The organism is Natronolimnohabitans innermongolicus JCM 12255 (genome assembly GCF_000337215.1).
GTDB classification, from domain to species: Archaea; Halobacteriota; Halobacteria; order Halobacteriales; family Natrialbaceae; genus Natronolimnohabitans; species Natronolimnohabitans innermongolicus.
This window is the reverse complement of sequence record NZ_AOHZ01000011.1, coordinates 56,671-102,167: the sequence shown is the minus strand read 5'-3', so window position 1 is coordinate 102,167 and position 45,497 is coordinate 56,671. Positions and strand designations below refer to the sequence as shown.

Annotated in this window: 40 protein-coding genes; 22 read left to right on the top strand and 18 right to left on the bottom strand. The window is 65.7% G+C overall.

Annotated features, from left to right (window positions below; translation table 11 throughout):
* The coding region (locus tag C493_RS23200; RefSeq protein WP_007257769.1) for a hypothetical protein at positions 1-280 on the top strand (280 nt) is incomplete at its 5' end.
* Positions 281-282: 2 nt separating this feature from the next.
* Here the strand turns inward: C493_RS23200 and C493_RS02235 are convergent.
* Both C493_RS02235 and C493_RS02230 read right to left on the bottom strand, forming a co-directional pair.
* Positions 283-1,608 (bottom strand): outer membrane protein assembly factor BamB family protein, encoded by a 1,326-nt coding sequence (locus tag C493_RS02235; RefSeq protein ID WP_007257768.1) that lies wholly within the window; start codon positions 1,606-1,608, stop codon positions 283-285.
* Between the two features lie 139 nt (positions 1,609-1,747).
* Entirely contained in the window at positions 1,748-2,134 is a 387-nt protein-coding gene (locus tag C493_RS02230; protein ID WP_007257767.1) for a hypothetical protein, read from the bottom strand.
* A gap of 596 nt (positions 2,135-2,730) precedes the next feature.
* Between C493_RS02230 and C493_RS02225 the strand changes: the two genes are divergently transcribed.
* Positions 2,731-3,042, top strand: coding sequence for a HalOD1 output domain-containing protein (locus tag C493_RS02225; RefSeq protein ID WP_049889081.1), 312 nt, complete (start codon positions 2,731-2,733; stop codon positions 3,040-3,042).
* Between the two features lie 167 nt (positions 3,043-3,209).
* Here C493_RS02225 and C493_RS21980 read toward each other — a convergent pair whose 3' ends face one another.
* The 5 genes from C493_RS21980 to C493_RS02205 form a co-directional block, all read right to left on the bottom strand.
* On the bottom strand, positions 3,210-3,356 hold the full coding sequence (locus C493_RS21980) for a DUF1328 family protein (RefSeq protein WP_007257765.1): 147 nt from the start codon (positions 3,354-3,356) through the stop codon (positions 3,210-3,212).
* 248 nt (positions 3,357-3,604) lie between these two features.
* Entirely contained in the window at positions 3,605-3,991 is a 387-nt protein-coding gene (locus C493_RS02220; RefSeq protein WP_007257764.1) for a helix-turn-helix transcriptional regulator, read from the bottom strand.
* A 511-nt stretch (positions 3,992-4,502) separates the two neighbouring features.
* Positions 4,503-5,309, bottom strand: coding sequence for a 5'/3'-nucleotidase SurE (gene surE, locus C493_RS02215; protein ID WP_007257763.1), 807 nt, complete (start codon positions 5,307-5,309; stop codon positions 4,503-4,505).
* Between the two features lie 119 nt (positions 5,310-5,428).
* Positions 5,429-7,066, bottom strand: a complete 1,638-nt coding sequence (locus C493_RS02210) for a small ribosomal subunit Rsm22 family protein (RefSeq protein ID WP_007257762.1) — start codon at positions 7,064-7,066, stop codon at positions 5,429-5,431.
* The gene (locus C493_RS02205; protein ID WP_007257761.1) at positions 7,063-7,941 is read right to left on the bottom strand and encodes a prephenate dehydrogenase/arogenate dehydrogenase family protein; all 879 of its coding nucleotides are present in this window, start codon (positions 7,939-7,941) and stop codon (positions 7,063-7,065) included. Before C493_RS02205 ends, C493_RS02210 begins: the two co-directional genes overlap by 4 nt.
* 149 nt (positions 7,942-8,090) lie before the next feature.
* On the opposite strand from C493_RS02205, the gene C493_RS02200 reads away from it, so the two are divergent.
* Entirely contained in the window at positions 8,091-8,822 is a 732-nt protein-coding gene (locus tag C493_RS02200; RefSeq protein WP_007257760.1) for a GNAT family N-acetyltransferase, read from the top strand.
* 3 nt (positions 8,823-8,825) lie between these two features.
* Here C493_RS02200 and C493_RS02195 read toward each other — a convergent pair whose 3' ends face one another.
* Positions 8,826-10,004, bottom strand: coding sequence for a hypothetical protein (locus C493_RS02195; RefSeq protein WP_152421078.1), 1,179 nt, complete (start codon positions 10,002-10,004; stop codon positions 8,826-8,828).
* A gap of 169 nt (positions 10,005-10,173) precedes the next feature.
* Between C493_RS02195 and C493_RS02190 the strand changes: the two genes are divergently transcribed.
* Together C493_RS02190 and C493_RS02185 are read left to right on the top strand one after the other, a co-directional pair.
* On the top strand, positions 10,174-11,226 hold the full coding sequence (locus C493_RS02190) for an NAD(P)/FAD-dependent oxidoreductase (RefSeq protein WP_007257758.1): 1,053 nt from the start codon (positions 10,174-10,176) through the stop codon (positions 11,224-11,226).
* Positions 11,227-11,346: 120 nt separating this feature from the next.
* Complete coding sequence (locus C493_RS02185; protein WP_007257757.1) at positions 11,347-12,354, top strand: sodium:calcium antiporter; 1,008 nt, start codon at positions 11,347-11,349, stop codon at positions 12,352-12,354.
* 46 nt (positions 12,355-12,400) lie between these two features.
* Here the strand turns inward: C493_RS02185 and C493_RS02180 are convergent, their stop codons facing one another.
* A complete protein-coding gene (locus tag C493_RS02180) occupies positions 12,401-13,591 on the bottom strand; it encodes a M24 family metallopeptidase (RefSeq protein WP_007257756.1) in 1,191 nt (396 codons plus the stop codon).
* Positions 13,592-13,711: 120 nt separating this feature from the next.
* On the opposite strand from C493_RS02180, the gene aroA reads away from it, so the two are divergent.
* The 4 genes from aroA to C493_RS02160 all read left to right on the top strand — a co-directional run bounded on the left by aroA (position 13,712) and on the right by C493_RS02160 (position 19,072).
* On the top strand, positions 13,712-15,013 hold the full coding sequence (gene aroA / locus C493_RS02175; protein WP_007257755.1) for a 3-phosphoshikimate 1-carboxyvinyltransferase: 1,302 nt from the start codon (positions 13,712-13,714) through the stop codon (positions 15,011-15,013).
* Between the two features lie 110 nt (positions 15,014-15,123).
* Entirely contained in the window at positions 15,124-16,266 is a 1,143-nt protein-coding gene (locus C493_RS02170) for a thiolase family protein (RefSeq protein WP_007257754.1), read from the top strand.
* Between the two features lie 436 nt (positions 16,267-16,702).
* Entirely contained in the window at positions 16,703-17,575 is an 873-nt protein-coding gene (locus tag C493_RS02165; RefSeq protein ID WP_083912355.1) for an alpha/beta fold hydrolase, read from the top strand.
* 165 nt (positions 17,576-17,740) lie between these two features.
* The gene (locus C493_RS02160; protein WP_007257752.1) at positions 17,741-19,072 is read left to right on the top strand and encodes an alkaline phosphatase family protein; all 1,332 of its coding nucleotides are present in this window, start codon (positions 17,741-17,743) and stop codon (positions 19,070-19,072) included.
* A 15-nt stretch (positions 19,073-19,087) separates the two neighbouring features.
* Here C493_RS02160 and C493_RS02155 read toward each other — a convergent pair whose 3' ends face one another.
* Positions 19,088-19,621: a hypothetical protein gene (locus C493_RS02155; protein ID WP_007257751.1), complete on the bottom strand. Its 534-nt coding sequence runs from the start codon at positions 19,619-19,621 to the stop codon at positions 19,088-19,090.
* A 120-nt stretch (positions 19,622-19,741) separates the two neighbouring features.
* Between C493_RS02155 and aroC the strand changes: the two genes are divergently transcribed.
* The 3 genes from aroC to C493_RS02140 all read left to right on the top strand — a co-directional run bounded on the left by aroC (position 19,742) and on the right by C493_RS02140 (position 24,094).
* Entirely contained in the window at positions 19,742-20,941 is a 1,200-nt protein-coding gene (gene aroC / locus C493_RS02150) for a chorismate synthase (RefSeq protein ID WP_007257750.1), read from the top strand.
* A gap of 309 nt (positions 20,942-21,250) precedes the next feature.
* Entirely contained in the window at positions 21,251-23,155 is a 1,905-nt protein-coding gene (locus C493_RS02145; RefSeq protein WP_007257749.1) for a 2-oxoacid:acceptor oxidoreductase subunit alpha, read from the top strand.
* Between the two features lie 3 nt (positions 23,156-23,158).
* A complete protein-coding gene (locus C493_RS02140; RefSeq protein WP_007257748.1) occupies positions 23,159-24,094 on the top strand; it encodes a thiamine pyrophosphate-dependent enzyme in 936 nt (311 codons plus the stop codon).
* Positions 24,095-24,181: 87 nt separating this feature from the next.
* On the opposite strand, the gene C493_RS02135 is transcribed toward C493_RS02140, so the two are convergent.
* Positions 24,182-24,508 carry a hypothetical protein gene (locus C493_RS02135; RefSeq protein ID WP_049889086.1) on the bottom strand — a complete coding sequence of 109 codons (327 nt, stop codon included), beginning with the start codon at positions 24,506-24,508 and terminating at the stop codon, positions 24,182-24,184.
* A gap of 169 nt (positions 24,509-24,677) precedes the next feature.
* On the opposite strand from C493_RS02135, the gene lrpA1 reads away from it, so the two are divergent.
* The 4 genes from lrpA1 (at position 24,678) to C493_RS02115 (ending at position 27,515) form a co-directional block, all read left to right on the top strand.
* Positions 24,678-25,106, top strand: coding sequence for an HTH-type transcriptional regulator LrpA1 (lrpA1, locus tag C493_RS02130; RefSeq protein WP_007257746.1), 429 nt, complete (start codon positions 24,678-24,680; stop codon positions 25,104-25,106).
* 87 nt (positions 25,107-25,193) lie between these two features.
* Positions 25,194-25,697, top strand: a complete 504-nt coding sequence (locus C493_RS02125) for an SRPBCC family protein (RefSeq protein ID WP_007257745.1) — start codon at positions 25,194-25,196, stop codon at positions 25,695-25,697.
* Between the two features lie 110 nt (positions 25,698-25,807).
* Positions 25,808-26,392 carry a nitrous oxide reductase accessory protein NosL gene (locus tag C493_RS02120; RefSeq protein WP_007257744.1) on the top strand — a complete coding sequence of 195 codons (585 nt, stop codon included), beginning with the start codon at positions 25,808-25,810 and terminating at the stop codon, positions 26,390-26,392.
* A gap of 208 nt (positions 26,393-26,600) precedes the next feature.
* On the top strand, positions 26,601-27,515 hold the full coding sequence (locus C493_RS02115; RefSeq protein WP_049889085.1) for a DMT family transporter: 915 nt from the start codon (positions 26,601-26,603) through the stop codon (positions 27,513-27,515).
* A 20-nt stretch (positions 27,516-27,535) separates the two neighbouring features.
* Here the strand turns inward: C493_RS02115 and C493_RS02110 are convergent, their stop codons facing one another.
* The gene (locus C493_RS02110) at positions 27,536-27,751 is read right to left on the bottom strand and encodes a helix-turn-helix domain-containing protein (RefSeq protein WP_007257742.1); all 216 of its coding nucleotides are present in this window, start codon (positions 27,749-27,751) and stop codon (positions 27,536-27,538) included.
* 376 nt (positions 27,752-28,127) lie between these two features.
* Between C493_RS02110 and C493_RS22945 the strand changes: the two genes are divergently transcribed.
* Complete coding sequence (locus tag C493_RS22945) at positions 28,128-28,859, top strand: TlpA family protein disulfide reductase (protein WP_007257740.1); 732 nt, start codon at positions 28,128-28,130, stop codon at positions 28,857-28,859.
* Between the two features lie 18 nt (positions 28,860-28,877).
* Here C493_RS22945 and C493_RS02095 read toward each other — a convergent pair whose 3' ends face one another.
* Both C493_RS02095 and C493_RS02090 read right to left on the bottom strand, forming a co-directional pair.
* Positions 28,878-33,200 (bottom strand): sister chromatid cohesion protein PDS5, encoded by a 4,323-nt coding sequence (locus tag C493_RS02095; RefSeq protein WP_007257739.1) that lies wholly within the window; start codon positions 33,198-33,200, stop codon positions 28,878-28,880.
* 209 nt (positions 33,201-33,409) lie between these two features.
* Entirely contained in the window at positions 33,410-35,893 is a 2,484-nt protein-coding gene (locus C493_RS02090; RefSeq protein WP_007257738.1) for a DNA topoisomerase I, read from the bottom strand.
* Positions 35,894-36,926: 1,033 nt separating this feature from the next.
* On the opposite strand from C493_RS02090, the gene C493_RS02085 reads away from it, so the two are divergent.
* Both C493_RS02085 and C493_RS02080 read left to right on the top strand, forming a co-directional pair.
* Positions 36,927-37,811: an IS1595 family transposase gene (locus C493_RS02085; RefSeq protein ID WP_007257737.1), complete on the top strand. Its 885-nt coding sequence runs from the start codon at positions 36,927-36,929 to the stop codon at positions 37,809-37,811.
* 171 nt (positions 37,812-37,982) lie between these two features.
* Positions 37,983-38,384 (top strand): hypothetical protein, encoded by a 402-nt coding sequence (locus C493_RS02080; protein WP_007257736.1) that lies wholly within the window; start codon positions 37,983-37,985, stop codon positions 38,382-38,384.
* A 400-nt stretch (positions 38,385-38,784) separates the two neighbouring features.
* Here C493_RS02080 and C493_RS02070 read toward each other — a convergent pair whose 3' ends face one another.
* Together C493_RS02070 and C493_RS02065 are read right to left on the bottom strand one after the other, a co-directional pair.
* Positions 38,785-40,371: a flippase gene (locus tag C493_RS02070; protein ID WP_083912356.1), complete on the bottom strand. Its 1,587-nt coding sequence runs from the start codon at positions 40,369-40,371 to the stop codon at positions 38,785-38,787.
* Positions 40,372-40,513: 142 nt separating this feature from the next.
* Positions 40,514-40,903 carry an FxLYD domain-containing protein gene (locus C493_RS02065; RefSeq protein WP_007257734.1) on the bottom strand — a complete coding sequence of 130 codons (390 nt, stop codon included), beginning with the start codon at positions 40,901-40,903 and terminating at the stop codon, positions 40,514-40,516.
* 176 nt (positions 40,904-41,079) lie between these two features.
* Here C493_RS02065 and C493_RS02060 point away from each other — a divergent pair, with 176 nt between their 5' ends.
* The 3 genes from C493_RS02060 (at position 41,080) to C493_RS02050 (ending at position 43,485) form a co-directional block, all read left to right on the top strand.
* Positions 41,080-42,009, top strand: coding sequence for a sulfide-dependent adenosine diphosphate thiazole synthase (locus tag C493_RS02060; protein ID WP_007257733.1), 930 nt, complete (start codon positions 41,080-41,082; stop codon positions 42,007-42,009).
* A 189-nt stretch (positions 42,010-42,198) separates the two neighbouring features.
* Positions 42,199-42,966, top strand: coding sequence for a DUF7001 family protein (locus C493_RS02055; RefSeq protein WP_007257732.1), 768 nt, complete (start codon positions 42,199-42,201; stop codon positions 42,964-42,966).
* A gap of 96 nt (positions 42,967-43,062) precedes the next feature.
* Positions 43,063-43,485, top strand: a complete 423-nt coding sequence (locus tag C493_RS02050; protein ID WP_007257731.1) for an acyl-CoA thioesterase — start codon at positions 43,063-43,065, stop codon at positions 43,483-43,485.
* 42 nt (positions 43,486-43,527) lie between these two features.
* Here C493_RS02050 and C493_RS02045 read toward each other — a convergent pair whose 3' ends face one another.
* Both C493_RS02045 and C493_RS02040 read right to left on the bottom strand, forming a co-directional pair.
* Positions 43,528-44,229, bottom strand: a complete 702-nt coding sequence (locus C493_RS02045; protein WP_007257730.1) for a class I SAM-dependent methyltransferase — start codon at positions 44,227-44,229, stop codon at positions 43,528-43,530.
* Positions 44,230-44,236: 7 nt separating this feature from the next.
* Entirely contained in the window at positions 44,237-45,136 is a 900-nt protein-coding gene (locus C493_RS02040; protein ID WP_007257729.1) for a thiamine-phosphate synthase family protein, read from the bottom strand.
* Between the last annotated feature and the right edge of the window lie 361 nt (positions 45,137-45,497).

The window sequence follows — 45,497 nt, the reverse complement described above, 5'->3', positions numbered from 1 at the left end:
CTACGTCCGAGATCGCATGACCGTCGAGGTCGCCCTCGGCGACGGCGACACGCACGAAATCGGCGACGTCGAACCGATCGCGTTCGACAGTTCTCTCGAGGTGTTCATCGCTATGCCCGGACTCATGCCGATGAAGGCTGGGGCGCCGCCGAACGTTGGAGACCCGCCGTTTGACGGCGATCCAGATTTTGGTGATATACTGGATGATCTCGGAGAACAGGATCTAACACAAGGATACAGTGGTGAGACGGAATGGTACGATGATGTTGGACCCCAGTAGCGTTACATGACCATTCCAACTACTCCATAGTTCCCATCTATAGAGTATATGATTTTGTCCTCGAGAATAGTGTACCCTTGTACTGTTCCTCGAACCATGTCTTGATGATCACGAACATCAAAAGACCACCTGGATTCGCCCGACTTTGGATCGAGCGCGTTTATATCCACATATCCGATACCGCGCCACACGTAGAGCGTATCCGCCGACACGAACGGCCGAAGTCCGGTCGGCCCGGTCTCGAGTGCACTCGAGTCCCACGTCTCGGGTTCGTTTCCGGTGTCTAACTCGACGGCGTGGACGGCGGGGTATCGACTCGGGGCCGCGGAGTAGGCGATTCCGTCGGCGATCGTCGGAGCGCGCCCTCGCGTCGGAACGAGCGTGTTCGTCTGTTCGAACTCGGTACGCACCTCGGCGTCGCCGGTGTGGCCGTCGATCGCCAGCAGTTTCTCCATCTCGTGGAGGTAGACGGTTCCGTCGCGGACCATCAGCCCGAACCCGGAACTGACGTTCCCCGGCGGGGAGTACGTCCAGTCCGTGCCGGCGGACGAGATATCGATCCCCAGCACTTCGTAATCGTGGTCGTTGTTCGTTCGCCGGACCACGTAGAACATTCCGTCGGCTCCGATGGCGATGTCCTCCGTCGAGTCGGCGTTTCCCTCCCAGACGATCTCTCGCGTCTCGGTATCGATCGCATAGAGATCCCCATCGGTGTGAACGTAGACGACGCCGTCGTACACCCGCATATCGCTGGCTTCCCGCGACCTCGAGCCGAGATCGACCGACCAGCGTCGATCGCCGTCGTCGGGGTCGATCGCCTCGAGTTCGTCAGTCAGGAAGTAGATTGTATCGTCGCTTATCGCGGGCGTCGTTGGCGGGTAGTCGGCACCCGGTGGTGCGTCCGGGTACGTTCTATCGATCTCCCATTCGACGTCACCAGTTACGGCGTCGAGTGCGTACAGCACCGAGTCTTCGGCGGCGACGTACACCAACCCGTTATCGACGACGGGTCCGGAGACGGCCACGCCGTCGTCGGTTTCGAACGTCCACCCCTCCTCGAGCGGGCCGTCGGGACCGCTCCAGTCGTCGGTCACCATCCGATTACCGGCGGTAAACCGCGACATCGGCCACCTGGCGTTGCTTACGGTGGTGTGACTATCGTTTTCGGTGGATGGATCACCGTCGTTGGCACCGTTCGGCGCCGAACCGTCGGAGTCGTCAGCCGTTTCGTCGTCGCTTCCCGTACAACCCGCGAGTGTCGTGGCGCCGACCGCCGTTCCGCAGGCGGCGAGCCACTGGCGGCGCGTCCGGATCGATCGCCCGTCCATTGTATACGGCCACGTCCACATATCAACTAAATAAATTTCTAGGATATACTATCGAATTTCGGATCGAACTCCGGCGAAACCGACCGAGCGAACTGTCGAACGGAGTGGGAGAATCGTGCGTCTCCAGTCCGTTTCGCACTCACTCTCGAGCGCGCTCCGCTTTCGCCCTCGCAGTCTCGATTTTCTCGTCGAGTTGCTTCGCCACGACGTACTTGAACTCGTCTGGCATCTGGCCGTACTGGACGTCGACGGTAAGCATCGCGTCGCAGTCGTCGACGATTTCGGGCGCCCACTTGCCCTGGGCCAGTTTCGACTCCTCCGTGACCACGGCGTCGCCGTCTTCGATATCGATGAAGGCCGTGACGGTGTTCCAGATGTTCGGATTGCTCGTCGTCGCCTCGTCGAACAGCCCCTCGAGTCGGGAGTCGGGGATCGGTTCAGTTGCGACTTCGTCGCGGAGGTCCTCGAGCGCGTCCGCGAGAGTTTCGTACGTCTCGGCGGGGCGGTCAGTATCGTCGAGGATCATCGGCGCCACCTCCCGTCGCTGTCGAGATCGAATCGCATCGGTACGGTACCTTGTAACTGGATCCCTAAGACAGCCACGTTACGGGAACCCGTATCCGTTTTCGCTGCCGGTTGCCGAAGGCGATTCATGATTGGGCACTCGCCCGCCCCATATAGCGAACACATAACACCAAACGGCCGCATCGACCACCTAATCACTGCCACTCTACCCGCCGTGGGCTAACGCGAACAGTTTCACTGTATCCGACGGTTTCCAATCGGTCACTAACGCCGGCGAACCGTCTCCAGGTTGGCAATACGGCCCATGTCCGTCGACGGTCACGCTAGAGTGATTGTGTACAGACACTACCATTCTCGACGAAAGCACGGTGACGGTGATGACTATCTCAGATTCGTTGACCCGGTCAGGAGGGCCGTACAACACGACAGAAAGCGTTCCTGTTCGATTTAGCGGCACTCTATTTATTAGTGGGCCGCTGGTTCACACGACCGTGACGATGATCGACCAGCACTGGGGTTTCAGGCGGGTGGCAGACCGAGCACCGGCCGCCAGCGCGTTTTGCGTGGCGAGGAGACGCCTATCGGGGGGCTCGAGCGATGGCTAACGAACGTGTGCGGTCGACGTCGACGCGGGGGGAACGAGACGAGATCATCGTCGACGTCGTGCAAGCGCTCGCCGAGGCCGACCGCCTCGAGCTCGAGGAGGTCGAGTACACCCTCTACGAGTACATCAATCCTGCCGTGTTGACGGAACTGGCCGACCACGACGGAGGGAACTGGCAGTTCACCTTCGAGATCGCCGACCACGACGTGACGATCACGAGCGACGGGCGGCTGTTCGTCGACGGCGTCCTCTGTCGAACGGACCTGGCGCTGTGTCGATCCACGACCCAGCCTGCACACGGCTGAAGGGGTCGCGGATCGGCGTCTCGGACGGCCGTGTCTCGAGTCGACGGTGATAGCGTGCACTCAAGAAGGACGGCAGCACGGCTCACCGTCGGTGGTCGTGACACAACGAAACGCCGGTGAGCGCGTCGGTCGGAGTGCTCACCTGCCGTCGACCGTGACGTCGCTCGCTACAGCAGCAGCGAGACGATCGCCAGGACGACGAAGATTAGCACGAGCCACTTCGCAACGGCCATCGACATGCCAGCGACGCCGCCTGCGCCCAGTGCGCCCGCGATGATCGCGATCACGAAGAACAGCAGTGCCAGTTCTAACATATCCGTACCAATGGGAGCACGGCGCATGTGAATTCGGCCTTCATACGCCGTCTGGACGCAACCCCCAGTCGTTCGAAGCTTGAAGTGTCGTGGACAGTGAGCGTTTGACCGGACGAGCGGTTTCGAACGAGTTGCGGTCGGTCGTACCAGTTGGTGTTGCAACTGCGACAGCTACGGCGAGAACACGGACGGAATCAGTTCGGGACTGTCGTATCGAATTCGTCAGCAGCCGTCGAATACGTCGGGTGTCACTCGTTGAGGTGTGATCGATACCCTTTCGGCTCGAAGCCGCGCCGACAGATGACGCGTTTTCGGCCGACGGTAATCGCGCTGATCTGGCCTTCCTCTTCCATCCGCGAAATGACCGTCTCGAGATGGTCCTCGGGCCAGTCGGTCTCTTGCTGGATGGTCGACCAATCGACGCGTCCGCCGCGCTTGACGAGCAGTCGAAGAATCTTGTCGTCGTCGGGAAGCTCCTGTTCGTCGACGCCGTATTCGATCTCCTCGGCGTAGCTCAGTGTTTCGTCCTCGTCGTCGGTCGGTTCCTCTGTCGTTGGCTCTTCACCCGTCGATTCGTCCGTCGAACTACTCGACCACAGCGACGTGAGGCGGGTCCAGAGCGTGTTGAATACCATTTCGTTTCACCCTCCGTGGAGTGTTTCGGCTGTTGTCCGTATCGAACCGTCTATCGGTTGTTCGTCTCTCATTTGGAATCTATTCGTGTAACTGTAGCGGCTGGTATGGCTGTCGTAACACTTCCGCCGGCGAATAGCCCCATCCTTGCGATCCGCAAGCCGGTTATCACATCATCGAGCAGACATTCCGGTCCAGCAGGGGCGGCGATCACGGTCGATCACGTCGAGAACGCACGTCGGCGTCGTAGTTTCTCTTGTCGGTTGGAGTGTCGTCGATACGTATCGTGGCGAGAGTCGCACGCGTAGCGCCGTTCAGAAGCGATGTCGGCGCGCGTACCGACTCGGTCTCAGATGGGAGCGACCGACGACCGATGGCGGTTCGCTCGAGTCTGGGAAGCGACATGCAAGGGGTGCAGTCGACGCTCGCCATACCCAACCGTTCATCATCCCGATACAAATCAGTTCGGTCGGAACGGGGCGCTCGATGGATCGCGTTCAACCGGGGCATTCGTCAGTTCGACGTGATTGTTTCCGTATACGTCTCCGCGAGCGCGGAGAGAGCGTCGTGGTGATTCGTCGAGTGTGGTGCCGTCAACGGGGAGACGCTGATTCGGCCCTCGACGACCGCACGTCGGTCCGTCCCGTTGGGGTCGGGCAGCGTTTCGGGGTCCATCGACTCCCAGACGCGGTCTCTGAGGTGGACGCTGTCGCCGTTGCGTTCGGCGTCCATCTCGTAGCGTTTCGAGGGGCGGGTGACCTCGACCGGCGCGGGTTCGCCGTCGGCGACGGGGACGTTGACGTTGAGGTACGCCGCGTGGTCGAAGACGCCGGCTTCGAGGGCGCGCTCGACGAGAAAACTCGTTACGCGGGTCGCTTCGGCGTAGTCCTCGCTGCTGAGATCGAGTTGCGAAAGCGGCGTGTCGCCGGCGGGGACGTACATCGAGGTCGCGATTGCGGGCACGTCGAAGAACGCGGCCTCGACGGCGGCGCTGATGGTTCCCGAGCGACCGAGGACGTACTCGCCGAGGTTGGCGCCCTTGTTACAGCCTGCGACGACGATGTCGGGGAACGGACCGAGTTCGGCCAGCCCGGCGACGACGCAGTCGGCGGGCGTGCCGTAGACGGCATAGCCCAGGTCGCGCTCTTCGACGTCGACCTCGTGGGAGATCGAACGGCCACAGGCGCTCTGGTCGGTCGCGGGGGCGACGACGGTGACGTTACCGTACGCCGAGAGGGCGTCGTACAACGCACGAAGGCCCGTGCTGTGGATCCCGTCGTCGTTGGTCAACAGTATCTCGAGATCGTCCGGATCGCTCATCGCTATCACTGGGGTTGGAGGCCGGCGCGAAAAGCCCTCCGCTTCGGAGAGCGAGAGAAACGACAACGCGCGTGATAGAGCCGAGAGGAAGGGAGCGTCACACCGACTCCATCCGGCGATCAGCCGATTCGGTCGACGATCGTCTCCTCGTCGACGACGAGATTGTAGGCTTCTTCGTCGTCGTTCCACAGCGCCAGTAGCTGCTCGAACGAACAGACCTCGCCGTAGTCGGCCTCGAGCAGCGGTCGGTTGAGCGAGGTTTCTTTCGTGAGAACCGCGTAGTGGTCGATCCGCTCGCTGCCGTCGCTGATTTTGAAGAGGGGGTTCGAGCGGCCACCTCCGCCGCCATCTCCGCCCTCGCCGTCACTGAGCGATCTGCTGAGCTTCGCCGCGACGAGGTCGATCCGGTTGGGGACGTGGCGCTCCATGTCGGCCATCCGCGCCCAGTCGCCGGTGTCGAGCGCGAGATCGATCCGGCGTCGGCCGTCGAGGCGCAGCTGCGAGTAGGAAAACTGGACGTCGACGTTGACGAACTCGCCGGGGGCGTGGTCCGCGTCGTGTTCGGGTGTCGCCTCGTCGAGTTTCCGCTGGAAGGTAGGGACCTCGAGATCGGGTCTGGCGTCGAACGTCCAGCCGCGGTCGTCGGGGCGCTGGCCGGGCCAGAGACGGACCGCGGGGCCGTAGACGGTGACGCGTCCGTGGCGGTCGGTGCGGTCGTCGCCACCGTTAGCGTCCTCACTGCCGTCGTCGTCTCCGCCGGCGTCAGTTTCGTTCGTCGCGTCCCGATTCGCATCGGCGTTCACGTTCGCGTCCGTCGTCTCGAGTCCCATCTCCGCGGCCGGCCACACGCGTTCGTCCTCGAGTTCGCGCTCGATCTCGCGGAGGCCGACGCTGGTGTTCTTGTCGGCCGGCGCCATCGCGAGCAGCGTGCCGTCGGGCGCGAGCCACTCGAGGGCCGAGCGCAGGACGGTCACGGGATCGTCGAGTTCGCTGGCGACGTTGGCGGCGACGATCAGGTCGAAGCCGTCGTCTGGTGCGGCGGGATCGAAGCCGTCGGCCGTCGACGTCGCCTCGGGATCGAACGACTCCACGGTCGTCCGGTGGACCGTCGGGTGGACGTTCCGACCGGTTTCCTCGAGCAGCGCCTCGAGCACGTCGGCGGCGGCACTGGGTTCGATCGCGTGATAATCGAGTAGGGCGTCCTCGGGGAGGTACTCACAGAGACCGAGCGCGGGGCCGCCGACGCCGGCACCGATATCGAGGACGCGAAGCGACCGCCCGAGCAGGCCGCGCGCGGCGAGGTCGTCGAGCGCGTACTGGATCGCCGCGTAGTAGCCCGGCAGGTGATAGATCGCGTAGCCGGCGGCGACGTCATCGTCGTACTCGACTGGGCGACGCTCAAGATAGCGCGTCTTGAACCGGCGGACGGTCGAGCGCAGGAGGTCGCCGGTGGCGTCCTCGTGCCAGTTGACGCCGTATCGATCGACCAGCAGATCTTCGAGTCGCTGCTCGTAGGCGGTCGGTACCCGCTCGACGGGGCCGCGGTTCGGGGCGACCGGATCGTCCTCGACGGGGACGAACGTGCCGTCGTCGGTCTCGAGCAACTCGAGGTCGGGCGCCATCTCGCGGAGGTGCTGGCGGACGACGGCCGGATGAGGGTTGCCCTCGACGTACTCACAGATTTCGTCGGGGTCGATTGGTCTAACCTGTCGCAGGTACTTCGCGTTCGAGCGGACGGCCTCGCGCTGGTCGCTCATTCCGTGGGTCCTCCGTTCGGGTCCATGTTTGTCTTTGTCTCCGACTCCGACTCCGTTTTCGTCTTCGTCTTCCTCGCCGCCGCTGCGTTCGTCGGTTCTCGATCGGCGTCCCCGTCGACGCCTGCGGCGTCGTCCGGCTGCCACTGCGCGGCGGCGTCTCGATACAACGCCTCGAGTTCGTCGGCATCGGCGTCGGCGATCGCCGCGGCGGCGTCGGCGACCCGGTCGGCGCCGTCGAAGACGCCCTGGATGTCCGCGTAAACGCGCGGGGTCCCCTCGGTCATCTGCTCGACCAGCGTCTCGAGTCCCTCGTAGATCGGCGTCTCGAAGCCGTCGGGGACGGGTTCGGTCGCGAGGGCAAAGGAAAGGACGGCCGCGTGGGTCGCCGCCTGCACCGTCTCCATCGCCTCGTCGTGTTCGGTCGTCGTGGTCTCGATCGGGTCGTTGCCCCGTTCGGTGAGGTCCGCGAGCAGCGATTCGATCGTCGGTCCGGCGTCGTCGCGGACGACGGCGATCGAACCGGGCGCCCGTTCGGGAGCGAAAAGCGGGTGGAGACTCGCGCGCTCGAGGTCGGGTGCGTGGGTCGCCATCGCCTCGAGGGGCGCGTCCATCACGCCGGAGACGTCGACGATCGCCCGTCGGGCGCGGTGGGCGTGGTCGCCGACCGCGTCGACGACGTGGGTCATCGGCACCGCGAGACAGACGACATCGTACTCGCCGTCGTCCTCGAGTCCCGTCGTCTCGGCGCCGTCGCCGACGGCTTCGGCGGCCGCGGTCGCAGCGGCCGGGTCGACGTCGGCGAACGTCACGGTCGCGTCGATCGCTCGGCCGAACCACGTTCCCATCGACCCCGCGCCGACGATCAGTACGTCCATCGGTGCCTGCTACCGGCCCGCGTCGCAAAAGCCGTTCGATCGATCGGCTCGGGTGACGGTCCTGTGAGCGGGCAATTCGAGTCAGCCGACACGAGTGGTGTATGGTATCTGTACACAAGATCTAAACCGAGAGTTTCCGTACTGGTCGTATGGGCGTCACCGAGCGACCGACCTTTTCGTCGGAGGCGAGCAAGCAAATCTACGAGTACGTCGAGCGACACGGCACGGTCAAGCGACATCGGTTGCTCGACGTGCTGTCGTTGCCGGCCGAGGAGTTCCAGACCCACCTCGAGGCGCTGAAAGCTAACGGCTACCTGCAGGAAGACGGCGGGACCCTGCAGATCGACTTCGAGTTCGGCGCCGTCACCGAGTACGAGTCCGGCGACCTCGAGTTCGTCATCCGGCCGGGCCGGCAGAACGACTTCGACGGCCTCATCGAGACGATCCGGGACGTGACCGCCGAGGAAACGTACGTCGTCGCCGAGACCATCGCCGAGGAACTGCTCTACGAGGACGCGGTAACCAGACACAACAGCGTCAAATCTCGGATGTTCTTCGTCGCGACGGTCGACGGGGAAGTCGTCGGCTGGACCCACCTCGACCTCCCGCAGATCGACCAGTTGCAGGGCACGGCCCAGCAGACCGTCGGCGTCCGCGAGGAGTACCGGAGCCACGGCATCGGGAGCAAACTCCTCCAGCGCGGCATCGAGTGGGGCGAAGCTAACGGCTTCCGGAAGGTGTACAACAGCATCCCGATCACCAACGACCGCGCCCTCGAGTTCCTGACCGAACACGGCTGGGACACCGAGGCGATCCGCCGGGACCACTACGAGATCGACGGCGAGGGCGTCGACGAGGTGATGATGGCCCGGGAGCTCTAAGCTCTAGTCGCTGAAGATTCCGTCGGAAAGCGACCGGGCCGCGAAATCGCCGCTCAGCGCTCCCTCGCTTTCGGCCTCGTCGGGATCCTCGAAGCGCGCCGTCCAGTCGTCGTGGTACTCCTCGGCCGAGCGGTGCCCACCGGTCACCGCTTCGGTTTCCGCGACGAAGGCCTCCGCTCGAGCGGCGAAGTAGGCGCCGATGAGCGCTTCTGCGTCGGGGTCGTCGTCCGCGTCGTCGACGTCGATGGTCGGTGCGCCCTCACCGGCGGTTTCGTCCGGTACCGAACCGTCGGCGACCGCCTCGGGCGTGTGTCGAGCCTGTTCGACGCCGTCGTTCCACCCGCCCTCGGCGGCCTCGTCGACGCTGTCGAGGGTGCCCGTCCAGTCGTCGTGGAACTCGTCGGTCACCCGATGTTCGTCGGCCATCACCTCGCTCTCGCCGAGGAACGACTCGGCCCGCGCCTCGTAGTAGGCGTCGATGAGCGCGTCGGCCTCCGCGTCCGCAGCTTCGTCCTCGTCGTCGGATTCCTCGAGACCCACCTCGACCGTCTCCTCGTCTGACGCCGTCTCGACCGTCACCGCAACGGACGTCGCGTCGACGTCCTCCGCGACGTCGAACGCGATCCGCTCGGTGATCGACTCCTCGCCGTCGACCGTCTCGTAGTCGCGTTCGGCGACGGGCTCGTCGGCGTAATCGACGGTTACCAGAAACTTGCCGTCCTCGGCCGCCGATCCGTCGACCCGAATCTCCACCTCGAGGTCGACCGTCTCGCCCGGTGCGACGGTGTCGGGATGCTCGAGGATCGAAACGGTGTGCTCGCCGGCGTCGTTCGCTTCGTCTTCGTCGTCCGTTTCCTCGTCGCCTTCGTCGTCTGTTTCGTCCGCGTCGCCTTCGTCATCTTCGCTTTCGCCGTCCGTCTCCTCTACATCTTCGTCGTCCTCGTCCGCGTCGCCGTCGTCATCCATTTCGTCGGTCCCGTCGTCGGTTCCGTCCGTGCCATCGTCGCCGTTCGACTGTTCCTCGCCGGTCGATTCGCCGTCGCCTTCGCCGTTGTCGTCCGTCTCGCCGGCGTCGTCCGTACCGTCTTCTTCCCCGTTCGGTCCGCCGACGTCGCTGCACCCAGCGATGACCGCAGACAGTGCGCCGACCGTCGCCCCCGCCAAATAGTTTCGTCTTCGCATGGGTCTGGCTTTAGACAGGGAGTTCAAGAAACAACCTAAAAATATGCTACTAATACGTTCATAGTAATACGATCGTTCAGTTTTCGAATTAGTTCGGAGAGACGAGGCCGCCGGCGGATCGCGGACGGTCGAGGCTCGCCTACTTATCCACGCGGGTCGCAGTACCACCGTGATCCGAATCGGAATCGTCGGCGCCGGCGCCGGCGCCGCCGCAGCGGCGTATCGACTCGAGCGAGCCGACCGCGAGACCGCGTGTACCGTCCTCGAGAAGTCGAGCGGGCTCTGCGGGCGCGCCGCGACCCGTCGCCGAAACGGGGCGACCTACGACTACGGCGCGAACTACGTCAAATCGGCCGACGACCGTGTCGCCGAGTTGCTCACCGAACGCCTCGAGACCGACGGGCTGGTCGACGTCGCGGAGCCGATCTGGACCTTCGACGAGGCGGGCGACGTTTCGGAGGGTCGCGACGCCGACGAACACAAGTGGACCTACGAGTCGGGGCTGACCCAGCTCGCAAAACGACTCTTCGCGCGGACCGACGCGACGGTCCATCGCGAGACGCGCGTCGAGACGCTCCGCCGCGACGAGGCTTCGGAGACCAACGCGTGGCACCTCGAGGACGCGGACGGCACTGAGTGGGGCCCGTTCGACGTATTGGTTCTGAACCCGCCGGCGCCACAGACGGCCGAGTTAGTCCGAACGGTGGAGTGGGACCACGCCGCTCGGACGCCGCTCCTCGAGGCCGTCGACGACGTCCCCTACCGAACGATCTGGACCGGCGTCCTCCACTACCCCTTCGAACTCGAGGTCCCCTACTACGCGCTGGTTAACACCGACAAGGACCACGAGATCGGCTGGATCTCACGCGAGGAGTGTAAGTCGGACCACGTCCCCGACGGCGAGTCGCTGCTGATCGTCCAGGCGAACCACGACTGGTCGGTCGAGCGCTACGACGACGACCCCGAAACCAATCTCGAGACGCTGGCTGATCTCGCGGCCGACGTGATCGGCGACGACCGACTGCGCGATCCCGACTGGACCGACCATCAGGGCTGGCGTTACGCCCAGCCCGAAGCCGAGGTGGCGACCGAACCCCTCGAGCGAGCCGAGCGCGAGGGGCTGTACTGTCTGGGCGACTGGGTCGCCGGCGAGGGGCGAGTCCACGCCGCGTTGCGCTGCGGGCTCGAGGTCGGCGACCGGATCGCGCTCGAGTCGGTCTGAAGCGCTGTTCGTCGCGCCCCGGAATACAACCGATGCCATCCGCAGCCTCGAGTCGTCGCCGTCCCTCGATTATTTGTAAGCAGGTGGTGACCGTGTGCTGTACGCCGACCGGAACCACGCATGTTCGTCCTCCTGTGGCTGGTGGCGCTCGCAGCCGTCGCGACGGCCCTCGTCTGGGCGGGAAGCCTCTCCCTCGAGCGGTCCGCGGAGCGGTTGGCACGCTACTACGGACTCCCGCCGATCGTTCAGGGCGCGGTGATCGCGGCCGTCGGCTCGAGTTTCCCGGAACTCTCGAGCGTCGTGATCGCGACGGTTCGGTACGGCGAGTTCGAACTCGGCGTCGCGGCGATCGTCGGCTCGGCGGTCTTTAACGTGCTGGTGATTCCGGCGCTGGCGACGCTCTTCCACCGCGATACCATGGAGTCGAATCGCGCGATCGTTTACCGCGAGGCGCAGTTCTACATCATCGCCGTCGCGACGCTGCTGTTGACGTTCTCGCTCGCGGTCATCTACTTCCCGACGGGGACGGGCCTGTTCGGCGAGGTCACACGGCCGCTCGCGCTCTTCCCGCTCGGACTGTACGGGCTCTACCTGTTCATCCAGTACCAGGAGTCCGCCGAGTTCCAGGCCGCCGAGAACGCGGGGGACGTACACGGCCCCAAACAGTGGGCGCTTCTCGCGGTCGGACTCGCCGTGATCCTCGTCGGCGTCGAGGTGCTGGTCCACGCCGCCGTCGAACTCGGAGCCTACTTCGACACGCCGTCGTTCCTCTGGGGCCTGACCGTGATCGCGGCCGGGACCAGCCTCCCGGATACGATCATCAGCGTTCGGGCCGCCCAGCGCGGTCAGTCGTCGGTCAGCCTGGCCAACGTCTTCGGGAGCAACGTCTTCGATCTGCTGGTCGCCGTCCCCGTCGGCGTGTTGATCGCCGGTTCGACGCCGATCGATTTCGGCGTCGCCGCGCCGCTGATGGGATTTCTCGTCGTCGCGACGATCGTCGTCTTCGCCACTGCGCGCACCGACTTCGCGCTGACCGATCGCGAGGCGTGGCTGTTGCTCGCGGTCTACGCGGCGTTCGTCGGCTGGATGCTGCTCGAGAGCACGGGGGTCACCGGCGTCGTCCTGTAGCGTCGCCCGTCGTCCGACCTCGCTTGCACGCCCGCGGCGAGCGCGATCACTCCGCCGTCGGCTCGAGGCCCACGCGATAGTCGGTCAGATTCTCGTAGCCGTCCTCGGTGACGACGATCAGATCTTCGATGCGGACGCCGCCGATCTCGGGATCGTAGAGGCCGGGTTCGATCGAGATCACGTGGCCGGCCAGGAGTTCGCCGCCGGCCGGGGAGACGCTCGGCTGTTCGTGGATGTCGAGGCCGACGCCGTGGCCCGTGCTGTGGATGAAGCCGGTCTCCGTGCTGGGGTCGCTGCGCAGGGTGGCGTAGCCGGCGTCCTCGAGTACGTCGCACGCGGCACCGTGGACGTCGGCGCCGGTCACGCCCGCTTCGACGGCCTCGAGGGCGGCCTCGTAGGCGTCCTCGGTGACCGCGTACCGCCGGCGGGCCTCCTCGCCGGGGTCGCCGCGGGCGAAGGTGCGGGTCATGTCCGCGAAGTAGCCCGTCTCCTTGTCCCGGGGGAAGATGTCGACGACGATCAGTTCGTCCGCCTTCAGGGGGCCGCTGCCGCGGTCGTGGGGGTCCGCGCCGTCGGCGCCGCAAGCGACGATGGTGTCGTCGAGCCCGCAGCCGTGGCGCAGGAGGGTAATTTCGATCTCCTCCGTGACGCGCTCGCTCGTCAGCGCCTCGCCGCCGTGGACGAGGGTGCCGTCGTCGCGAACCTCGGCTGTCGCGAGCAGCTCCTCGGCGGCCGCCATCGCGGCCTCGTTTGCCCGCTGGGTCGCGCGAATCTGCTCGAGTTCCCACGCCGTCTTCGTCGCGCGGATATCCTCGACGATGCCCTCCGATTCGACGGCGACGTCGACGCCGCGCTCGCGGAGACCGTCCGCAGTTCCCGTCGGGAAGGTGCGCGGGACGGCGATCGACTCGACGCCGTGATCCTCGAGGAAGGCGGCGAGCATCCGACTCTTGGCCTCGTGGCCGCCGTGTTCGGCGACCAGTTTCTGGTAGTCGTAAGTCGACCGACGGGTCACCGTGTCGGCGCTCGACTCCGTGACCGCGCGGCCGTACTCGAGCCCGGAGACGAGCAGGTGGACGCCGTCCGCCGTCACGAGCGTCTGGTAGGGGTCCGGCGCCGTGAAGCCGGAGACGTACCGCTGGTCGGCGTCCGACGCGTCGTCGTCGATCAGGTAGCCGTCCCGGTCGTCCGCCTCGAGGGCGCTCCGGAGCGCCGAGAGGTCGACGTCGAGTTCCATACCGGTAGTCGAACGGGTGGACACATAACGACGGCTGTTTCGACGGTAACTCGAGGCGCGTCTCTTCACCGCCGAGGGGACATCGGTATCGGTAAGGCCCGGCCAACCCACGAGGCGAGCATGAACGTCACGATCACGCCCTCGAGCGTCGCCGGCACGGCGCGGGCACCGCCCTCGAAGAGCTACACGCACCGGGCGATCCTCGCCGCGGGTTACGCCGACGAGGCCACGGTTCGAGACGCGCTCTGGAGCGCCGATACGAAGGCCACGGCCGGCGCCGTCGACCTGTTCGGCGGCGACGTCGACCGAGCGGACGACGGGACCCTCGAGATCGGCGGCTTCGACGGCCGCCCCAACGTTCCGGCGGACGTCATCGACTGCGAGAACAGCGGCACGACGATGCGACTCGTCACGGCCGCTGCCGCGCTGGCCGACGGCACCACGGTTCTCACCGGCGACGAGTCGCTTCGCTCGCGGCCCCAGGGCCCGCTGCTCGAGGCCATCGCGGACCTCGGCGGCGAGGCGAACAGCACGCGCGGAAACGGCCAGGCGCCGCTGGTCGTCACCGGTCCTCTCTCGGGTGGCGAGGTCTCCATCCCGGGCGACGTCTCCTCGCAGTACATCACCGCCCTGCTGATGGCCGGCGCGGTCACCGACGAGGGAATCGAGATCGATCTCGAGACCGAACTCAAGTCCGCGCCGTACGTCGACATCACGCTCGAGGTCCTCGAGGCGTTCGGCGTCGAGGCACGCCAGACGGACGACGGCTTCGCGGTCGAGGGCGGTCAGTCCTACCGGCCCGCGGGCGGCGACTACGCCGTCCCGGGCGACTTTTCGTCGATCTCCTACCCGCTCGCGGCGGGCGCGATCGCCGCCGGAGACGACGGCGAGGGCGTCCGGATCGAGGGTGCCAACCCGAGCGCGCAGGGCGACACCGCCATCGTCGAGATCGTCGAGCGCATGGGCGCCGACGTCGAGTGGGACCGCGAAGCCGGCGTCATCGACGTCTCGAGCGCCCCGCTGTCGGGAGTCGAGGTCGACGTCGAGGACACGCCCGATTTGCTGCCGACGATCGCGACCCTTGGCGCCGTCGCCGACGGCGACACGCGGATTACGAACGCCGAGCACGTCCGCTACAAGGAGACCGATCGCGTGAGCGCGATGGCCGACGAACTCGGAAAGATGGGCGTCGAGACGACCGAAACGCAGGACTCGCTGACGATCCACGGCGACGAGTCGACCCTCGAGGGCGCGACCGTCGACGGCTGCGACGACCACCGGATCATCATGTCGCTCGCGCTGGCCGGCCTCGCGGCCGACGGCGAGACGACCGTCGAGGGCGCCGACCACGTCGACGTCTCCTTCCCCGGTTTCTTCGGACTGCTCGAGGATCTCGGCGTCGCGCTCGAGCGAAGCGACTGAGCCCGGGCCCTGTGGCCGTTTCGCCGCTGTTTTTCCACTCGAGTAGCCTCGAGCCAGCTCGCTTACCGGTTCGACTAGCTATTTATGGTGCCGAACGATCATTACATACAATGTCAGTCAACACGCCGGTGATCGTTAGCGCTGTAAGAACTGCACAGGGGAAAGAAGACGGCGCCCTCGCCGACATTCGGAGCGAGGACCTCTCGATTCCACTGGTCGACGAGATGCTCGCGGAGACGGGGCTCTCCGGAGAGGACGTCGACGACCTGATGTGGGGATGCGCTCAGCAACGCGAGGAGCAACGGACCAACATCGCCCGCCAGATCGCGCTCTTCTCGGATCTCGGCGAGGGAGTCCCGGCGACGACGGTCGATCGGCAGTGTGCCTCCTCCGCGCAGGCGATCATCAGCGCCGCGGACTCGATCGCGGCGGGTCGTCACGACGCCGTGATCGCCGGCGGCGTCGAGAGCATGAGTCGCGTGCAGATGGGCGCCGCCGAGAGCGGGTCGATGCACCCCAAACTCGACGAGGTCTACGGCATGGAGAACCTCCAGATGGGGATGACCGCCGAGAAGGTCGCCGAGGAGTACGGCGTCAGCCGTGAGGAGCAGGACGAGTACGGCGCCCGCAGCCAGCAACGCGCCGTCGAGGCCACCGAGGAAGGCAAGTTCGACGACGAGATCGTCCCGATCGAAACGGCCGAGGGCACGCACGAGGAAGACGAGGGACTCCGCCCCGGCACGACCGCGGAGAAACTCGCCGAGTTGCCGACCGTCTTCAAGGAGGACGGTTCGGTCACGCCCGGCAACGCCTCCCAGATCGCCGACGGCGCCGCCGGCGTCATGCTGACCAGCCGCGAACTCGCCGAGGAACGGGACCTCGAGATTCTCGCCGAGGTCGGTACCAGCTACGTCGCGGGCGTCGATCCGACGATCATGGGCGTCGGCCCCGTGCCGGCGACGGAGGGCCTGCTCGAGCGCGCCGGTCGCGACATCGACGACTACGGCCTCGTCGAGATCAACGAGGCCTTCGCCAGCCAGACGATCTACTCCGCTCGCGAGTTGGGGATCCCGATGGAGCAACTCAACGTCAACGGCGGCGCCATCGCCATCGGCCACCCGCTGGGGGCCTCCGGCGCGCGCCTCCCCGTAACCCTCGTCCACGAGATGAATCGCCAGGGCGTCGAGCGCGGCATCGCGACGGAGTGTGTCGGCTTCGGCCAGGGAGCGGCGATCGAGTTCGAACTCCCCTGAGGCAGTTGTTCTGGGCTTTTTGGTCCAGGTTTTGCGAGGGAGGAACGGAGTGACGACCGAGACAAAAGGTGGTCGCGCCAGGGAGCGGCGATCGNGTCCAGGTTTTGCGAGGGAGGAACGGAGTGACGACCGAGACAAAAGGTGGTCGCGCCAGGGAGCGGCGATCGAGTTCGAACTGCCCTGAGCGGGTATCGTTGTCTCGCCGACCTCGAGACGCGGTCCCGCGGTCAGTCGAGCCCCCTCGAGTGACGCCCGAGTTTCGGCGTCCGCTTCGAGACGGCGGCGCGACCGTTCGTATCGGCCCTGTACCTCGAACCGAGTGGGTGACCGTACCGCCGATCCGCGTCAGGTGCTGCACGCTGTGCAGTCCGTGACGAATTGTCGTCAGATGAGTCTATGGTTCGACCACACATACCATACCACTGAGTGTCACCCAATGGCTGATTCGACGCAACCGGAGACGGACGAGGGAGGAACTGTACACCGGGCCGTCTCGGACGACGGCACCGAGATAGCCGGCCGCGTACACGGGACTGGACCTCCAGTGGTTCTCGTCCACGGCGCGATGGCCGACGGTGAATTCATCTGGGAGTCGTTGGTACCACATCTCGCAGACAGGTTCACCTGCTACGCGATGAGCGTCCGGAGTCGGGGACTGAGCGAGCACAGCACCGACCTCTCGCCCGAGCGGCGACTCGAGGACGTGACGGCGTTCGTCGAGAGCATCGGCGAACCCGTGGGTCTGCTCGGGTGGTCCCAGGGCGGTCGACTGGCGCTCGGGGCGGCCGCACAAACCGACGCGGTGTCCGCGGTCGCCGCCTACGAGCCGGCCGTGTTCGAGGTGCTCGAGGAAGACGAGTACGCGCGCTTCGTCGAGCGGATCGGTCGCGTGAGCGAACTGGCCGCCGAGGATCGGCCGGTCGACGCGGCGCGTACGTTCCTCGAGTGGGTCGCCACCGAGGACGAACTGAACGACGCGCAGACGGCGGGCATCGTCGAGAACTGTGCGGCGAACGTTCCGGTCTTCCTCCAGGAGGTGCAGGGTCTCGACGACTACGACGGACCCAGCCCGACGGGGCCGTCCGCCCTCGCCGAGATCGAAGCGCCGGTCTTGCTCCTACACGGATCCAGTTCGATTCCGGATCCGTGGTTCGTCGACGGCGTCCACCACGTCGCCGAACACGCGACTGACTCCCGGGTGCGCGAAATCGAGGAGACCGGTCACTTCGGTCCCGTTCACAGATCCGACGCCGTCGCCGAGGAACTCGCCCGGTTCTTCGCCGCGACGCCGGACCCGCTCCGGTCCTGAACCGGTCCTCGCGAGCGAGCGCTCGCCGCCTCCACCGATTTCGTCTCCGACGGTCGGCGAACGCCCCGACTATCGAACCTATGCACTCGAGCGTCGACAGGAGGTCTCGATCCCGGTGTGATACCACCCCACGACACTTATTCGATCGAGCCCGTAGGCCACGCCATGCGCACCGACCTCGAGGCACGCCTCCGTGATCGGCAGACCGAGGACGGCTACCTGTTCCCCGACTACGCGGACTACTGCTTCGCTAACGTCCCGGGAACGATCGGCGGGGTTCTCGGAGCCGAAGACGTTTCGCGACGCTCGCTTCCTCCGGACGTCCTCGAGGGCGTCGGCGACGACTACGATCGGGTCCTCGCCGTCGTCGTCGACGGCTTCGGCCTCGCGTTCTGGAAGCGACACGGGCGCGAGCACCCGCTGCTCGAGCGACTCGAGACGGCGGGGACGGTCTCGCCGTTGACGGCGACTTACCCCTCGGAGACGGCGGCGGCGATGACGACCTTTCACACGGGACGGCTGCCGGCGTCCCACGGCGCCATCGGCTGGGACATCTACGATCCGATCGACGACGCCTCCTACGAGGCGTTCACGGGCAACGTCAAGGCCGGCGACGAGTCCGTCGACCGCGAGCTGCAGGACGTCTTCGCCGGCGAGCCAATCTATCCTGCACTCGAGGCGACCGGAATCGACTGTCATCACGTCGTGCCGTTCGCCGAAACCTACGACGGTGCGGTCGCGCACACGTATCGGTGGAACCGGGACGACGGCGGACCCGGGAACGGCGCCGCGGACGGGGGCGACTCCGGGAACCACCACGAGCCGGGTCGAGACCACGAAATCGAGGGCTTCGCCGACGCCCTCGAGAAGGCGTTCGCGGACGCCGACGACCCCGCGTACCTGTACGCCTACCTCCCGCAGATCGACGCCGCGGCCCACGCCGCGGGAACCGAGAGCGCGGCCTACCGCGAGACGGTTCGGACGACCATCGACACCCTCGAGCGCGCGCTGGGACGACTCGAGTCCCGGGACGGTGCCGACGACACGCTGCTGGTCGTCACCGCTGATCACGGCCACGTGAACACGACCCCCGAGACGAACGTCGACCTCGAGCGCTGCGACGAGCTCATGATTCGCCTCGATCACCACGCGACGGGCGAGCCGGTCCGGTACGCCGGGAGCCCGCGAAACCTCCACCTCCATCTTCGCGAGCCCGAGCGCACCCGCGATCACGCTCGGGCGTTCCTCGCGGAGCGACTGGACGCGCGAATCTTCACCCGCGAGGACGCCCTCGAGCGCGACCTGTTCGGCGACGGACCGACGAGCGAGACCTTCCGACGCCGACTTGGCGATCTGATCGTCTGTCACCGCGACCGTTCGGTCTGGTTCGGCAGCGACCGCGCCCACCTCGAGCTGGTCGGAGTCCACGGCGGGCTCCACCCCGACGAGATGTTGGTGCCGTTCGCGGCGGCCGAACTCGGCGCGGCCCTCGAGTAACGGTTCGACGATCGGTCAGCAGTGGTCGGCGTCGGATTCGGTCGTCACCTCGAGGTCGCCGTCGTCTTCGACGAACAGCTCCGTGGCCGGACAGGGGTCGTCGAACGACGCTTCCTCGAGCGTGGTCGTGTCGGCAGCCCCTCCGTCGACGGCGACGTCGACATCGTACGTCGCGCGGTCGGAGAGGAAGACGACGACGTGGGCGTCGGACGCCAGATCGTACGCTCCTTCGAAGTGGCTCGCCTCGGATTCGATCTCGAGGTCGACCGAGCGAGTTTCCGCGGTGCGGTTCCAGAGGCGGACCCGATGGGACGGTGCGTCGCCGTCGGTGGAGCCGAGTCTCACTTCGGCGACCGGCTCGTCGGGATCCGACGGCGTCTCGGTCGACCTCGACTCCTGGCTGGTTCCCGACTCGAGGTCGACCGTCGTTTCTCGTGTCTGCTCCTGCTCGACCGTCGCCCCCTCCTCGACCGAGCCGTCGACTGAGAGACAGCCCGCGAACGCGACGCTCGAGGCGCCGAGGACGGCCAGCAACGAACGACGCTTCATGATGTGAACGCGGTTACACCACGCGGAACAAAGACGCTTTGGGTGACCGTCGGGTCCGATCGGTCGCCGAGCGTCGAGAACCCTGCACCGCTAAGTGTCCCCGTCCCCGAACAAGACCCAATGAACGGCAACCGCTTCGGTCGCCTCTTTCAGGTGACCACGTTCGGCGAGAGCCACGGCGAGGCGATGGGCTGTACCGTTTCGGGCGTCCCCGCCGGCCTCGAGCTCTCGGAGGAGGACATTCAGGAAGACCTAGACCGCCGAAAACCCGGCCAGTCGATGATCACGACCAGCCGCGGCGAACCCGACGACGTCTCGATCAAGTCGGGCATTCAGGACGGCTACACGACGGGAACGCCGATCGGGCTGGTCATCCAGAACAAGGACGCTCGTTCGGGCAAGTACGAACCCTTCATCACCGCTCCGCGGCCCTCCCACGGGGACTTCACGTACTCCGCCAAGTTCGGCACGCGAAACTGGGGCGGCGGCGGTCGGTCCTCGGCCCGCGAGACCGTCAACTGGGTTGCGGCCGGCGCCATCGCGAAGAAACTCCTCGCACGCGAGGGGATCGAACTCAAAGCCCACGTGAACCAGATCGGCGATATCGAGGCGCCCGACGTGAGCTTCGAGGAGATCAAAGCGCACTCCGAGGAGAACGACGTCCGCTGTGCCCATCCCGAGACCGCCGCGGAGATGCAGGACCTGATCGAGGACTACCAGGACGAGGGCGACTCCATCGGCGGGAGCATCTACTTCGAGGCCCAGGGCGTTCCCGTCGGCCTCGGCGCGCCGCGTTTCGACTCGCTGTCGGCGCGACTCGGCCAGGCCATGATGGCGGTTCCCGCGACGACGGCCTTCGAGTTCGGCCTCGGAACCGAGGCCGCCGAGTGGACCGGCAAGGATCGCAACGACGACTGGGAGTTCGACGACAGCGAGGCGCATCGCGCCTCGGAGGAGAACGGCGACGAGCCGCGAACGTGGGGACGTCCGACGCCCGTCGAGAACGACCACGGCGGCATTCAGGGCGGCATCTCGAGCGGCGAGCCGATCTACGGCGAGGTCACCCTCCACGCGCCGACGTCGATCCCGAAGACCCAACAGACCGCAGACTGGGAGACGGGCGAACTCAAAGAGGAGCAGGTCATCGGTCGCCACGATCCGGTGCTTCCGCCACGCGGCGTGCCGGTCGTCGAGGCGATGCTCGCGCTGACGCTCGTCGACTTCATGTTGCTGTCGGGCCGAATGAACCCCGACCGAGTCGACGACCAGCCCGGCAAGTACGACACGGAGTACCACCCGAGTAACCCGCGAAACGAGTAGCGACGGTTCGATCGGCACCGTTCGCGTTCGTTTCGTGACCCGGTCGTTCGGTTCCCGACGCCGTTTTGCGCCACCAGATATCGATTTTCGCTCGAGCGAATACGCTGAAGTGTAAACCGTTCAACACCGACCATTTCGTCACAAATACAAGCTATATCCCGATTTTCCCTCAACGTTCACGGTCGATAATGCGATATATTGTGTGGTTGTTCATTCCTCACGATAGATCTATGATAATGTATAGCAAAGGCTTTAGGTTGCGTAGGGCAAATTCCAGGTACGGTTGGCCCACCGGCCACTGATTTACCTATGAGCGACGATGAACTCATCTGGCGAATCGCAGGCGGTTCCGGAGACGGAATCGACTCGACGAGTCAGAACTTCGCGAAGGCACTGATGCGCTCGGGGCTCAACGTGTTCACCCATCGACACTATCCGTCGCGGATCCGTGGCGGCCACACGTACGTCGAGATCCGAGCCGCAGAACAGAAGGTACAGTCCCGCGGTGACGGCTACAACTTCCTGCTGGCGCTCGGCGACTCGTTCGCCCGTAACCCACAGGAGGAGGCCTACTACGGCAACGAAGAGATCAAGCCGCTGTCGGAGAACTTAGACGAACTTCGCGAAGGCGGGGTCATCATCTACGACGAGGGCCTGATCAGCGAGGAGGACGTCGAGGAACTCGACCTCGAGGAACGTGCCGAGGAGAACGACTGGCACGTCTTCCCGCTCGACCTGCGCGGCCTCGCCAAGGACCACGGCCGCGAGGTCATGCGCAACACCGCCGGCGTGGGTGCCACGGCGGCGCTGCTCGACATGGAGCTCGAGCACATCGAGGATCTGATGTCCGACGCGATGGGCGGAGACATCCTCGAGGCGAACCTCGATATTCTCCACGAGGCCTACGAGACGGTCAACGACGAGTACGACTTCGAGCACGACCTGCGCGCCCCGACGGGCGAACACGACGCCGAGCAGGCGCTGCTGTCGGGCTCGAACGCGATCGCCTACGGTGCCATCGACGCCGGCTGTCGCTTCATCGCCGGCTACCCGATGACGCCGTGGACGGACGTCTTCACCATCCTCAGCCAGAACTTCCCCGACATGGGCGGCGTCTCCGAGCAGGTCGAAGACGAGATCGCGGCGGCCGCACTCGCAGTCGGTGCGAGCCACGCCGGCGTGAAGGCCATGTCCGGTTCCTCGGGCGGCGGCTTCGCGCTGATGTCCGAGCCGCTCGGCCTCGCGGAGATGACCGAGACGCCGGTCGTCCTCGTCGAGTCGATGCGCGCCGGTCCCTCGACCGGGATGCCGACCAAGCCCGAACAGGCCGACCTCGAACACGTCCTCTACACGAGCCAGGGCGACTCCCAGCGCGTCGTCTTCGCGCCGGGTAACATCGAGGAAGCCTACGAACAGACGCGACTGGCCTTCGACATCGCCTGGGACTACCAGATCCCGGCGATCGTCATCTACGACCAGAAGCTCTCCGGCGAAAACCAGAACGTCGACGTCGACTTCTTCGACCGCGAACCCTCGCCGGATCTCGGTTCGACGCTGACCGAAGACGAACTGAAGGAGGCCGCACACGACGCCTCCGGGAAGTTCAAGCGCTTCAACTACGAGGACGCCGAGGACGGCGTCGCGCCGCGGTCGATCCCCGGCCAGAAGGGCGGACGCTACCTCGCGACCGGCAACGAGCACTCGCCAGTCGGACACATCGAGGAAGACCCCGACAACCGCGTCTTCCAGATGGAACGCCGCCTCGAGAAACTCGAGAAGATCCGCGAAGAACTCGACGAAGAGCGCGACTCCACGCAGACGTACTTCGGCCCCGACGAGGCCGACTACGGCATCATCACGTGGGGCTCCTCGCAGGGCGCCGTCGCCGAAGCGGTCGACCGCCTGAACGAGCAAGGCCACTCGGTAAAGGCCATCAGCGTCTCCGACATGATGCCCTTCGCCGAGACGGAGGTCACGGAGTTCCTGGAGAGCGTCGACGAGGCGATGGTCGTCGAGATGAACGCCACCGCGCAGTTCCGCGGCCTGATCCAGAAGGAACTGGGCCGCTTTGGCGACAAGATGACCAGCCTCCTCAAGTTCAACGGCAACCCCTTCGAGCCCGCCGAGATTGTCGAAGGCTACGAGGTCAACCTGGCCGACGAGGACCGCCAGCCAGACGCACAGGTACGAATCGAACCCGCTGCAGGTGACTGAACAATGAGTGCATTCAACGCGATCGGTGAGGAGCGAGAGATCGACCGGGACGAGTTTACGCCCGGTGTCGAACCGCAGCCGACCTGGTGTCCGGGCTGTGGCGACTTCGGCGTGCTGAAGTCGCTGAAACAGGCGCTGCCGGAGCTCGGGAAGAACCCCGAGGAAGTGCTGACCGTCACCGGAATCGGCTGTTCCGGCAAACTGAACAGCTATCTCGACACGTACGGTTTCCACACGATCCACGGCCGTTCGCTGCCCGTGGCTCGCGCCGCCAAACTCGCGAACCCGGAACTCGAGGTCATCGCCGCCGGCGGTGACGGCGACGGCTACGGGATCGGCGGCAACCACTGGATCCACTCGGCCCGCGAGAACCACGACATCACGTACATCGTCTTCAACAACGAGATCTTCGGCCTCACGAAAGGCCAGACCTCGCCGACGAGCCCGAAGGGCCACAAGTCCAAGACGCAGCCGTCGGGGAGCGCGAAGACGCCGCTGCGACCGCTGTCGACGTCGTTGAACGCCGGCGCGAGCTACATCGCCCGCACGGCCGCGGTCAACCCGAACCAGGCAAAGGAGATCATCAAGGAAGCCATCGAACACGACGGCTTCGCCCACGTCGACTTCCTGACCCAGTGTCCGACCTGGAACAAGGACGCCCGACAGTACGTCCCCTACATCGACATTCAGGAGTCCGACGACTACGAACACGACGTCAACGACCGCGCGGAGGCCGCCGAGATCATGCGCGAGACCGAGGACGTCCTGAACGAGGGCACCGTCCTGACGGGACGGTACTACGTCGACGACGAGCGACCGTCCTACTCCCAGGAGAAACACGCCGTCGGCGAGATGCCCGACCAGCCGCTCGCGGAGCGGTACTTCGACGACGACGCCGAGTGGGAGCGCAGCTACGACCTGCTCGAGCGACACAAGTAGCGACGGCGACCGTTCGGTCGTCCGTATTCGTTCGACGATTTTTCGCGGTTCGCTCTCGACTCGAGCGACGGCCGTCTTCGCCGCCGATCAGTTCTCCGAACCGCCGTCGGCGCCCCAACCCTGCGCGAAGCGCTTCGTCAGTTGGCTCAAGATCAGCAGCGAGACGATGAGGCCGCCGAACACCGTCGGCGAGAAGCCGTACAGGATCTGGTAGCCGCCGTAGGCGATGACGAACAGGCCCATGAGGAGCGCGGTCGTGCCGGCCCGACGCGAGACGTAAGCCGGATCGACGTCATCGTCGTAGTGAATGTGGAGATCCGCCCGACCGCGAAACGCGATCATGATCGCGGGAGCCAGAATAACGAGTCCACAGCAGATCCAGAAGAGCCCGATCAACACGTCGGCGTCGACCATCGGCGACCATCGGTCGGGAACGCGAATAAATCCGGCGATCGATCGGCTGATTCGGCTCTCGATGGCCCGCAATCGCCGCCGCTACGGCCAGGAGACGTCTTCGCGAGCCAGCCAACTCGTTGTTTTCGTATACAAAAGATATTTTTCCGTCGGAGCAAAAGCAACTCCCATGAGTACACAGGCGACGGAAGACCGCATCCTCGAGGTACTCGAGGAGGATGCGCAGGCGTCCTACGCCGAGATCGCCGAGCGAGCGGACGTCTCGAAACCGACGGTGCGCAAGTACATCAACCAGCTCGAAGAGGAGGGGGTGATCGTCGGCTACTCGGCCGACGTCGATCCGAAGAAGCTCTCGAGCAAGACCATCGCGATGGTGGGGATCGACGTGGCGAGCGAACGCTACGTCGAGGCGACGAAGGCGCTGAAATCCCTCGACGAGATCGAGGCGCTCTACAGCTCCAGCGGCGACCACATGCTGATGGCCGAAGTTCGCGCCGAAGACGGCGACGCGCTCGGCGAGATCATCTCGGATCAGCTCCTCGAGATCGAGGGCGTTACCGCTGCTCATCCGTCCTTCCTGCAGGAGCGTCTGAAGTAACTGCACGTCGCGATACCGGCACGTATCTGGCCGTCTCGGAATCGTTTGGCCGTTCCGTTTTCACGCGCGGCGTCGTACTTTCGGTCGATGGCAGTCTACGAGCGTCAGACGACGATCGACGCACCGCTCGAGTCGGTCTGGCAGTTCTACTCGCGAGTCGAGGGTCTCGAGGCCGTCACGCCCGACTGGATGGGGCTTCGAATCGAGTCGGTGATCGGTCCCGACGGCGAGGCGAACCCCGACCCGCTGGTCGCCGGAAGCGAGGTGGCGCTGTCGATGCGGCCGTTCGGCGTGGGGCCGCGCCAGTACGTAACGTCGCGGATCACCGTCCGCGAGCGAACCGACGGCGGAGCCGTCTTCCGCGACGAGATGATCCACGGACCGTTCGCTCACTGGCTTCACACCCACGCCTTCTACCCCGACGGCGAGCGGACGATCCTCCGGGATCGCGTCGAGTACGAACTGCCGGGCGGTGAGTCTCCCGGAATCGGGCGCCTGGTCGGCGTCGCCGCGTCGTTCGCCTGGCTGGGATTCGAACCGATGTTCCGGGTTCGCCACCGGCGGACGAAGGTGCGACTCGAATCGGTGTAGCTGCGTGTCGTACCGGCCGAGTGCTGCACTGCTGTGTACACGAACGACGACAGTTTCGATTCGGAAACCGAACCACGCTCGTTTTGCCCGTTGGATCGTTAGACGAACGTATGAATACGAGTGAACGCGATCGAGGGATGCTCGACCGGCGCGGGCTGCTCGCGGTGCTCGGAGCGGGCGCGGCGGTCGGTCTCGCCGGCTGTGCCGGCGGGAATGACGAGGAGGAAGACGAGGCGACGACGTACGAGCCGAACGTCGACGACCATCCGGGCGACGAACCGATCGAGTTCACCAGCGACCAGAACTGTGTCGTCTGTAACATGACGCCGACCGACTACTCGGATCGGATGAGTCAACTCGCTCACGAGGACGGCCGGGGCGCAGTCACCTGTTCGCCGGGCTGTCTGTTCGCGTACTACGCGGCGACCGCATCCGATTCGGACGTGGTCGGTGCGTGGGCCGTCGAGATCACGACGGGCGAGCTAGCCGACGTGACCGACGGCTACTTCGTCCTCGTCACGGACGAGCAGGCCGCGGACGATCCGATGGGGATCGATCCGCGCCCGTTCGGTGACCGAGAGGACGCCCTCGAGTTCATCGACGAGTGGGACGCAGAAGCGCTCGGCGAGGACGATATCATCACACTCGAGGACGTCGATCGCGACGTGGCGCGACCGTATCGCAACCGCGTCTGAGCCGATCTGAGCCGACACGCGGCGTCACCGGCGACGCCCCTCAACGTTTGGGCTAGATCGCGACCGGAGCCGAGAACCAATCCGACGCCGACCGTCCGTTCGTCCGTACTCGAGTCACGCTTTCTCGAGCCGATAGCGTCGGTGATCTTCGACCCACGCGGCGACGGGTTTCGGAACCGGTTTGGAACAGGCCGCACATCGTGACGACGTGCGCGCCGCCGACCTCGAGGTGACGCCGGCTGTCGCCCTCGCGTTCGCCGTCTTCGCGGCCAGCACCAGCGCCATTCTGGTCCGCTGGAGCGCGGCGCCGAGTTCGGTCGCGGCCTTCTACCGGGTGTTGTTCACGACGGCGATCGTCGCGCCCATCGCGGTCGTGTGGTACCGCGAGGAGTTCGCCCGTCTCTCTCGACGGGATCTCGGATTCGCGGTCGTCGCGGGCGTCGCCCTCGCCGTCCACTTCGCGTCCTGGTTCGAGAGCCTGAACCACACGAGCGTAGCGGCGAGCGTGACGATCGTCCAGACCCAGCCGATCTTCGTGGCCGCCGGCGCCGCGCTCGTCCTCGGGGAGCGAGTCAGTCGCGAGACCGTCGCGGGGATCGCGATCGCGATCGTCGGCGCGATGGCGATGTCGCTCGGCGACGCCGGCGAGGCGCCGGTCTCGGACGCGACGCTGTTCGGAAACGCGCTCGCCGCCCTCGGCGCGATCACCGTCGCGGCCTACGTTCTCGCGGGACGGTCGATTCGCCAGCGCGTGTCGCTGTTTCCCTACGTCACCGTCGTCTACGCCGCCTGTGCGGCGACCCTGTTCGTCCTCGTCGGCGTGCAGGGCCACGACTACGTCGCCTATCCGGGTCGCGAGTGGCTGCTCTTTCTGGGGATGGCCGTCGGCCCCGGCGTCTTCGGCCACACCGTCGTCAACTGGGTCCTGAAACACCTCGAGTCGGTCGTCGTCAGCGTCGCCTGGCTGGGCGAACCGATCGGAGCGACGCTGCTCGCGCTCGTCTTCCTCGCCGAGGTTCCGGACGCGCTCACGGTACTCGGCGGGCTGATCGTCCTCGCGGGAATCTACGCGACGACGGTCGAGCGCGAACGGCGGCGAACGCCGTCGGCCGACGGATCGTAAGTCGATCGATGGTCGGTCGCTCACTCGGACTGCGCTCGAAGCTGCTGTCGACCGTCCTCGGTGATCCTGTAAACGCCCCCCGAGATCTGGCGAACGAGTCCGTCGGACTGCAGGTCCCGACACTCGGAGGTCACCGTCATCGGATGGGCCTCGAGCGACGCCGCGAGCGACGTTACCTCCGTCGGCCCCCGCTCGTCGAGGAGCACGAGCAGTCCTCGACTCGAGCAGTTGGTCATTCTCGTACACACACCACGGCAAAATATGCCATAACCGTTGCGGGACGGACTCGATCCGAGAGAAAGTCAGTTTCGGTGACTACAGCGCGTTTCGCCGGGAAGTCGTCGTGTTCCTCGAGGCCGTTCAGAACCCCGAATCGGCCGCACTCCTCCGGGTGCTGCCACCGGCCGGGTCTGTGAGACGCGATCCTACCGTCGAGACGATGGAGACGCCTCGAGCCGATCACGGTCGTCGCGGCCGTTCGAGCCTCGATCCCGGATTCGCCGATCGAACCACCGAACCCTTCTTGTTCGAGCCCGTACGGACGCGTATGCAACGGTCCTCGAGCCGACGCGGCCGACGGCTTGGACGCCGAGCGGCGACGGGGGTGGCGCCGTGAAGCGACGCGAGATCGTCGCCGGCGCGGGAAGCCTCGGCATCCTCGCCGGCGGCGTCGGACTCTTCCGGAACGGGCCGCCGTCGTTTCTGACCGACGAACCCGAGTCCGAAACGGACGACGACGATGGCGGGCCGCCGACCGCGCAACTCATCGACGCGGACGGCAGTTCGGCCGGCACGGTCTCGGTTCCCGAGGCGGGGACGGTCACCGTCGCGATGTTTTTCGTCCCGGCGTGTGGCAACTGTCAGTCGCAGGTGTCGAGACTCACCGCCGCTCGCGAGGACCTCGTCGACGAGTACGGCGACGCGGTTCGGGTTCTCGCGCTCACCTACCTCTCGCCCGACTCGCTTTCGGACTCCGAACTCCGGGAGTGGTGGTCGACTCACGGCGGAAACGGTGGCGTCGGCTACGACGACGGCGTCGCCGGCACGTACGGTGCCGCCGGCTATCCCATCACCCTCGTCATCGGCCCCGACGGCGAGGAACACTGGCGCGACGTCGCGATCCTCGAGCCCTCACAGATCGTCCGCGAGGTCGAACCCGTCCTCGAAGAAGCCGGGCTCGACGACGTCGACGAAGAGGTTGACGACGACGACGATGGCGGCGCTACCGAGGGCGAAGACACCGGCGCAGACGAACGCGAGAACGCCGACGAAAACGCGACCGCAGGTGCGGAGACGGAAACCGAAACGGGCGCGGACGCTGACACGAACGACTCGTCGGCGTGACCCCGCCGCTCCCGCCGCTCAGGAATCGTTCCCTCCGAGCCGCGTGAACAGTCCCGAGAGCGAATCAGTCAGCGACGAGCCGCCGGCTCCGAGCACCGCGAGGCCGTCGTCGACGACGCAGAGCGTCTCGCCGTCGACGGCGAGGGCTGTCGTGGCTACCTCTCGAGACACCCGCCAGCGACGGGTGCCGTCCGCCGCCGACAGCGACAGCAACCGGCCGTCCTCGAGGCCCAGATACGCGACGTCGCCGAGCAGCGCAGGCCCCGTCGCGGCGACGCCGACGGCGGCCCGCCAGCGCTCCGTCCACGTGGACGTCTCGACCGCGTAGAGGCTGCCGTCGGTACTCGCGACGTAGACGGTGTCGTCGGCCACGGCCGGCGGCGTCTCGATGCGCGCGCCCGTCTCGAATCGGAACCGGCTCGAGCCGTCGCTCGAGACGGCGAGCAGCGCCGCCCCGTCGGGGACGTACACCGTTCCGTCGGCGACGGCGGGCGCCACGTCGGTCGGCGACTCGAGGGTTCGACTCCAGCGCTGGCTCCCGTCGGCCGTCGACAGCGCGCGCAGTCGGTCGCCGGCGACGACGTAGACGGTCTCGTCAGCGACGGTCGGGCCGATGGGGTCGTCCTCGAGCGTGGCCATCCAGCGCGGGTCGCCGCTCTTGGCGTCGATCGCGTGCAACGCGTCGCTGCCGATGTAGACGGTGCCGTCGGCGACGATCGGAGCCGTGCGAACGCGGCCGTCGGTCTGGTAGCGCCAGCGTCGGTCGCCGCGCTCGGCGTCGACGGCGTAGACGGCGCCGTCGGCACTGCCGACGTAGACGGTCCCGTCGACGACCGCCGGCGCGGTCCGAACGGGGCCGCCGGTCTCGAACCGCCAGCGTTCGCGGCCGTCGGCGAGCGCCAGCGCGACGACGCTGCCGTCGTCGCAGCCCGCGTAGACGGTGCCGTCGACGATCGCCGGCGCGGCTTCGAATGCCGCCGTCGCGTCCCCGGCATCGGTCCGCCACAGTTCGGTCGGTCGACGACCGACGACCGGCCCCGACGGCGCGCATCCGGTCCGGCCCGGTCCGACGCGCGCCATCGTCCAGCCGTCGGCCGTCGACGGACCGTCGTCCGCTCGGTCCGCCGCGTCCTCGAGTGCCACCGTCGCGTGCTCGGCCGCTCGGGAGACGGCCGGGACGGGATCGTCGGTGAGCGCGTCGATCGCCGGTCGGCTCTCGGTCGCCTCGAGGGCGGCGAGCGCGCGGATCGACCGGGTCCGGACGCGACCGTCCGGATCGCCGAGCCGGCGGCGAAGGACCGCGGTCGGATCGCGGTCCGCCGCCGCGAGCGCCGACCCGTCGTCGACACTCGTACACGCGATGATCGCGTCGGCGGCCGCTGCGCGGACGTCGGCGTCCGCGTCCTCGAGCGCCCCGAGGAGCGCGGGGACGGCGTCCTCGAATCCGGTCGCGTCGTCGCGAGCCATCTCCGCGAGAACGCGACCGGTAACGACGCGGACGAGCGCGTTCTCGACTTCGAGTCCGGCCGCGAGCTTGGAGATGCCGGTCGGGCGGAGCGCTTCGGACTCCTCGGCGAGCACCGAGAGCGCGAGGGCGGCGAAGCCGGCCGCCCAGGGGTCGCCGTCCAGTCGACTGCCCATACCCGTCAGCTGGTTGTTGAGCCCGTCGGTGTGCGACGGGGTCTCCCCGCCGGTCGCGAGCGACGCGGCGTCGATCAGCCGGTCGTCGACGCGCTCGAGGGTCGAGCCGAGCGTCGAGCCGTCGTCGTGGCCGGTCACCGAGAGCGTTCCGAGCGCGAGCGCGACGTCGCCGCGGACGGCCTCGTCGTCGTCCTCGAGGTGATCGACCAATCGCTCGCGCTCGGCCGCAACGTCTTCGGGGCTCGTCGCCGCCAGTCGGGCGATATCGAACGCACAACGGCGCCGCTTGGCGCTGTCGCCGTCCTCGAGTTGCTCGAGCAACGTTCCGGTGGCGGTGCCGGCGCCGTCGCCGGCATCGGCCCCCGCTGCGGTGCGAATCGTGGCGAACGCGTCGAGCAACGCCCGGCGCTCGGCGTCGGCCGGCTCCTCGAGCCCGTCGAACAGCGCGCTCACGGCACCGGTGGCGAGCCGCGGTTCGTCTCGGGCGATATCCGCGAGCGCCGCGGCGACGGCGGCCGTGCGCTCCTCGCCCGCAGACAGCGCGTCGACGAGGGCGTCGGTCAGCTTCGTTTCGCTCTCGAGGTTTCGGTCGCCGTCCGAATCCAGGAACGACTCGAGGGTCGTGAGCACGCTGGCGCGCTCGGCCGGCGTCGGCTCGACCAGCCGCGCACAGATCGCATCGACGCCGGCTGTGACTTCGGCGGCCGACTCGAGGCCAAGCGTCTCGAGAGCCGACCAGGCGGCGATTCGAAGTCGCTCCTCGCTCGCCCCCGTCTCGGCGACGGCGAGGGTAAACGCCGATCGGCAGTCGACGGCCGCGTCGGGTTCGCCGGCGTTGTCTGCGGACTCGTCGACGAGCGTTTCGAGGGCGCGTCGAACGTTCGTTCTGACGGTCCGATCCGCGTCGTCGAGCGACTCGAACAGCGCCGCGAGCACGTCGCTCTCGCGGACCGCGGCCGGCGCCGCCGCCGCGATTCTCGAGAGCGCGATCGCCGCGTTGTTCCGCACCGTCGCGTCCTCGTCGTCGAGTCGTTCGGCGAGCGGCGAGACGGCGTCGCGGACCTCGAGTGGCTTCTCGGCGGCGACGGTAAGGAGGTCTCGCGTGGCGGCTCGCCGAACGGCCGCCGTCTCGTCGCCGAGTCGCCGGTGCAGAGAGCGAACCGCGGGGTGGGCGTCGGCGACCTCTGAGCGCGCGACGGTCGCGATCTCGCGGGCGGCGTCCCCTCGGAGCCACTCGTCGTCCGCCTCGAGTCGGGCGACGAGCGCCGGAACGTCCGTCCCGTCGTCGGGTGCCTCGAGGGCGAGCGCAGCGAGCGCGTCGGCCGCACGATGTCGAACCGGCTCGTGCGAATCGGTGAGCCGCGCCGTCAGCGCCGGGACGATCGAGCGAATCGCGTTCGGCGACTCCTCGGCGACGGCGGCGATCGCCCGAGTCGCCTCGAGGCGGACGGTCTCGTCGTCCGCGTCGACGATGGCCGCGAGATCGACGACGACGGGTTCGACGGCGGTCGGCGACTCCTCGGCGACGGCGGCGATCGCGGCGACGCCGTGGCGTCGCATCGCAGCTCCGTCGCCCGAGAGCCGCCGCGCCAGCGGGCGAACGCTTTCGGCGGCCGCGGCGGGTCGTTCGGCGGCGACCGCTGCCAGCGCCGCGGCCGCGTCGGTACGAACGGCCGCGAGGGCGTCCTCGAGTCGATCGATGAGCGCCGGAACCGCGGGTACGACGGCCGTGGGCTCGACCGCGGCGACGGCCCGAAGCGCCGCCGTACACTCCGTTCGGACGTCGTCGACGTCGTCGAGTCGAGCGGCGAGTAAGTCGACGACGGTCGGTACCGCGTGGGGGTTCTCCCGGGCGACCGACGCGACGGCAACCGCGGCGGCGGTTCTGATCGTCTCCCGTTCGTCGTCGAGGACCGTCGCGATCGTCTCGACGTCGGCCTCGAGACGGGACGGCTCCTCGAGAGCGATCGCGCGAATCGCCGTCGCTGCGTTCGTCCGGATCGCCGGTTCGTCCTCGAGTCGGGCGAGCAGCGAGTCCGTCGCGGCGAGTGCGTCGGCCGGCGAGTCGTCCGCGACTGCGGCGAGGATCGCCGTCGCGTTCTCCCGGACGGCGACCGTTTCGTCGGCCGTTCCCGCGGCGACCTCGTCGACGATCGACGCGACGCGGTGGGGATCGGCGGCGGCGATCGAGGCCAGCGCGTCCGTGACCCGTCGGCGAACGCGCTCTCGCTCGTCGGTGACGTGACGACCGAGTGCGTCGACGGCCGCGGCGACGGCGGTGGGTTCGGCCGCCGCGACCGACGCAAGCGCGTCGGCGGCGTCCTCGCGGATCGCCGACGAATCTTCGAGTCGCTCGGTCAGTTCGGGAACCGACTCGCGGACGGCGCCGGGATGGTCGGCTGCGACCGCGGCGAGCGCCGCCGCCGCGTGCGATCGGATCGACGGCTCGTCCGCGAGGCGAGCGGTCAGGTCGTCGACGGCCGAGCGGACGTCCGCCGGGCGGTCGGCGGCCTCGGTCGCGAGCGTTCGGGCCGCGTAGGCTCTGACCTCCGGATCGCCCGCGTCGAGAAACGACTCCAGCCGGTCGATTCCGACGGTGACTTCGACGCGGTCACCAGCTTGTTCTTCCGTTTCCGTTCCCGTTCCCTCTCTCTGGTCGTCGAGCGGCGGTTCTGTCGACGTAGCGTTCCGTTCCGTCATAGTGAGCACCCGTTCGAGACGCGTCCGTCTCCCCCACGCATCGTCAGATGGTTGTACATATCTGTACCGTCAGTTAATTCTACCCCTGCTGACAGGGGTGTAATCCGAACTAATTGGGGTGACGACGGCAGGGATGGAGACGAAGACGAAGCGTGCTATTCGTGGATACGCGATGATAGTTCGTCGTTCGCGCCGAAGGGAAGATTTTCTCAGGCTTTCGCCTGCCAGGTCCGTACTCGATCGGCGCTGACGCCGTCGACGTCTTCGGCCACGGTGTCCGGGTCGGCCTCGGTGAGATCCTCGAGGTTCTCGATGCCCGCGCCGGCGAGCTTTTCGACCGTCTTGGCGCCGATGCCGTCGATCGACTCGAGGTCGGAGCCGCTCTCGGATTCGCGGGCCTGGAACTCCTGGTAGTTACAGATCGGGCAGCCGAGTTCCCAGGGCTCGTCGCCGCTGTGGACGACGAGTTCGGGGAGGTCGTGTTCCTCGCAGTGTTCGTCCGTGACCTCGATGTCGCCGCGACGGGGCAGCGGCAGCGAGTACTCGCAGTCTGGGTAGCGCGTACAGCCGACGAGCCGGGAGCCGCTCTGGAGGGTCTTGACCGCTAGCTCGCCGCCGTGTTCGTCGCCGCAGTCGGGACAGTCGCCCAGAATCGGCCCTTCACCCGCGTCTTCGGCCTTGCAGAGCGGACAGCCGTGAACGAACGTCTGCCGGCCGGCGAGCATCTTGACCTCGTTCAGGCCGTGTTTGTCGCACTCGTCGTCGAGGATGAGCGGCTTGCCCGTCGAGGGCAGCGGGAGCGTGTTCTCACAGTCGGGGTAGCCGTCGCAGCCGACGAAGTACGAGCCGTGGCGACTACGCCGGACGAGCAGGTCTTCGCCACACTCCGGGCAGGGACCAAGCCGCTTGTCGTCTTTGAGCGACTTGCGAAGGTGGTCGCCGATCTCCTCTCGAGAGTCCGCGAGGCTCGCGAAAATCTCCTCGAGCATCTCTCGAGACTCGTCGGTGACGTCCTCGAGGGACGCCTCGCCGGAGGCGATGGCGTCCATGTCGGCCTCGAGTTGGGCCGTCATCTCCTCGCTGACGACGCGGTCGGCGTAGTTCTCGGCCGCGTCGACGACGGCCATCGCGAGCTTGGTGGGACGGGGTGGATCGCTCTCGATGTACCCCCGATCGTACAGTTTTTCCAGCGTGTTGTGGCGGGTACTCTTCGTTCCCAGCCCCTGGTCCTCCATGGTCTCGATGAGCCGCGACTGGCCGTATCGACGCGGCGGCTGCGTTTCCTTTTCCTCGAGTTCCACGTCGGTGAGCGCGAGTTCCTCGCCCTCGTCGACGTCCGGAACGTAGTTCTCGCTGGTGTTGAAGTACGGGTAGACGTCGTGATAGCCGGCCTCGACGAGCCGTTTGCCGTTGGACTTGAGTCGGGAGTCGTCGACCTCGGTGACGACCTTGAGGTGTTCCCAGACGGCGGCCTCGGCGACCGTCGCGTAGAACCGGCGGACGACGAGTTCGTAGACTTCCCACTCGTCGTCGCTTACGTCGCCGCCCCGCGAGGGAATCTCGCCGGTCGGATGGATCGGGGGGTGGTCGGTGGTCTCCTCGTCGCCCTCAGTTGCGACGATCTCGTCGGCCTCGAGGAGGGATTCGGCGGACTCGCCGAGCGTCGGATGGCCGACGAAGTCGTCGAGGAGTTCCTCGAGGTCGAGGTCGTCCGAGTAGACGGTGTTGTCGGTTCGCGGGTAGGTGATGTAGCCCGCCGTGTAGAGGTCTTCGGCGATCGACATGGCGCGTTTGGCCGAGTAGCCGATGGCGCCGGCCGCGCGGATGAACTGGGTCGTGTTAAAGGGCGTCGGCGGCGTGTCGGTCCGGGTACGGCGGTTGACGTCGACGACAGTCGCGGCGTCGCTGTCGTCGAGCGTTTCGTAGACCTCGGTCGCGGCGGCCTCTTCCCAGACGCGTTCGGCCTCGTTGTCGTCCTCGTCGCGGTAGAAGTACTGGGCCTCGAACGTCGTCTCGTCTTTCGTCAGGTCGGCGAACAGCTCCCAGTAGGTCTCCGGATCGAACGCCTGAATCTCGCGCTCGCGGTCGACGATCAGTTTCAGCGTCGGCGACTGCACGCGTCCGACCGAGATGAAGTCGTTGCCGAGTTGGCCCGCCGACAGCGAGAGGAATCGCGTGAGCGCGGCACCCCAGACCAGGTCGATGATCTGGCGCGCCTCGCCAGCCGCGGCGAGGTCGAAGTCGAGGTCTTCGGGCTCGTCGAAGGCGCTTTGGACCTCGTTTTCGGTGATCGAGGAGAACCGAACCCGTCGGATCGGGACGTCCTCGTTGACGTCGCGGACGATCTCGTAGGCCTCCTTCCCGATCAGTTCCCCCTCGCGGTCGTAGTCAGTGGCGATCGTGACGCGTTCCGCCTTGCGCGCGAGGATGCGAAGCGTCGCGACGATGTTCTCCTTCGTCGCCGTCTTCTCGACCTCGGCGTCGATCAGTTCGACCGGCTCGACGTCCCGCCAGTCCGAGTACTCGGACGGGAAATCGACGCCGACGACGTGACCCGACAGCCCGACACAGCGCTTCCCGCCCCACTCGTAGACGTTGACGCCGTTTTCGCGACTCGAGTCGTGCGTGCCGCCGGAGAGGATGTCGGCGATCCGGCGCGCGGCGTTGTCCTTCTCGGTGATTATCAGTTCCACGGCGGATCACCTCCGGAGACGGTCGGCTTCGAAATCAGGGGGCGAGTCGTCTGCATTGTCGCTCGCTACGACTGAGGATTTGATAACGCTTTCGCAGAAAAACGGACGACAGCGCGGATGTGCGTGCGTTGCGCGCGCCGGGCGGTCGCGCGCGAGGACAGTTTCGACTATCCATCAGTAGATGGGATACCCATTCCCTTCCGTCGTGACGCCGGGCCCCGTTCGAGGTAATTCAACTATATTTATGATTCTGCATCGGCGACTCTTTCATCGAATGCCAGTCGGGCGCATATTTGGAGATCTCTCCGTTTTTGATCTTCTAGGAAATTTCATCCCTGGAATCGTGTTAACTGGGGCAATCACGCTACTTCTCCCGCGCTCCCAACTGAACCAGTTAGCCGAGGCACCAGTAATCGCTGTGCTTCTCCTGGGAGTCATCGCGTTCGCGTTCGGCCATTTAATTCAAAGTTATGCTGCTCAGGCAGTCGGTCAGCGAGAAACGTTTCGAAATTCGATCTTCCTCCATCAGAGCCTCGGTACGTCGCCAATTCTCGACTTCGAAACGTACCCAACGGTTCACCCCCGACTGTATTCGGTCTACAGTCGATTATACCCCGACGAACCGGACGACTGGAGCCTCGAGGATACCGTATCCAGCCGTTCTTCCGAGACTGAAAACGACTCGTCGATCGAAGAACAGATACCGAGTACCGATCCGATTCTCGAGAAAGTAACGCGAATTCCCGCCCGTTTCTATCGATCACTGATCGAGGCGATTGCGATGGTCCGGATAAAACGCGATCGTCCACTTTCGGAACTCACAATAGCGGGAAAGGCGTGGAACGTTTGTCGTAAAACGCTCTTCTGTAGGAGATTGTTGATACTGGTCAGCTGTCGCTGTGAAATCGAAGAGAGCAAGGACACCGCGTCAGCGGTGTCCGTNCGCTCTTCTGTAGGAGATTGTTGATACTGGTCAGCTGTCGCTGTGAAATCGAAGAGAGCAAGGACACCGCGTCAGCGGTGTCCGTTAGGCATGATTCCGCTAGATGTGTTTGGCTCGGAATCGGTCGCAGCGGACCTGTTGGCGCAGGTTCGCTGGCGTAACGGTGTTACTTGCCCTCGCTGCCGTTCTGACCTAACGGTCAAGAACGGCAGCTATGGTCACTTTCAGCGCTATCTCTGTAAGAATTGCGACCGCACGTTCAACGACAAGACTGGCACAATCTTCGCCCATTCGAAAGTCGCACTCAGAAAGTGGCTGTTCTCGATTTACGCGTTTCTCCGGTTTAACACGAGTCTTCGCCAGCTTCAGCTAGAAATCGACGTTCAGTACAAAACGATCTACCAGCGCGTCGAGCGCTTCACGAAGGCGCTCGCCGCGCCGTCGCTCGATCTCGTTGGTCCCGTCGAAATCGACGAAGTCTACGTTTCTGCAGGGCTGAAAGGCCGCGAGCGCGACCAAGAGTCGCGCTCGCGTGGCCTGTCCACGCGTGGGCGAGGATCGTACGATCAAGACAAACCGCCGGTGTTCACGATCGTCGATCGTGGCACCGGCGATCGATACGTGATCCCAGCGAAATCAGCCGACGAATCGACGATTCGGCTCCTTCTCACAAACCGCGAGAAGGAGCCACTAACCGTCTACACTGACGGATTTCGCGCCTACGATCCATTGGCCGAGGACGACGCATTCGACCGCGAATACGTCGTCCACGGCGACGGCGAATACGCCGACGAAGACGTTCACGTCAACACCTGCGAGAGCCACGGATCGCTGCTGCGACCGTGGCTCTCGCCTCATCGAGGCATCTCAAAAGATAAACTCACACAGTATCTCCGAGCGTTCCAACTTCGACGAAAGTTACTGCGAAAACCAGGGAGAGAAGCGCTCAAACACGCTGTCAAAGCAACGCTGTGAAATCAACAAAGTGCTACACAAGAGCGNAGTTACTGCGAAAACCAGGGAGAGAAGCGCTCAAACACGCTGTCAAAGCAACGCTGTGAAATCAACAAAGTGCTACACAAGAGCGGTCGTAAAAAATACGATCTCGATTCGCATTACAACGAATACGGAGATCTACTACATCTGATGTCCAGCGACATTGAAAAGGAGATGCAGAGCTCTAGAGCATTTCGTTTCCAGGCCCTCCGTAATTTTCAACGCGGAATGTGGATCGCATGCTACTTTTCGCTTGTCGTGATGATGTTCGTCGGGATCGTCTCCGCCTACCCGGAGCCGTTTCTGTGGGCGTCCTCGGTTTTAGGGTTTGAACCGTGGCGCCCAGTGGTACTCGACTCTCAGCTCCCCGTTTGGATTATCTGTCTCGGGTACGCCATCTTGACGTACTCGTTCTGGGAATTAAAGGAGGACTACGAGGAAGAGTTCGTCGAATACCTCTTAGCGGACTTCTTAGTTGCGAACATCGAAATAACTCACGAGGGGAGCGATGGTACAGTTGATCCGCAGCGTCGGTTACAGGAGTACGGATAGTTCACACAGTCGCTCTGTTCCGTTCTCCTTCCCGATCGAGGTCGATTTTATCGAAAACCCAGATCGTTCGTAGCCGATTTTGGCTCCGTAGTTCAGCGTTGATCGTCTCCCCGGTGGAGAGAGACTGAATTTGGCGATCGAGGGTCGAAGAATAGTGTGGACTGGATGCTTCGACTGCGACAGTGAGACCGCGGTTTAGGTCTTTGAGCCAAATATCATCGTTCACGACGTCTTGAACGGTGAATCGGGACTCAACGGTCTCTTCCATGGCCGAAAGTGTACTGCCAATCTACTTGAAAGTTGTTGTACAAGTATGTACACACTCCGTTGCCCTATCGGTGGATAGCAGCTCCCACCGTCCATTTCCACCTGACACTTCGACCGCATACTCACGAGCAGATCACGATCCGATCGGGAGCCACTTGCGAAGCGTCGGGCTGAACTCTGCGGCCATCTGCGCGTCGGCTTCGGTGAACGCGTCGGTGGCGATCAGCGTCCCCGCGTAGACGCCGACGACGACGATCGGCAACAGGGCGGCGATCAGGAGATCCGTCTCGAGCAAGAGGGGAATCGGTGCGCCGGCGATCGTCGCGGGGACGCCGGCGGCGACGATTTTCGCGAAGTCCCGCGTAAACGGGTGGATGCCGTCGAGGTAGTAGACCTCGACGAGCGTGAGCGCGCCGACGAGAAAGAGCGCCGTCGCGGAGCCGATCGCGGCGCCTTCCATGCCGAGAATCGGGACGAGTGCGAACGAGACGACCAGATTGACGCCGAAGAGGACGAGCGTGTTAGCGAAGACGAACCGGGAGTATCCGAGTCCCTGTAACAGCGAGCCGTCGGGGCCGCCGAAGGTGACGTTGAAGAGGAACGCGGCGGCGAGCAAGGCGACGATGGCGGCGGCCTCCGAGTACTGCGGCGTGTAGAGGACGGCGAGGTAGGAGCTCGCGCCCAGCGAGAGGAAGATCGCGACCGGGAGCGTGATGCCGGCGATCCAGCGGGCCATGATCCGGAACCGCTGCTCGACGAGGTCGATGTCGTCGCGCGTCTCGGCGATCAGGGGCTTGAACACCGGCGAGAGGGAGTTGAAAATGATCATCAGTCCCGAGCCGAGCATGTAGCCGACGCGGTAGATGCCGACGTCGTCGGAATCGAGGAAGAAGCCGAGCACGAAGTAGTCGACGTGACCCATCAGGACGAAGACGACGCTGGTCATCGCCAGCGGCACCGAGTACTTCACCATCGGCCCCGGCGCGACGAGTTCGATCTCGGTCGTCAGCAGATCCCAGGCCTTGTAGGTGAAGACGGCTGCGCCGATCGTGATCGCGACGAACAGCCCGACGACGTAGCCGGCGATGAGCCCGAGTAACCCGTAGCCGACCAGCAGGAGGCCCGCGGTGGCGGCGAACCGAACGGTCGGTCGCACGAGGTCGCGCATGATGACCCGATACTGGAGCTTCTTGATGCTGTAGAACGAGGTCAGCAGGACGTTGTAAATCGCCAGCATCGGGATCGTCACCGACAGGAACAGCAAGGCGACCTGCATCGCCGGCTCGTCGAACAGCGCGCCGACCTGCGAGGCGGTGATCGCGAGCGCGAACGCGACCAGCGACGACGTGACGAGCACCGTCGCCGTCACCTGAACGATCACGCCCTTCGCCTTCCCGCGCTCGCCTTCGTCCAGGTACTGCGGGACGAAGTAGTCGATCGCCAGCGGCAGGCCGAGGTTCGCAAACACCTGCATGAACAGGATGACGCTCGTCGCCAGCACGAACAACCCGTAGATACCCGGGCTGACGAACCGCGTCATCAACATCACGATCGCGAAGCCGAACGCGCCGTTGACGACGTTGCCGACGAACGTGATGCTCCCCTGCTTGGCCAGCGTCGAGACGCCTTCGTCTCGGTCGTCGGTGGCGTTCGCAGCGTTCGATCCGGGACCCGGATTCGAACTCGAACCCGCTTCGTCGCTCGGATCCGATTCAGTCATGCGCTCGTCCCCCCTGTACGTATCCGCCGTCCGCTTTCGCTCCTGTTCCCGGTCGCGCGTTTCTCGTCCTCTCGCGACGGATCGGATCGAGCCGCCGTCTCGAGCGAACCACATCCGTCCGCCGGTCGAGTGTTCGCGGCCATCAGACTCCCGTTGCGGGCTCGAGTTCGTACGCGACGACCTCGGCGGCGTCCTCGCCGAAGCGCGGGAATTCGACGTCGAAGGGCCACTCGTCGGCGTCGCTCAGGTCCGCGTCGACGTTCTCGATGACGCTCTCGAGTTCTTCGCCCTCCTCGTCGAAAAACGTCGCTCGAATCTCGAGATAGGAGAGCGTCCGGTCACCGACGTTTCTGGCGACGCCCCAGACGGAGACGCGCTCGTCTTCGGTGCCGGGATCGTCGCGCACGAGATCGCTCCAGACGATTTCGACGTCGCCCGGCTCGGTGATCTCCTCGCCGTTGTCGTCGAGAAACTCGAGGCAGCCCGCAAGCGGCGCGACGGCGGCGACCGCGAGGAAGCCACGACGATACATCTGCCCGAGATAGACCGGCCCGAGCCTTCAGCGTTCGGGTCCCGACCGCAGGCGAGCATCAGATCGATCCATCACGATTAATTTCGAAAATCGGGGAGTAACACGTCTGAAAACTAGCTATTCAGCGGTGTCCGTCACGACAGATTTTTCACCACGTAGTGCTACCACCAAGTTGTATGAGCGAATTCGAACAGTTCAGCGATGTCGGCGAAGCGGACGTCACCCGAGCGATCGGACAGGAGTGGACCGAGGAGTTCATGGACTTCTCGGACAGCGACGTGATCATCGTCGGCGGCGGTCCCTCGGGGCTCACCGCGGCGAAGGAACTCTCCGAGCGCGGCGTCAAGACGATGGTCGTCGAGAAGAACAACTACCTCGGCGGCGGCTTCTGGCTCGGTGGCTTCCTGATGAACAAGGTCACCGTCCGCGACCCAGCCCAGCAGGTACTCGACGAACTCGACGTCTCCTACAAGGAGTCCCAGGACAGCGAGGACCTCTACGTCGCCAACGGCCCCGAGGCCTGTTCCGGCCTCATCAAGGCCGCTTGCGACGCGGGCGCGAAGATGCAGAACATGACCGAGTTCACGGACATCGTCATCCGCGAGGACCACAAGGTTTCGGGGATCGTGATGAACTGGACGCCAGTCCACGCCCTGCCCCGCGAGATCACCTGCGTCGACCCCATCGCCGTCGAGGCTGACCTGGTCATCGACGCGACGGGCCACGACGCGATGGCGATCACGAAACTCGACGAGCGCGGCGTCCTCGACGCGCCCGGCATTCAGGACGCCAAAGAGCGCGGCAAGGTCATGGACCAGACCGACGACGACACCTACGGCGCCCCCGGCCACGACTCGCCCGGCCACGACTCGATGTGGGTCGGCAAGTCCGAGGACGCCGTCGTCGAACACACGGGCCTCGTCCACGACGGCCTGATCGCCACCGGCATGGCCACCGCGACGACCTACGGCCTGCCGCGGATGGGTCCGACCTTCGGCGCCATGCTCGTCTCCGGAAAGCGCGCCGCACAGGTCGCCCTCGACGAACTCGAGGTCGACGCCCCCGAAGTCGAACTCACCTCGAGAGCGGCTCCCGCCGACGACTGATCGACACACTCCTCGATCAACCCCCATAGCCTCAGCCATTTTGGACGCGAGCGCACCGAGCTCCCGTGTTCGCGTCCGTTTCTCACCCTGTTCCAGCAACAGCACACCTCACCACGAGGTACCGGCGATCGTCCCGGTCGAGCGTGGTCGACCGCAAGTGTTTCACCGAGTGGTACGACTAGGTCGTACATGGTCGACACCGTCGTTCTCTACCGCGCACCATCGACCGTCGCCGACGTCGAGGCCGTCCGCGACTGGCTCGAGCCCCGAATCGACGCCGCGGTCTCGGTCCGCGGTCGGTTCCTGGACGCCCACCGAACCGACGACCTCGCCGAACGGTTCGCCGAGGCCCGCGTTCCCTCGCCGTACGATCGCGAGACCGGGAACACGATGCTCGGAACGATCCGCTACGAGGAACGGGCCCTCGAGAACCCCGAACGCGAGGGCGGCGTGCTCTACGACGGCGTCCAAGTACAGCGGGCGTTGAACAGCGCGCTGCCGGCCGACGAACGGCGCCTCGAGACGCTCCACGTCCCGGTTCTGGACCGTGCGATCGGCACCTGGGGGGACCACGACGGCCGCTGGCACAAACGCGTGAACGTCCTCGGTCAGCCCGCGCTGGTGTCGGTGCCGGGGCTGTACGAGGCGCCCGCGAAGCCCGAGGCGTATTACAAGGAAAAGCAGCGCCACGCGCTGCTGTCGGGTGACGCTCCACCGCGGGAGGTCCTCGAGAATCAGGTCGAGGGCGACTTCCTGATCGAGGACGACCCGCGGACGACGGACGCCCTCTACGGCTACGCTCTGCAGGCGGTCCACTACCTCGAGACCGGCGAGGCGTTCTGCGACCGGGAGGAGTGTCGGCTCTTCAACGCCCACTACCACGAGGACCTGTTCGACGCGCAGTTGCGCGAGCCCGCGTTCTGCGACGACCACGCGGCGCTGTACGCGACCGACTGAGCGAAGCGACGCGCGGCGAAACCGGCTGATAACACGTGTCAATCGACTGCCCGAACCGGAGCCCTCTTTTAGCGCAACCGACTCCGACAACGTACAATGAGTGATTCGTTTACCGTCACGGTTCCCGTCCGCTATCGCGACCTCGATCCGCTGGATCACGTCAATCACGCCGTCTACGCGAGCTATCTCGAGACCGCCCGCACCGATTATCTCGAGGAAGTCGTCGACGTCGAAGCCGCAGACATCAACTTCGTCATTGCCAACCTCGAGATCGACTACCGACGACCGATCATAAGCGGCGACGAACCCGAGGTCGCCCTCTGGGTCAGCCGGCTGGGCGACTCGAGTTGCACCATGGAGTACGAGATCCGCGTCGACGAGACGGTCGCGGCGACCGCAGAGACGACGATGGTACACGTCGATCCCGACTCGAAGGGTTCGTCGTCGATTCCCGACGAGATCCGAGACGCCATCGCGGTCTACGAGGGGCTCGAAGCGGAAACGCCGCCGACGGCGTAGCACGCCCGAGTCGACCTTGCTGTCCCCACCCGCCCCTCTTGCTCACTCGAGTCGACCGCCGGTCAGTCGCACGACGCCGAAGACGTGCGTCTCGTCGGCGACGGCGCGCGAGCGCTCGCGGAGGCGTCGGTGGGCGGCGTCGATTTTTCTGTCGAGTCGCAGATGCGGCGCGTTTTCGTAGCGAAGCTTCGTCGTCGGCGGCGTCGAGAGGACGACGATCGCCCGAAAGACGGCGTTGACCGGCGGTGCGTACCACTCGTCGCTGCGGGCCGCGTTCGCGAGGACGACGGTGCCGTCCGGCCCGACGAGGTCGCACCAGTCGTCGACCGCATCCGGCGCGTCCTCGAGCATCCCGACGACGAACGTCGCGAGGAGGGCGTCGACGTCCGACCAGTCCGCGAGCGGCGGCTGCGTCGCGTCGCCGCGAACCACGTGGACGTTGTCGTACTCGGCCGTAAACTCCCGCGCCCGCTCGAGGACGGGCCCCGTAAAGTCGATCCCGATAACCGTCCCTTCAGGGCCGACTTGCTCGCTGAGGTAGGGGAGGTTCGCCCCCGTTCCACAGCCCATTTCGACGACGGTATCGCCGCGCTCGAGTTCGCAGGCCGCGGCGACTCGCCGCCGAAGCGCCGGGATGCCGGGCGTTCGCCGCGCGATGACGTCGTAGAGCGCCGCCCAGCGGCCGTAGAACTCCTGTGCGTTCTCGGGCTTCGTGCTCGGAAGCCGCGATCGGAGATCGCTCATCTCCACCTCAGAGCAGCGAACGCGTGGTGTCCGCGACCGACTCCGCGTCCGGACCCAGGACGTAGATCAGCGGCTCGATTCCCATCCCGCCCGTCTGGTAGAACACCGTCGCCTCCGGGTTCTCCTCGATCGCGGCGCCGACGCTCGAGGCGACGTCGCTCTCCTCGTCGAACTCGACGGTGACGTGGCCCTGCTCGGTTAGCTCGCCGAGCAGGTCGGGATCGTAGGCGATGTTGATCGCCGCCGAGGCGTCCGACCCGTGATCGCGCGCGGCGAGGAGGACCGTCGCGACGTGTTCGGAGACGCCGAACTCGGGTCCCGAGGGAACCGTCGTCTGGCCCTTGACGTCGAAGATTCGGCCCGGAACGCCGGCGACGTCGTCGACGTCGGTCGCATCGGGCGTGCAGGCGACGAGGTTCGAGCCGACCGCCGGGATCAGCGTCGCGAAGCCGCTCGTGTTCTCGAGGATGCGCAGTCCGCGCCGAAGCGACGAGAGGACGCGCTCGCTGGTTCGCAGATCGCTCTCGGGGTCGTGGACGCGAAAGCTCGTGCCGTGGTCGGCGAGTTCGGGAACAGCCTCCTCGTGGAGTTGCGCGAGGAGGTCGCCGCCGGTCTCGAGTTCGCGGATCAGGACTTCGATCTCGATCAAGGCCTGGACGGGCGTCATGTCGCCCGACGCGAGGCCGTCGGCCAGTTCGGCGACGAGCGTTTCGACGCGCTCGTCGTCGACGATGCGATCGTTCGTGGTGACGTCGCCGTGAGCGTACTTCGAGACGGCGCTCTGGCTGATTCCGAGGACGTCCGCGACCTCGCTCTGGGTGAGTCCGCGGTCGCGGAGTTCCCCGGCCAGCAGCGACCGAACCGTCGGGAGGAACTCGTCGACGACGATCTCTTCGACGAATTGCATTACGTTCGCCTACGACCGCCGACGGAATAACTTGTGGGCTCTCGACGTCGTGTCGTGGAGCGTACCCGCAGGGGACCTGGTGGATACCTCGAGCACGCTGTCGGCGCGCTGGGACGCGATTCGCGAGGTCCGCGTGAACGAAGTGAACGCGGGCTCGGAAGGCGCGCGCCTTCCGGTGAACGAGTGAGCGACCGAACGGAGCGAGCGAATCGGTTGCGGAGGACGTGGAATCTCGTGGCGCCACGAGAAGTAGCGGGTGCGCTGTCTCCGTCGGCTATTCACGAGCACACGGCGGTAAGCACCCGTCCGCGACGCCCGGAGTTCGACGCAGTCGATCCCCGGTTCGGAACCGATTGGATTT

What these genes read in the sequence shown, in the direction of transcription:
- C493_RS02235 (WP_007257768.1), bottom strand. Translation starts at nt 1,608, where the DNA reads ATGGACGGGCGATCGATCCGGACGCGCCGCCAGTGGCTCGCCGCCTGC.
- C493_RS02230 (WP_007257767.1), bottom strand. Translation starts at nt 2,134, where the DNA reads ATGATCCTCGACGATACTGACCGCCCCGCCGAGACGTACGAAACTCTC.
- C493_RS02225 (WP_049889081.1), top strand. Translation starts at nt 2,731, where the DNA reads ATGGCTAACGAACGTGTGCGGTCGACGTCGACGCGGGGGGAACGAGAC.
- C493_RS21980 (WP_007257765.1), bottom strand. Translation starts at nt 3,356, where the DNA reads ATGTTAGAACTGGCACTGCTGTTCTTCGTGATCGCGATCATCGCGGGC.
- C493_RS02220 (WP_007257764.1), bottom strand. Translation starts at nt 3,991, where the DNA reads ATGGTATTCAACACGCTCTGGACCCGCCTCACGTCGCTGTGGTCGAGT.
- surE (WP_007257763.1), bottom strand. Translation starts at nt 5,309, where the DNA reads ATGAGCGATCCGGACGATCTCGAGATACTGTTGACCAACGACGACGGG.
- C493_RS02210 (WP_007257762.1), bottom strand. Translation starts at nt 7,066, where the DNA reads ATGAGCGACCAGCGCGAGGCCGTCCGCTCGAACGCGAAGTACCTGCGA.
- C493_RS02205 (WP_007257761.1), bottom strand. Translation starts at nt 7,941, where the DNA reads ATGGACGTACTGATCGTCGGCGCGGGGTCGATGGGAACGTGGTTCGGC.
- C493_RS02200 (WP_007257760.1), top strand. Translation starts at nt 8,091, where the DNA reads ATGGGCGTCACCGAGCGACCGACCTTTTCGTCGGAGGCGAGCAAGCAA.
- C493_RS02195 (WP_152421078.1), bottom strand. Translation starts at nt 10,004, where the DNA reads ATGCGAAGACGAAACTATTTGGCGGGGGCGACGGTCGGCGCACTGTCT.
- C493_RS02185 (WP_007257757.1), top strand. Translation starts at nt 11,347, where the DNA reads ATGTTCGTCCTCCTGTGGCTGGTGGCGCTCGCAGCCGTCGCGACGGCC.
- C493_RS02180 (WP_007257756.1), bottom strand. Translation starts at nt 13,591, where the DNA reads ATGGAACTCGACGTCGACCTCTCGGCGCTCCGGAGCGCCCTCGAGGCG.
- aroA (WP_007257755.1), top strand. Translation starts at nt 13,712, where the DNA reads ATGAACGTCACGATCACGCCCTCGAGCGTCGCCGGCACGGCGCGGGCA.
- C493_RS02170 (WP_007257754.1), top strand. Translation starts at nt 15,124, where the DNA reads ATGTCAGTCAACACGCCGGTGATCGTTAGCGCTGTAAGAACTGCACAG.
- C493_RS02165 (WP_083912355.1), top strand. Translation starts at nt 16,703, where the DNA reads ATGGCTGATTCGACGCAACCGGAGACGGACGAGGGAGGAACTGTACAC.
- C493_RS02160 (WP_007257752.1), top strand. Translation starts at nt 17,741, where the DNA reads ATGCGCACCGACCTCGAGGCACGCCTCCGTGATCGGCAGACCGAGGAC.
- C493_RS02155 (WP_007257751.1), bottom strand. Translation starts at nt 19,621, where the DNA reads ATGAAGCGTCGTTCGTTGCTGGCCGTCCTCGGCGCCTCGAGCGTCGCG.
- aroC (WP_007257750.1), top strand. Translation starts at nt 19,742, where the DNA reads ATGAACGGCAACCGCTTCGGTCGCCTCTTTCAGGTGACCACGTTCGGC.
- C493_RS02145 (WP_007257749.1), top strand. Translation starts at nt 21,251, where the DNA reads ATGAGCGACGATGAACTCATCTGGCGAATCGCAGGCGGTTCCGGAGAC.
- C493_RS02140 (WP_007257748.1), top strand. Translation starts at nt 23,159, where the DNA reads ATGAGTGCATTCAACGCGATCGGTGAGGAGCGAGAGATCGACCGGGAC.
- C493_RS02135 (WP_049889086.1), bottom strand. Translation starts at nt 24,508, where the DNA reads ATGGTCGACGCCGACGTGTTGATCGGGCTCTTCTGGATCTGCTGTGGA.
- lrpA1 (WP_007257746.1), top strand. Translation starts at nt 24,678, where the DNA reads ATGAGTACACAGGCGACGGAAGACCGCATCCTCGAGGTACTCGAGGAG.
- C493_RS02125 (WP_007257745.1), top strand. Translation starts at nt 25,194, where the DNA reads ATGGCAGTCTACGAGCGTCAGACGACGATCGACGCACCGCTCGAGTCG.
- C493_RS02120 (WP_007257744.1), top strand. Translation starts at nt 25,808, where the DNA reads ATGAATACGAGTGAACGCGATCGAGGGATGCTCGACCGGCGCGGGCTG.
- C493_RS02110 (WP_007257742.1), bottom strand. Translation starts at nt 27,751, where the DNA reads ATGACCAACTGCTCGAGTCGAGGACTGCTCGTGCTCCTCGACGAGCGG.
- C493_RS02095 (WP_007257739.1), bottom strand. Translation starts at nt 33,200, where the DNA reads ATGACGGAACGGAACGCTACGTCGACAGAACCGCCGCTCGACGACCAG.
- C493_RS02085 (WP_007257737.1), top strand. Translation starts at nt 36,927, where the DNA reads ATGATTCCGCTAGATGTGTTTGGCTCGGAATCGGTCGCAGCGGACCTG.
- C493_RS02080 (WP_007257736.1), top strand. Translation starts at nt 37,983, where the DNA reads ATGTCCAGCGACATTGAAAAGGAGATGCAGAGCTCTAGAGCATTTCGT.
- C493_RS02070 (WP_083912356.1), bottom strand. Translation starts at nt 40,371, where the DNA reads ATGACTGAATCGGATCCGAGCGACGAAGCGGGTTCGAGTTCGAATCCG.
- C493_RS02065 (WP_007257734.1), bottom strand. Translation starts at nt 40,903, where the DNA reads ATGTATCGTCGTGGCTTCCTCGCGGTCGCCGCCGTCGCGCCGCTTGCG.
- C493_RS02060 (WP_007257733.1), top strand. Translation starts at nt 41,080, where the DNA reads ATGAGCGAATTCGAACAGTTCAGCGATGTCGGCGAAGCGGACGTCACC.
- C493_RS02055 (WP_007257732.1), top strand. Translation starts at nt 42,199, where the DNA reads ATGGTCGACACCGTCGTTCTCTACCGCGCACCATCGACCGTCGCCGAC.
- C493_RS02050 (WP_007257731.1), top strand. Translation starts at nt 43,063, where the DNA reads ATGAGTGATTCGTTTACCGTCACGGTTCCCGTCCGCTATCGCGACCTC.
- C493_RS02045 (WP_007257730.1), bottom strand. Translation starts at nt 44,229, where the DNA reads ATGAGCGATCTCCGATCGCGGCTTCCGAGCACGAAGCCCGAGAACGCA.
- C493_RS02040 (WP_007257729.1), bottom strand. Translation starts at nt 45,136, where the DNA reads ATGCAATTCGTCGAAGAGATCGTCGTCGACGAGTTCCTCCCGACGGTT.